This is a genomic window from Polaromonas sp. (genome assembly GCF_039932935.1).
In the GTDB taxonomy this organism is placed as follows: domain Bacteria; phylum Pseudomonadota; class Gammaproteobacteria; order Burkholderiales; family Burkholderiaceae_C; genus Polaromonas.
The window spans coordinates 1-46,764 of sequence record NZ_JBDTPB010000083.1 but is presented as its reverse complement, the minus strand read 5'-3'; the positions used below and the strand labels follow the sequence as shown (position 1 = coordinate 46,764).

Genomic DNA, 46,764 nt, shown 5'->3' with positions numbered 1-46,764 from the left:
GTGGGCATCACGCTGGCCAGGCTCAGGTATTTGTCGAAGTCGGTGCCGCCTATGTGCACGCCGCCGCTGGCGAGGATGTCATCGCGCCGCTCGGCCTTGCGCGCACGCTCGGGCGACAGGCGCACCAGCGCAAAGTCTGACGTACCGCCGCCGATGTCGACCACCAGCACAAGTTCTTCGCGCCGGATCTGCGACTCGTAGTCAAACGCGGCTGCAATCGGCTCGTACTGAAAGGCAATGTCTTTGAGGCCGACCGCGTGAGCGATTTCGGCCAGCGTGTTTTCGGCTTTCTTGTCGGCTACAGGGTCGTCGTCAACAAAGAACACCGGGCGGCCCAGCACCGCCTGGCTGAAAGGCTGGTCGGCGGCTTTTTCGGCGCGGTGTTTGAGCTCGCCGATGAACTGCGCCAGCAGCACACGAAACGGCAGCGCACGGCCGGCGACCTCCGTGTGTTCGTCGATCATGGATGTGCCCAGCAGGCTTTTGAGCGAACGCATCAGGCGTCCCTCATACCCAGCCAGGTAGTCGGCCAGCGCTGCGCGGCCGTAGCTCACATGCTCGTCCTCAGCATGAAAAAACACCACCGACGGCAACGTCGGTTTGCCGCCTTCAAGCGCCAGCAGTGCGGGAAGCCCCGGCCGGCTCCAGCCCGCGGTGGAGTTGGAGGTGCCGAAGTCGATGCCGCAGGCGTGGGCGGCGCTCACCGCCCCGCCGGCTTGGCGAAGCCGCTTTCGGCCCACGCAACGGCGCTGGAGCGATTGAGCTTGAAAGACGGTGCGACGCGAACCTGTGCGAGCTGCTCGCCGGCTTCGTCGGCGGCGCTGAGCAAGCCGTGCGGGTTGTCTTCATCGGGAACAATGTCGAGCGAGACCGTGATGCGCGCCGCATTGGCTGTCACGGTGATGCTCTGGTGCAGCGTGGCGTGCAGCTGTTGCTCGTGGCGGCGCACGAACTCCGACGCGGTTTTCACCAGCGTGCTGAAGGCGGTGGTGTCGAGTGGCTTGGGATTCTTCTTGTCGCGGCCCATGGTCCAGGGGCCCACCAGCGCGGGCTCGGGCTCGCCGTCCTTGATCATCGCAACCGCCCAGCCGTCGTCGTCTTCATTCTTGATGACCTTGGCCGTCCAGCCGTCGCCGCGCCAGAGCCTGGGCTCCTGGATGGGCATGTCTTGGGAGGGTTCATCGGCCAGGCCGGCCGGCGGTGTGGGGGAGTCAGTCAAAACGCTATTCACTCGGGTGGGCGCTCCGGCAGTGGGCCGGAGGCAAATTCGGGTCACGCACAGCCTTCAAACAACACGGTGCGCATGGGGGACACGGATTTTACAACCCCGCCCCATTCCCTCACAACCCGAGGTCACTCAAGCTGGGGTGGTCGTCAGGCCTGCGCCCCAGCGGCCAGTGAAACTTGCGATCTGCCGCCTTGATGGGCAAATCGTTGATGCTGGCGTGGCGCACCGCCATCAGGCCGTTTTCGTCAAATTCCCAGTTTTCATTGCCGTAAGAGCGAAACCAGTTGCCCGCGTCGTCATGCCACTCGTAAGCAAAACGCACGGCGATGCGGTTGCCGCCGAAGGCCCACAGCTCTTTGATGAGGCGGTAGTCGAGCTCGCGTGCCCATTTACGCGACAGCAGGCCCACGATCTCTTCGCGGCCGGTGACGAATTCGGCGCGGTTGCGCCAGCGGCTGCCGGCGGTATAGGCCATTGAAACGCGCTGGGGATCGCGCGTGTTCCAGCCATCTTCGGCGGCGCGGACTTTCTGCGCGGCGGTTTCCACGGTGAAGGGCGGAAGGGGTGGCCGGGTTTCCATGAGATGTCCTTTGAGTGAGGTTGAAGTGGAAGGTGGATGCAGATGGCAATAAGGTAGACCGTTCTGTCTACTTATTGAAATTCTGTCACAAGTAGACAGACCTGTCTACAACTCTTACAATCGCGCCATGGACGTTCCAACCCCCTCCCCGCGCGAGCGCATCCTCCTCACCGCGCACGACCTTTTCTACCGCGACGGCCTGCGCGCTACCGGCATTGACCGCATCATCGCCGAGTCGGGCGTGGCCAAGCTCACCTTCTACCGCTGCTTTGCCAGCAAAGACGCGCTGATCCGCACCTTCCTCGACTACCGCCACGATCGCTGGATGGCCTGGTTTGTCGATGCGCTGGGACGGCACGGCGCAACGGCTGGCGGCGGCCTGGCGCCTTTGCTGCCGGCTCTGGGTGAATGGTTTTCCGACCCGCTGTTTCGCGGCTGCGCCTTCATCAACGCCATGGCTGAGGTGGGTGCCGCCCTGCCCGGCGTGGCCGAAATTGTGCAAAACCACAAGCAGGACATGCAGCACGTGATCGCCGGCCTGCTGCCTGCCGGCATGCGCCAGCAGGCCCTGGCGGGCGCGGCTGCGGTGGCGGTTGACGGCGCTATAGTGCGTGCGCAGATGGAAGGCGGCGAAGCCGCGCTGGCCGGGCTGGGGCTGTTGCTGGATGCGCTGAACGTATCCGAGAAGACTTAGATCTTGGCAGTCCGCCGCGGCTTTTCCTGGGGGCGCGGCGTGGGCGCGCCACCCGCGCGCTCAATCGTCTTCACAGCCTTCACCGCCGGGCGTTTGCCCGACGCCACCCATTCGTCGTAAAAATCAATCTTGCTGTTGAGCAGCGTCAACGCCTGCTGCCACTCGCCAATCATGTCCTTGACCTGCTCGCGGTGTGCCGCCAGCAACGCCTGCCGCTTGCCCAGCGTGCTGCTGCCCTGTTTGACGAGCTCGGTGTACTCGCGCATCGCCGCAATCGACATGCCGGTGCGGCGCAGGCGGTCCATCAATTCCAGCCAGCTGATATGCAGCTCGCCGTACACGCGGCGGTGGCCGCTATCGCGCGCCACGCCGGGGATCAGGCCCTGGGCCTCGTACCAGCGAATGGTGTGCACGCTGCGCCCGGTGCGTGCGGCGAGTTGCCCGATCAGGAAGTTTTCTTCTGCCATGCCCGACTGTATAAAGCCCAGGCTCAAGCCGCAAGCGCGGCGGTGGAAGGAGGCGCCTCAAGCGCCGCGATCACCAGCGCGGTGTCCAGGTACTCCATCAACTCCTTCATCTGCCCGCCTTCCATGCGAAAGACGTAGCAGTAGCGGTTGTTGTAGGCCTTGCCAGCCTTGGTGGTGACCTGTCCCTGGAACTCGACGACGACCTTGTCGCCATCAGCCATGATGCTGCGCGTGGTGCTGATGTAGGGGGTGGCGAATTGGGCGTACAAGGGCTGCAACAGCTCGCTGACGACCGCCTCCTTGCCGCTGTAGGTGCGCGACCAGGGGGTGTCGCCCGGGATGGTCCAGCAAAAATCGTCGGCCATGGCGTTGACAAAGGGCTTGCCGTTGCCCTTGTCCAGCTCCGCCATGATTTGCTGCATATGCCGGCGGTTGGCCTCTGTTGTTGTTGCGGTGGTGGTGTCAGTGGTGTCGATGGATGCTGCGCTCATGATCTATCTCCTTGATTCGTCCTTGAATGCCCCTGGGTGAGCCCTGAGGCCCGGCCTGATTGCCAGGGCTTAAGGTGATTAAAAATCCTTGAGTGCGCTCTAGGTCAAGCCCCCTGCCAATTCACCCTCCGTTTTATGCATCAAATCGACCTCCAGCCCAATCGGACTGTGCGCGAGCAGCTCCTTTTTTCATAGCAAGCCGCTGACAACCCTACAATGCCGTATGAACCAGAAAAGACCTGCGACGAGTGAATGGGTAAGCAAAATGCTGGCGGTACTGAAGACCGGCAACACGGCGGCGGCGCTGGCCCAGATCAAGGCGACCACCAGCAGCAAGGATTTGCAGCAGCTGCACGCCGCGCTGGAAAAAGCGCAATTGCTCAAGCAGCTCAAGGCCGTCGACATCGCGATTTCCGACCAGCTTCAGGCACTGGCTTCGCCGCGGTTGAGCCGTTCGCCTTAAGCACTTCCCCTCTTCAGTCCACACCTCAAGCCTGGCGACGACCATTGACAATGGTTTAAATATGACCACAATATAGCCAAATAGCTATATAACCACATGGCCATATGAATACCTCCTCGGACGCCCTCAACCAGGCTTTCGCCGCCCTTGCCGACCCAACCCGGCGCGCCATCGTGGCGCGTCTGGCTTCCGGAGAAGCAACTGTCAATGAGCTGGCCGCGCCCTTCAACATGACCCAGCCGTCCATCTCCAAGCACCTGAAAGTGCTGGAGCGGGCGGGTCTGATCTCTCGCGGGCGCGCCGCGCAGACCCGGCCGTGCCGCCTGGAAGCAGCACCGCTCAAGCAAGTCGCCAGCTGGGCCGAGCTGTATCGCAGCACCTGGGAAGAAAGCTTCGAAAGGCTGGATGCGTTTTTGCAGTCGACCGCTCCCCCTCCTGTTCCTCCGACCGCTACCACAACCCCTACCCCAAGCACCCCGAAAGGAAAGAAACATGTCCGCAAATGACAACTCCACCGCAAACAGCGCCACATTCTTCATCACGCGCGTTTTCAAGGCGCCGCGTGAGCGCGTCTGGAAAGCCTGGAGCGACCAGGCCTCGCTCCAGCAATGGTGGGGGCCAGAAGGCTGCACCGTCGAGGCCTTGCGTTTTGAATTCAGGCCCGGCGGGTTCTTTCACTATGCAATGAAGTTTGCGGGCGCGCCCACGATGTGGGGGCGCTTCAACTACCGCGAAATCGCCGTGCAGGAGCGCATCGTCTGGCTCAATTCGTTCGCCAACGCGCAATGCGGCATTGCGCGTGCACCGTTTAGCGAAGTCTGCCCGCTGGAAATTGAAAACTCGGTGACCTTTACAGAGAAGGACGGCGTCACCACCGTCGCATTGCGCGCGGTGCCGTTCGGTGAAGCGGCGGCAGAACGCCAATACTTTGAAGATTTGAAGCCGTCGATGGAGCAAGGCTATGGCGGCACCTTCAACCAGCTTGCAGCCTATCTGAAGGCCTGAACGCCCGGTCTTCTTCAGGCCGGGCGAATCTCGAACTGCGCATCACCCATGTAACGGTTCGGCCCCAGCGCCGCCGTGGTGGCGGCCAATTCGGCGGCTTGCCACTGGCTGAAGATTTCGAGCTCTTCAGGCGACAACACGTCTTCGGCTGGTGACTCGCCATAGATGCCGATCAGCCTCATGTAGGCGGTGTAGACCGGCAGCACCAGGCTTTCATGGCCCAGCGCGTCGTCCAGCGCAGCCCTGAAGCGTTGCTCTGCAGCCTGCAACTCGCCCTCGGAAGCGTCTTCATAGGCATACAGCCTCAGTCGGTAGCTCACAACCCTTTCCTTCAGGGCTTGGTGACTGGCGTAAGCGGCCTGGCGGCGGCCGATATGCCCTGCGTCAGCTCGATGCGGCGGCGCAGCCGGTCGGCGGCCTGCGTATCACCACCCTGCTCTGCCCGGCGCAGTTGCACGCCCAGCCAGGCCAGCAACGGACGCCGCCAGCCTTGCGCTGAAGAAGTATCAATCGCCTGCGTGATCACTTCAGGGCTGGCCTTGCCGGTCTGCAACATCACGCCGGCCGCCACCAGTTTCGACAGCGGATCGGCAATGCCCTGCAGTGCGCCCGCATTGCCTGCGGCCGCTGCACGTTGGGACTCGGGCAGCAGCGGGATGCCTTGCGGCTGCACCTTGCCCTGGAGGTAGTCGGCGTAAGCCCGCTGGGCTTCAGTGGCATCAGGTCGCAGTTTTTCAAAGCCGGTGCAGGGCTCGTCGACCACCAGGCTGGCGACGCGGGTAGCGCAATGCAGCAGTTCGGCCGTGGCCAGCAGGTCGGCGCGGCCCGACCGCGTGAGCTGGGTACGCGCGCGCTCCAGTTCGGCCATTTCCACGCGGCTGTTGCCTTCCATGTAGGCGGCGACGGAGCGGTCCATCGAGCCCTTGGCCTCCAGCTGCCAGTCGGGCGGCTGGGGGCCGCCGGCGCACGCGGCCAGCAAACCCGCTGCGGCCAATGGCAAGGTGAGCTTGATCAGAGAGGTCTTCATGGCAACTTCATCTCCGCGTCACGGGCATCTTTGGCAAACGGCCATTTGCGGCTGATCTCGTTGATCAGGCCTTCCACCTTGCGCAGGCTGGCCTCGACATCGGCGCGCAGCGCGCCCAGGTCGTCGGTAGCGTCCTTGGCGTTGCGGGTGACCGCCTGGGCGTCCTGCAGCAGCGCATCGACTTTCTTGAGGCTGGTGCGGGCCTCACCCAGCATGGCGTTGAGCTGCACCACGGTCGCGCGCGTCTCAGGCATCAGGCCTTTGTCGCCGAAGACCTGGGTGTCGGTCTTGGCCGCCAGGCCGTCGAGCTTGGTGAGCAGCGAGTTAGTGCGCTCCAGCGTGGCGGCAAATTTTTTGGCCTCGGCCTCGCTGCCCAGCAACACCGTTAGCGCGCCACCGGGGCCGTTGAGCCGCTCGGTCAATGTCTGCAAATTGGCCAGGCTGGCCCCGACCGCGCCGCCGCTACCAGTCAGGGTGTTGAGGTTTTCAATCAGGTCCTTGGCGGCAGCGATCACCTTGGGTACTTCGCCTGCGGCATCGCCCAGCAGCACCGTGCGTTCCGCGCCGTCAGGCAGCGGCGGATCGTTCAGCAAACCGGTGTAGGCGCGGATATTGGTGCTGCCGACCAGGCCGCGCACCAGCGTGAAAACGCTGGTGGTGCGCAGCCAGTGGGCGTCCTTGGCGGCTACGTCGACCAGGATGCGGGCCTTGCCATCGTTGGCCAGCTCGATTCGCTTGACTCGGCCGATCGGGAAGCCGGAGAAGGTCAGGTCCATACCGACCACCACGCCTTCGGAGTCCTCGGCAATCAGCACCAGGCGCTGCGTGGATTCAAACGCGCCGCGCGCATACATCACATACAGCGCTGAACCCACCACCAACAGCAGCATGAAGACCAGCAGGAGCCGGGCCTTGAATTCCAGGTTGGCGATTTCCGCCGGAGTGGCGTCGCGCGCTTGCGCAGGCTGCAGCGGGTCCGCCTTGTCGGGCTCGGGCGGTGGAGGGGTGTCGTGGGGTGAACTCATGGTTGTATTGTTTTTCTTGCGTGTAAAGGCCGAGACGTACCGATTGGGACCAATGAGAGTCAATAGTAATTGCCGACCAGCGAGGCCACTTCAATCAGCAGGATGACGGCGAACATGCGCACCAGACCGCGCATTTCAGCGCTGGTGCGTACGCTGGCGTCGGCCATGCCGTAAAGGGCCGAGGCCATGGGGATCAGCGACACCGCCAGGCAGAAGAACAGGGTCTTGAGCACAAAAATCAGCGTGACCGCCGGGCTGAACACCTGGCCGAAAAGCCGTGTATAGGCAGCCGCGCCCGACAAGGAAAATCCGTAAGTGGCAACGTAAGCCACCACCAGCGCCACCACGCAACTCTGCGCCGCCAGCGTGACGCCCGAAAACATGCCCGCCACCACACGCGGCAGCACTTCACGCCGCACCGGCTCGACACCTTTGCGCCGCATCTCGTCGAGCTCGCCGCTGGCCTGCATGGCCGTGAGTTCGGCGCCGTCGGGAATGGTGCAGCGCAGCGCCACAAAAAGCGCCGCCGTCAGCGGAATCAGCTCCAGCACCAACACACGAATCACCACCTGCAGCGCGTATTGCGAAAGCCCATAACTCAGCGCTGTGACCAGCACGATGCGCGTCAGCACCACGGTGACGAGTGCGCACAGCACGGTAAACCACACCAGGATGGGCGCGGTGTTGATGTAGATATGCCGGGCCAGCACCGCGCGGCTTTGCGGGCTGTAACTGGAGGGTGACAGTGTCAGGACAAGGATGAGCGCGCCCAGGTGCACCAGGCGCCACCACTCGATCAACCAGTGCTGGGCAGCGTGGCCGGTTTGCGAGAGGCGGCCTTGCAGGAAGGATGCTGTTGAAGCCATTGGGCCATGATACCCGCGGGGTTTTGCCCGCCATGTAGGATGGCAGTCGTTTTAACGGCATGGGCAAGCCTTCTCCCCGCGTTTGCCGATATGACGTTTTCATTTTCCATCGCTCCTCTCTCTTTCTCTATTTCCCTCTCATCACTGCTTCACCATGGCCATCGACACCTGGACCGCCTACTTCCTCGCCTCCATCCTGATCGCGCTGTCGCCGGGCTCAGGCGCCGTGCTGGCCATGAGCCATGGCCTGAGCTACGGCATGCAGCGCACACGCGCCACCATTGCCGGCCTGCAGATGGGCCTGGTCATCATCTTGCTGGTGGCTGGCGCGGGGGTTGGCTCCTTGCTGGTGGCGTCAGAGCTGGCCTTTAGCGTTGTGAAAGTGCTGGGCGCCTGCTACCTCATCTACATCGGCTGGGCGCAGTGGCGCTCGTCGAACGGCATCGCAGCAGAAGGCGACAGCACAGGCATTGCCGACACCAACGGCCTGTCGGTCAAACGGCGCTTTCTGACGGGCCTGCTCACCAACGTGACCAACCCCAAGGGCATCCTCTTCATGGTGGCGGTGCTGCCCCAGTTCATCAGCCCTGCCCGCCCGCTGTGGCCGCAGCTGCTGGTGATGGCACTGACCACCGTAGCGGTCGACACGGTGGTGATGCACGGCTACGCGTTTGCCGCCAGCCGCCTGCAAAAGCTTTTCAACAACGCCCGCGCCGTGCGGCTGCAAAACCGCGTGTTCGGGGGAATGTTGATGGCCGTGGGTGCGGGCCTCTTTTTCGTCAAGCGCAGCCACGCCGCCGCGCATTAGGCGTGTGAGTTGCTATTAAAAGAATAGCTGCTTGCGCACAAACAAAAAGGGCTGGAGCCTTAAAACACTTAAATTTAGCGCCCGTCAGGCGCCGGGAGGTGCAGCATGCGCCGACACGATGGCTGCCAGTTTGCGCAAGGCCTCGTCGGTTTCGCTGGAAAACGGCGAGCCGCAGCTGATGCGCAGAAAGTGGTCAAAACGGCTGGAGTTGGAAAACATGGAACCAGGCGCAACCCGTATGCCTTGCCGGATCGCGGTGTCAAACACAGCCTGCGCCGAAGTGCCCGCCGGCAACTCGACCCACAGCATCATGCTGCCGTGCGGCACCGACAGCCGGGTGCCCGCGGGAAAGTGCGCGGCGATGGCTTCAGCCATTTGTTCACGCTGCACGTTGAGCATGCGGCGCAGCCGGGCCAGGTGGCGGTCATACGCGCTGGAGGCCATGAACTCGGCCACAGTCAGCTGCGCCAGCATGTCGTTGGCGCGGCTTTGCGCGTACTTGAGCATCTTGATGCGCGCCTGCCAGCGCCCACCGGCGACCCAACCCAGGCGCAATCCGGGCGACAGGGTCTTGCGCAGCGAAGCGCAGTAAATCACTGAACCGCTCTGGTCCCAGGCCTTGGCGGCTTTGAGCGGAATGTCGTCGGGCCCCATGGCGCCATAGGTGTCGTCTTCAATCAACGCCACCTGCTGGCGCTCACACAGCGCAACCAGTTTTTCCTTTTCGGTGTCGGGCATCACGCTGCCGAGCGGATTATGAAAATTAGGGATCACCACCACAGCACGTATGCGGTCGTGCGTCTGGAAGGCCAGGTCCAGCGCTTCGACGGAAATGCCCAGCTTCGGGCTGGTGGGGATCTCCAACGCGCGCAGGCCCAGGCTTTCCAGAATTTGCAGCAGCCCGTGGTACGTCGGCGACTCGACAGCGACGGTGTCGCCCGGCTGGGCCACCGCCCGCAAGGCAACGTTCAGCGCTTCAATACAGCCGTGCGTGACCAGAATGTCTTCCGGCAACAGTCGCATGCCGGCTTCAAGCGCCCGTTTGGCCAGCACGGCATTGAGCGGTGAATTGTTCAGGAAGTCGGGTGCGCTCACCAGCAGCCGCGGGTACTTGCGCAATGCCCGTGTGGCCGCATTTTTGAGCGCCTCGGCCGGGTACATCTCAGGCGAGCCGTACGTGCCGGCCAGGTTGGTCACCAGCGGATAAATATCGCATTTGGCAACAAAGTCGGACACCCGGTCATGGATGCCGACGTATTGCGCCGGATCGAGTGTGTGGCCGCATTCCGGCTCATTGGGCGGCTCGATGTCGACGCGCCGTCGCTTGAGCACAAAGTAGCCTGATCGCGGCCGAGCCTCCAGCAAGCCCTCGTCTTCCAGGGTGTGGCATGCCTCCACCGCGGTCGACAGGCTGACCTGGTGCAGCCGGGTCAGCGCCCTGACAGACGGCATGCGCTGCCCAGGCGTTAAAACGCCGGACTGGATGGCTTGCCGGTAGTGGTTTGACAGCCGCAGGTAGAGAGGCTGCTGCGGCGGGGATTGCAGGGGTTGCGCTTCCATGGAGGGAATGATCGGTGAAGAGAGACAGTCAACACAGCCACAGATGGGGCGAAATCAGACCATAACAGATTGATAAATAGCCATCTGTACCGATACAGAAAGGGCTTGCGTGGTTCTGTCGTGAAAGCAAGGCTTTTATTAATCTTGGCGTGTCCTTCCCCCATTTGCCAACGAATGACTGGAGCCGCCATGAATGACCCCCTCGACGCTCACCACCCTCGCAACCTTCAGCACCTTCACCTGGCCGCGGGTGAATCCCTGTTCTTTCACACGAAAGCAGGCAGCGCCCTGATCAGCACCTCGGGCACGCTGCTGGTGACCAGTGCGCCCCGCTGGCTCAGCGAGCAGGTCTTTCGCGCCAGCACGGTGCTGGAATCCGGGCAGTCCCATACCATCACCCAGGACGGCTGGATCACGGTCACCGCCCAGCACGGAGGTGCCGCGTGTCAGGTGAACCCAGCCGCGGGAAAAGCGCCGGGCAAGGCAGGAAACCGGCTTTTGAGGTATTTTTCCAGCATCGCCAGGGGCATGCGAGCCCGGTTAGGGAGCGCCGAGGCGGTTTGACCTTGCGGTAATCAGTGCCCTCGCTGCCATTCATCTTTCGTCCTTTTTCATCGTTTACCTGTTCTACCGTTTCATCCATGACCACTTCCGCCTGGCTGCTCTTCATCACCATCTCCCTGGTCACCGCCCTCAGCCCCGGCCCGGGAATTTTGCTGGCTGTGTCCAACGCCGTGGCCTGGGGGCCGCGCAAGACAGTGTGGAGCTCTGCCGGCAATGTGTTGGGCGTGTTCGCAGTCTCGGCGGCGGCCATGGCCGGCCTGGGCACCCTGCTGCACACCTCGGCCTGGCTGTTTGCGGTGCTCAAAACCGTCGGCGCGGTCTATCTGGTTTACCTCGGCTGGCGGCAATGGACCAGCAAGACCTCGATGTTCGACACGCCCCTGCCGGCCCAGGCATCTTCCAGAAAAAGCGACGCCGCGCTGTTTCGGCAAGGCCTGTTGGTGGCGCTGACCAACCCCAAAAGCATCCTGTTCTTCACGGCGCTGTTTCCCCAGTTCATCCACCCCCAAGCGCCGATGCTGCCGCAATTCCTGGCATTGACCAGCGCCTTTGCCGCGTGCGTGTTGATCTCCCACTTCGCCTATGTTCTGCTGGCGCGCCACACGCACCGCTGGTTCGGTACGCCGCATCGGGCCCGCATCTTCAACCGCCTCTGCGGCGGTGCGTTCGGCCTGCTGGGGCTGGGCTTGTTGCGGCTGAAGAGCCCCAGCTGAATCGTTTCTCATACCAACCAAAGATTGAAAGGAACTTGCACATGGAAGATTCACGCGAGACACGCTTTGCCGCTGTGGCAGCCGACCTCGGCTACAGCTTCGACGGTGAAATCAAGATAGGCGGCAATTACGTGCCCGTCATGCAGCACGGCGACCAGGTCTTTGTCAGCGGGCAGATTCCGCGTGTGGGGGACACCGTGGTCGTGACCGGCCGCGTGGGGTCTGAAACTTCCGTGCAGCAGGCCCAGCTGGCCGCCAGGATCTGCGCCATGCGCGCGCTGGCGCTGCTGCGGCAAAGCCTGGGTAGCCTGGACCGCGTGAAACAGGTGCTTCGCATTACCGTGTTTGTGCAGTCGGCGCAGGATTTCACGCAGCAAAGCGAAGTTGCTGATGCCGCGTCCGACGTGCTGTATGCGGTGCTGGGGCCGGCCGGTGCCCATACCCGCACATCGGTGGGCGTTGTTCAGTTGCCCAAGAGTGCTTCGGTCGAGATTGACCTGATTGCTGCTGTTGGCTAGGCGTTAATTAACCCACCTGTGGTGCGTCAGCCGCCGGGCTGCAGGCGTATCAGCTTGCCGTTGCTGCTGTCGGTCAGCACGTAAAGCAGGCCGTCGGGCCCCTGGCGCACATCGCGGATGCGATCCCCAGCCTCAGACAGCAGCTTGCTTTCGCGCACCACCTTGCCGGCAAACGGTGAGGCCAGTTCAATCCGGTTCAGGTAGCCGAATTTGAGCGAGCCCACAAACAGGTTGCCGCGCCAGGCCTTGCCATAGCGCTCGCTGGTCAGGAAAGCCATGCCGGAAGGCGCAATTGACGGCACCCAGTAATGCAGCGGTGGCTGTATGCCGGCTTTTTCGGTCAGGCCTTCGCCGATTTTTCCGCCGCCATAGTTTTCGCCATAGGTGACGACCGGCCAGCCGTAGTTGGCGCCGGGCTTGGGAAGGTTGATTTCGTCGCCGCCCTGCGGGCCGTGCTCGTGCATCCAGAAAGCGCCGTCGGGTGCGAGGGTGGCGCCCTGGGCGTTGCGGTGGCCGTAGCTCCAGATTTCCGGCAGCGCCCCGGATTTGCCAACAAACGGGTTGTCGCCGGGAACCGAGCCATCCTTGTTGATACGCACAATCTTGCCGTGGTGGTTGTCCAGCTTCTGGGCGTCTTCCTTGAGGCTGAACCGCTCACCCAGCGTGAGAAAGAGTTTGCCGTCCGCGGCGCCGCTGCTGGCGGCCCGGCTTTCGACGATGCGGCAACCGAAATGCGCCGTGCTCGCCACCTTGGGCTTCTGGCTGAAGATGATTTTGAGGTTCTCCAGCCGGGTGTCGTCGGCACTCAGGGTCGCACGTGCCAGCGCCGTGCTGTTGCGGTTGCCGGTCGAGGCCGGCTCGGAAAAGCAGAAGTACACGACCCGATTGCGGGCAAAGTCGCTGTCCAGCAGCACGTCGAGCAGGCCACCCTGCCCGCCGGCGGTAATTCGCGGGAGGCCCGCCACCGGCGCGCCAAGCTTGCCGTCCCGGCCAATGACACGCAGGCGGCCCGGACGCTCGGTGACCAGAAAGCGGTCGCCCGGCAAAAAAGCCAGACTCCAGGGGTTTTCGAGGCCGGTCGCCACGGTTTCAGGACGAACGTTTTGGGCCAAGGCAGGCTGCAACGCCGCACCGGCCGCTATCAAAAACATAGCTGCTTGCGCTCGCCAGTATTGCCTCAAACCCATATTTCGTCCTTAAAAATGACAAAAAATCAAGGACCAGCGGGTTTCCGTTCGCGCAGAAGGCTTAGCGCCTCGCCATACCCTTCACGCGACTTTTGCCCCCGTAAACCCGACATCTGCACGCAAAAATCGGTTTATCTGGTACAAATTCGTTACAAATCAATAGCTTAGCAACGTTATCAAGAAAGCACATAAGTTGACGTAGGACTAATCCGTCAAGTATGCTTGGCGCCATGCGATTTTTTGCCCCTGCCCTTCTCCTTGCTTCTGCAGCCCTCTTGGCCACAAGCGCACAAGCGGCACCCGGCAATTCAAGCGATAACGACATGGACAAGCTGCTGGCCGACAAAGGCCTGCTGAACCAGATCGATCACGTCCGCCAGAGCGTCAAGACCAAAGCGTCCGAGCTGGTTGTCAACGCCATGGGCTTTCTGGGCGTCCCCTATAAACGCGGTGGCAACACCGCCGAAACGGGTTTTGACTGCAGCGGGTTTGTGCGCGCCATTTACGAACAAAGCGTCGGCATGCTGTTGCCGCGCCGGGCTGAACAACAGGCCGCAGCCACCCAGCGCATCGAAAAAACCGACTTACAGCCCGGCGACCTGGTGTTTTTCAACACCATGCGGCGCGCTTTCAGCCACGTCGGTATCTATGTCGGCGACGGAAAGTTCATCCATTCCCCCAAGCCCGGCGCACAAGTTCGCGTTGAAAGCATGGGTGTGGGCTACTGGCAGCGCCGTTTTGACGGCGCCCGCCGCGTGCAGCCAGCCAATGGGGCCACGCAAGACGCCATGCCAGGCGCGGCCGCGTTGCCCGCCCCCCGCCCACAGCAGGCGCAAGCCACGGTGACTGACAAGCCATCAGCCCAAGCAGTTGCACCTCAGCTTTCCATGGCGCAGCAAGCGCAGCTGCTGATGCAGCAGGAACAGTACCGGAATTAAGGGTACCGGCGTCACGTCGACGCCGATTTGCGGGTCAGCTTCCAGGCCCCGCACCAAGCCCGGCAATTCACCGGCCACCCGTCACTCTTTCTCGCGCTCATTGCCTGGCGACATGTCCAGCTCAACGGTCTGGCCATTGTCGATGGCGTCACCCGCTTTGCCGGGGGTGCTCGAAACCAAGGAATTCTTGTTTTCGCCGGCCAGCGCCAGCTGAAGCGGCGGCGCATCTGATCCGGTGCCCTCAGCCACAGTGTTGCCGGCCGGAATAACACGGTTGTTTTCCGCATTGGACGAAAGCTGCTGGTTGCCCTGCGGTTTGCCGTTCACATTGACCAGCCCACTGCCCGAATTGGTCACCTGCCCGAAGCTGCCGCTGACGCTGCCTTTGGGCGAATCAATGGTGACCTGGGCGGATGTGCCGGAAATCTGCACGTCGGTGACCGCTTCCACAGCCATGACGGGCGCGACCACATTGGCCACGACGGTATCGCCGGCCAGCGATGCCGAGTTGCTGGCGGTGACCACGACATTGAGGTCGCCCTGGGCCTGCAGCACCACGTCGGTGCCGCTGATGCTGGCGTTGATGTCCCCGGAGGTGGTGATCTGCACGGCGCCCTGGCTGGTGGTGGTGCCCGAAACGTTGCCGCCGGCGGTCACCCTGACGCCGCTGGCGGTAATGTTGGCCGCAACATCGCCGCCGCTGGAGATGTCGACGGTGCCCAGGCTGATCGTGGAGCCCGTGACGTCGCCGCCGGCATTCACGGTGTTGGACTCCGTGGCGTCTTGCCCGCGCAGCGTGTGGTTGCTCAACGCAACACGGCCGAAGGCACCAATGCCGTAGCCCTTGACCCACAAGGTGCTGTCCAGGCTGAAGTCATTGGCTACGACTTCAAACCGGCCAAGCGCGTTGGTTTCCGTGCCGCCCGTCACCATGTGCACATTGCCGCGGGTGCTGCCCGAGCCCGCGACGAGCCGCAACGCACGGGCCACACTGCCGGCGTTCTGGACATCGCCGTTGAGCGTGATGTTGGCGCCCTGGGTCGCCAGCGTGGTGTCGCCCAGCAGGCTCACCGGGGCGTTGAACAGGATGCCGCCCGCGCCGTCCACCGTCACATTGCCGCTGATGCCGGAGCCGCCCGCGCCGGCGTTGAGCGTCAGGCCGTGCAGGGTCGAACCGCCGAAGTACAGGTTGTACGGGTTGTTGACCACCACGTCCTCGGCATAAGTGCCGGCGCCCACGCGGATGTTGGCGCCGCTTGCCGCGTTACCCATGGCCGTCCCGATGGACAGCGCCTGTGTTCCGCCGCCCAACATATTTCCAACGCCCACATGGAAGTCTTGCGTGGCCTGCGCACCATTCCAGCCCTGAACGTAGCTGGAACCCGCGCTATTCAGATTGACGGCATAGTCCAGGGCATTTTGTTGCGAAGCCTGCAGCCAGGTGTACTGGTAGTTGTTGTCTGCCGTGCCGGCATTGCGTACAGCAAAGTCAAAGCCCGCGATGCTGAGCGCACCAAAGTTGCTGGTTGCTGATTCATCCTGCAGGTAAACCGGATTACGCTCGGTAAAACTGTTGCTGTTCGCCACCGTGATGTTGTTCACCTGCTGGTTGTAATAGCGGTTGGACTGATACAGCGCCAGGCCACCCCAGGCGTTGTTGCGGGTGGTTGAATTGCTGACGGTGACGTTGGCGCTGTCGGTGAGCTGTATGCCGGCACCCTGTGTCGAGCCGGTGTTGTTGCCCACAGGCGCACCGTCGGCCGTCACACGGTCTATCAGCGCGCCGTCCACGCCATTGAGATCCAGTTCGGCGCGGCCCGCGCCGCGGCTGGTGACGTTGCTGATCGAGAAGTTGTGCAGTCGTGCGGACGCCCCGCCGACAGGCGCCACCTTGATACCGTAGGACGAGGCCACGTTGGCGCTCGGGCCATAGAGCGTGAAATCTTTGAGCGACACGTTGTCGGCGGTCACATTGATGCCGTAGCCGCTGACGCCGCGTGCGTCAATGACGGTCGATCCCTGGCCCGAGCCGGCCAGCGTCACGCTACGGTCGACCACAAGTGTGGAGGGCTGCACATAAGTGCCGCCGCCCACATTGACCGTGCCGCCGGCAACCACGGCATTGACGCCTCTCTGGATGCTGCCGCTGGCCTGCGTGACGTAGACATTGCCGCCCGTCCAGGTCACCAGGCCTCGCCCGGTGGTATCCAGCGCGTGGGTCACGCGGTCTTCAATGGCGAAGCCGTCGGCCGCACCGACGAAGACGGCGCCGCGGGCATCCACCGCAACGGCGTCCACCGAGATGTCCTGCCCGTTGTTCTTGAACTGGGTGCCGCCGCTGATGGCAACCGTGGGCTGGCCGCCATGGCCATTGCTCATGGTTTCAAAGCGTATGCCTGTCCGGCTGGAACCCTCGATACTGCCGCCGGAGATATTGACGCTTTGCAGTCGGGCCGGTGCGGCCGTGTAATCGGCGCTGTCACCGGCGATGCCGCGTGTTTTGATGACCACCGCCGCAGCCGTCGGATCACCCGAACTCGCGCCAGAATTTTTGACCGTCACGTTGTCAAAATTGATCGCATTGAAGTTGTCGTATTTCAGATTGATGTCGATGCCGGCGCCGTAGCGCATATGCAGCGATGAGGAGGCAGGCGCCCCGTAGTTGCCGGCATTCATGACGGTCACGTTCCTGAGGGTCAGGTTGTTCGCGGTTTCAAGATAAAAGCCCTTGAAGCTGGGGCCGTCCACCGTGACGTTTTCAAACACAGCATTCTCAAAAGAGCCCGTGGCCACCGGAACGCCGCCGACCATCTGATAGCCGTTGTAGGTCTGCACACCGATCTGCCCTCCGGTGATGGTGCTGTTGAGCATGCGGAAGTTGTCGGCGCGGGTCGTGGTGCCGTTGCGCACGCCGAAGGTGTTGTTGTTGAAAGCCACACGGTTGACGGTCACGTTGTTGGACGTACCGTTGATGCGCAAGCCGTACAGGTAGTCGGCGATCGACAGGTCGGAGAGCGTCACGTTGGAAGCATTGTTGATGGTGACCGCATCGCCGCTACCCGCGGCGGAAGACCGCAGCACCGTCTGCCCGACCCCCGCTCCGTCCAGCGTCAGCGACTTGGCGATGTTGACACTGCCGCTGTAGCTGCCGGCCGCCACATTCACCGTGCCGCCCGTGACCACGGCGTCTACGCCGCCCTGGATCGTGCCCAATGGCTGCCGGTCGTTGCCGAGCCCATTGCCGAGACTGAAGTCGTCAGTGGCGGTGAAATTAGCACCCGAACTGACGGTAACGTGCGAGCGGTTGCCAAATTGCGATGTAGAGCCCAAGAGCCCGTTGACGCCGTAGCGGCGATCAAGAATATGCATGTTGCCGTTGGCCGCAGACATGGCCATCACGCCGGCGCCATACTGCGCCTCGCTGACATGCGGAGAAACAAAATAGGAGCCGTTCGCTACGCCGTCCAGAAAGACGATGTCCCATTCATTGCCCAGCGAACCTCTGGAGTTGTTCGACATGGTCACATTGTTCGATCGCACAAGAATGGCGCCCTTGGTGTTTTCGATCGTGTTTCCGGTGATATCGGCAGTAGCGTTGGTGACCTGAATCCCGCTTCGGACATTTTTAATCGTGTTGTTGCGTATGACCGCGCCGGTCACGCCTGAGGCGACCTTCACCCCCGTCGTACTCAGGTTGGCCCAGTCGACGGCAGCAAAGTTCTCACTGTAAGGACCCTTGATCTCCATACTGTCAACCGTGACGCCATTGGCGGTGATGTCCACCCCGGTGTTCCCCTCCAGCACGTTGATGCTGGCTCCCTCCATGCCCTTTAGCGTCAGGTTGGCCTTGTTCAGGGTGACTTGTTCGGCGTAACTGCCCGCATGAACATTCACGGCAGCGCCCGCCCCTGCCGTGCCGGTTTTTGAGATGTTGACACCGTCCTGGATACGCGCGCCGCTGTACACGTCCACCTGGCTTGCATTGCCGCTGACTTGGTCTGCATCCAGTACCGACTTGAGTACCACCGTGTGGCCGTTCACCACAATGGCATTGCTGGCCTGTTGAATGCCTTCCAGGTTGATGACACCGGACAGCAGGTTGGCTGCATCACCTACACCGAGCAGGAGTGTGCCGCCGTCCAGGCTGGCGTTGGCCATATTGGACACGCTCAAACCCGTTGCACCGCCCGGTATGACGAACTCATAAAGCCCGCCGTTAAGTGACACCGTGGCCCTGGGCGTGGCCGTGGCGGCAGTCGACCCGGCCAGCGCAATCGTGCCGCCGGTAGCGGTGATGCTGCCGTGGTTGGTGACTGAAGGCGCGACCAGAGCCACGAGGCCGGCATTTTGCGCCGTGATGCTGCCATGGTTGGTGATGCTGCCAGTGGCTCCGGTAATCAGTGCGCCGCCGGTGCCGGTGAAGTTGTCGACGTCAATGTTGCCCGTGGTAGCAATGAGTGAGCCCACATTAATCACGGCGTTGTTCCCGAACATTACGCCGTTGGGATTCATCAGCATCACCGTACCGTTGGCCGAAAGGCTACCCAATATTTGCGACGGATTGGCGTCTCCTGTGACGCGATTGAGCATCGCCGACGCCGAACCCGGCTGCATGATCTGCACCATTTTCCCGGCATCGATGTTGAAGGAGCTCCAGTCGACCACGGAGCGGTCGCCTGCCTGGATGGTGAGCTGGTTGCCCGACACGGAGCCCGAAGCGGCGCCGGAAAACACTGTTCCGTTCTGGGGAAGTCCCGCACCGCCGGCGATGATGTCGACCGACCAGCCGGGTGTCGAGAACAGCATCGCCACCGCCGCCGGAAGCGCTTTCAGCACAAAAGACCGCCGATGCCGGACAGAAAGAAAAATGCGCGAGGAATTCAGGTTAGCGTTCATGGATTACCTCTTGAGGGCAAAAAAAACATTGAGAAAAATCATCAAAAGCGGATCAACAAAGTGCCCAGCAGCCGGGGGTCTTTTCCATGGGGCTGGTAACTCGCGATAGGTTTGGTCAAGGGCCACGCGATCTCTATCGCTGCCACCACGTTGCGTGGAAGGAAGAGACGAGCCCCCATCCCTGCCGATGCCAGGCTCTGGCTGTCGGGCGTGCCCGAACAAGTACAGCCCACCCTCCAGACCTTGCCGATGTCATAGAAGGAAAACAGCTGCCATGACCTGATGCCTGCGAAGTCCGAGGAACCGGAATATCGAGGCTCGGCGCGAAACGCCAGGCCACGCTCCCCCACCAGTTCAGCCGGTTCGTAGGCCCGCCCAAACCGCCGGCCGCCCACTGCGTATTGCTCCGACGAAAGCAGGGGTGTGTTGGCCCACTGCCCACTCAGGCCTACCGTCAGGGAAAGGTTCGAAGCAAGAGGCTGGGTGCGCTCGTAATCAAAGGTGAGTTTGTTGAACACCCCTTTGGCACCCGACCGGCTTTTGAGCAGATCGGATTCCTGGGTGCCCCCTAGCCCCTGACTAAAATCCACATCGAGCGAGTTCTGCCCACCCAGGCGGTCAAGCACCCGCCATGTGAGGCCCAGGCGCAGCGCACGGATATGGTCTTCAATCACCCGGGTGCCCAGCACATCGGTTTGCACATCGGTGTGCTCATACGTTGCCCGTGCGGTCACGCTCTCATTGCGGGTCCGGAGCAGGGGATACGCGGCAGCGACCATCATCGTGTCCGCGTTGCCGCGCATGTCAAACGGCGTCAGGATGTCGCCCGGTCGTGTGCGTGCCTTGGACACCGCAGCGGACAGCCGAAGGCCCTCCGTCGAGACAACCTGGCTGTACAACAGCTGGGCGTAGGCCAGCTCGGAACCGCCTCCGGCCATACCCCGAAAGCGCCACTGGTCGTTGACGCCCAGCAGCTGATTGACGGCGACTTCCAGGCCAGCCTCGCCGGGGCCGAGGTATTTGGACCCATAGTTGTCGAGTGCGGCGAAGCCTTCGACCTTCTTCACGCTGGCGATCAGCGTGAGGTCCGCCGCACCCGGCGCCTGCGCAGGGGCGAGCACGCTGCGCAGCTCGACGCCCGGAAAATCATTGGCGATCAGCAAATAACGTTCAAGCACCGGACCCTGAATTGGCCGTGATGCCCTGATCTTCTCGCCGATGGCTGCGAGTTGCCCCTTCACATGGGCGCTGACATCGTCCCCCGCCTGAATGTGCACTTTGTCGATGTAACCCTCGACAACACGCAGGGTCAGTGTGCCGTCGGAAAAAGACTGGGGCGGCACCACCACCAGCGAAAGAATGTAGCCCGCGTTGCGGTACATCGCCGTGAGGGAGACGGCAAGCTCCTGGATCTCACGTCCCGTGATCTCCCGTCCGGTATAGCTGTCGGCACGCGCTTGCAGAACATTGCCTGGCAAGACAGTGGTGGTTTCGATCCGGATGCTTTTGAGCGTTACCTTGAGGGAAGCAAGCGCCCCTGGTACCACTTCGGTGGGTGGGGCCGGCAGCTGCGGCGGTTCCTGCGCGGGCGAAGCTTCGGGCTGAACGTCGAACCGTTCCCGAATCCGCCCTGGGTCTACGGTAGGTGGTGGCTGCTGGCACATGGCGATAGCGGGCATCAGCAGCAACGCTGCTCTGGCCGAACGAACAACCTTCAGAAAAACCACGCGTTTCATTTGCTTTTCTCGGTGAAGAGCCACAGACATTGACTTGAGGTAGGCCTCACCTCTTCAAGCCTCTTTTTTCGTGAATTAATTCACAGTAACCAATTGTGATAACTGATACAAGTCCGTAAAAGTGATTAATTCACATGAAATTTGTGAAATGATATTTCGCCAATTTTTTATTGACGAATTCTTGCTTCTTACAAAAATTGAAATCTCTGGGTCGTTTAGCGCGTCTTTCGCACTTGCGCTGTGACCTTTGTGTTTAATCACGCGGTCAAGGGCGCCGCCCCCGGATAAACGACGCAAGTCATGCGCACCGAAAATATTGTGTAAAGCTGGCTCGCCTGAAGGGCGCAGACTCACCAAGCAACGCGACGGCAGCTGGCTTCTTTAATTCCCGGCCAGGCGCCGGTGCAAAATCAACAGCGTGTTTGTCTTGCCCCAGGAGGCGCTCTTGTCCAATTCATCCGTCATTCCCTGCTTGCGCTACCGCGACGCAGTGGCCGCCATCGATTGGCTGTGCCACGCATTCGGGTTTGAAAAGCAGGCGGTTCACTCCAATCCCGACGGCTCGATTGCGCATGCACAGCTCACGCTGGATGGCGGTATGGTCATGCTGGGATCGGTGGGTACGGTGCCCACCGAATGGGGCAAGCTGATTCGCCAGCCCGATGAGCTCGGTGGCGTGGAAACACAAAGCGCCTATATCGTCGTACGCGACCCCGATGCGGTATATGTACGGGCCAAGGCAGCAGGCGCTGTGATTGCGCTTGATATCAAAGACGAAGATTACGGCGGCCGCGGCTTCACCTGCCGCGACCTGGAAGGCCATTTGTGGAGCATAGGCAGCTACAACCCGTGGTAAGCGCCTCGCCTCGCCGGTCTGCGTTTTCCGCCGCAAGCGACCCAGCACCACAGCAGGCTGTGTCTTGAAAGTTCACGTCTATACCGACATTGACACGCTGTTTGGCCGGGCCTCGCGATTGTGGATGGACGTTCTTCTGCAAGCAGGCCATGACGTGGAGTTCATTGACCTGGGCCATAGCACCGAAGCGCCGTTGCCCGAGGTCGGCCGCTGCGACGTCAACTTGCTGATTGCCGGCATTTACGCCTTTCCGCGCTTTGCCGCGCAAGGCCTGCCGCGGCACGGCAAGCATGTGTTGTGGATGTTTGATCCGCTGACAAGGAATGCAAAGGCCGCCGTGCATCGGTACAAAACCGATCTTTTCGACGCCGTTGCACCAGGCCTGCATGCCGTGCTGGCCATGGACTCATCCATTGCCCGCTATGTCGCACAGCACTTCCCGGCGATCCCCACCCACCTGCTGCCCTATCTGGTGGCAAAAAAACACCTGCGCACGCCCCTGACCGAGGTGCAAAGAAGCCGTGACATCGTCATGCTGGGGGGCGACACGCCCCGAAGGCGCGAAGCCGAGCAACACTTTCTCGCCTCGGAAACGCCACTCGGCGCCGAGTTCATCTGGAGCGGCCTGTGGGGCTCAGCACGCGATGCTTGCCGCGCCGAGGCGCGGATCAACCTGAATATCCATGCCGATCCCGAACACACTTACTTCGACCAGTTCCGGACATTCGAAAGCTGGGCGGCCGGCTCAGCCGTTGTCTCCGACATCTTTGAGGGGTGTGAAGACTTCGGCATTGAACCCGGCGTGCACCTGGTGATGGCCGGCCTCAAGGACCTGCCGCACGCGTGTGCGGAGCTGCTGACCGACGTGCCGCGGCGCGAAGCGATGGTACGGGCATCGCAACGGTTGCTGCAGGAGCGCTTTTCGCCCGCGGTCTGGCAAAGCCGCATGCTGGCGATGGTTGAAAGCACTGCCTGAGCATGGCGGGCATCTCGCGGCAGGAATTGATTGGGTTACGCCTGGCCAGCCAACGCCTGGCCGCCTACCCTGTCCACCCGGTGGATTTCAAGAAAGCGGACCAGGCCGTGCAATGGTTTGGCGCCGTGCAAGCGCAGGAATACGCCCACGCACGATGGGCGGTCGGCTCACGCTTTGCAGCCGATGTCGCCATCACCGATGCGGCAATCGAAAAGGCGCTGGCCCAACGCAAGGTGGTGCGCAGCTGGGTCTTGCGTGGCACCCTGCATCTGACGGCCGCGGCTGACTTGCGCTGGCTGCTGGCCCTGGCCGCGCCAGTCCTGCTGACCCGCACCGCGGCCGTCTACCGGGAGGTCGGGCTGGATGACGCCGCTTTCCGCACCATCCTGCCGGCCATACGCCAGTGCCTGCAAGGCGGCCGGCAGCTCACGCGCGTAGAACTTTTTGCCGCACTCGCGCAGCGCCGCATAGAAACCAAAGGCCAGCGCGGCGGGCGCATCCTGTACCGCGCTGCCCAGACCGGACTGATCTGCCTCGGCGATCCACACGGCAAACAAGCCCGCTATGCCTTGCTCGACGAGTGGCTGCCGACGGAGCCTGCATTGCCTCGCGAGGACGCGTTGCTAAAACTGGCGCAGCGTTATTTCACCAGTCACGGTCCCGCCACGCTGGCGGACTTCACCTGGTGGTCTGGCCTGGCGGCTGGTGAAGCCAGGGCGGCGCTGGAGATGGCCGGTCCCGGCCTCGCGCATGCTTTGTTTGCGGGCGGCACCGTGTGGTGGTCCAAACGCATGCCGGTCGTAGCGCAGCCGGCCCTCAAGCCGGCGCTGCACTTGCTGGCAGGCTTTGACGAGTACGTGCTGGGCTACACGGACCGCCAGGCCATCATGGATACCGCGCATGCCGGCAAGCTCATGACTCCCAATGGCCTGTTCCGCCCGGCGCTGCTGCTTGGCGGCCGCGTGGCCGGCACCTGGCAGGCCGAGCTAAAGAAAGGTGCGCTCAGCATCCACACCACGCCGTTCGCGACGCTGCCGCGCGGCAGCGCCGGCGCGCTACGCCTGGCTGCGCAGCGCTATGCGGCCTTTGTGGGCCTGCCGCTGGCTGAAGTGCGCTGAAGTTCTCCATCACAAGGGTTTACCCCGGCCTTCGCGGCTCAGCACATTACTCAGGTATAGAAACCCCAAGTGCGTTCGCCGCGCGCCAGCGCTACGATCGCCTGGGGCCTATCCTGGTTCTTCCGATATTGAGGAGCATCCATGGCAAAACTGAACGTCAACGGTACCGTGCGTGAGTTTGAAGCGGAGGACGACACACCGCTGCTGTGGGTGATCCGCGAGCAACTTGGTCTGACCGGCACCAAGTACGGCTGCGGTGTCGCACAGTGTGGCGCCTGCACGGTGCACATCGACGGCGTGCCCACGCGAAGTTGTGTGCGGCCTGTCTCCACCGTCAGTGCCACGGAAAAAATCGTGACCATCGAGGGTCTGTCACCCGACGGTTCGCACCCCGTGCAAAAAGCCTGGGCATCGCTGGACGTGCCGCAGTGCGGCTACTGCCAGTGCGGCATGATCATGGCCGCAGCCGCCCTGCTCAGGGACAAGCCCAATCCCACCGATACGGACATCAGCGAGAACATCACCAACATCTGCCGCTGCGGCACCTACAACCGGGTGCGCGCCGCGATCAAGGTAGTGGCACAAGGCGGCAAGACGGCCAGTGCCGGTTTGTCCATTCGCCACACCGACGGGAGCACGACATGAGCGCCGTACTTTCCAAAGCAGCCTCGCTGCGGCTGTCCCGCCGCGGTTTCCTCGGGACATCCGCATCGGCCGGCCTGGTCGTCGCGTTTCACATTCCCTTCACCGACTCAGCCGTGGCGCAGGAAGCGCTGCCCGCTGAAGTCAACGCGTGGGTCGTCGTCAAGCCCGACGACACCATCATCATCCGCATTGCCCGTTCGGAGATGGGCCAGGGCACGCTCACAGGCCTGGCGCAACTCGTGGCCGAGGAGCTCGACGCCGACTGGGCCAAGGTCAGCACCGAATACCCGACACCCGGCCAGAACCTGGCGCGCAAGCGCGTGTGGGGCAACTTCGGCACCGGCGGCAGCCAGGGCATACGCCAGTCACAGGACTACGTGCGCAAGGGCGGCGCCACGGCCCGCATGATGCTGGTGCAGGCGGCGGCCGACGGCTGGAAAGTGCCTGCGGCCGAATGCACGGCTGCCAGCAGCGTCATCACCCATACACCCTCGGGACGCAAGACCAGCTACGGCAAGGTGGCCGTGGCAGCCGCCAAGGTGGCGCCACCGGAAACCGTGGCCCTGAAAGACCCGAAAGACTGGAAGATTGCCGGCAAACGCCTGGCGCGGCTGGACACCATAAACAAGGTGACAGGCAAGCAGATCTACGGCAGCGACCTGGTCTTCCCCGGCATGCTCAACGCCGCCATCAAGGACTGCCCGGTCTTCGGCGGCAAGCTCAAAAGCTTTGATGCGGCCGCGATTGAAAAACGGCCCGGCATCAAGAAAGTGGTGCGGGTCGGCGACAGCGCCGTCGCCGTGTTGGCCGACACCTGGTGGCGCGCCAAAAGTGCCCTCGAAATTTTGCCCGTGGTCTGGGACAACGGCCCGAATGAGAAGGTGTCGAGCGAAAGCATCAAGGCCTTCCTGAAAGAAGGACTGGACGCTCCCGAGGCCATCGTTGGCAACAGCAACGGCGATGCACGTGCCGTGCTGGCTACCAGCACCCGCAAGCTCGAGGCGGCTTACTCCTACCCCTACCAGAACCACGCCACCATGGAAACCATGAACGCCACGGCGAAATGGACGCCGGAGCGTTGCGAGGTCTGGACGCCGACGCAAAACGGTGAAGCCGCCTTTGCCGCCTGCGTAGCCGCCGCCGGCCTGCCCAGCGCACAGTGCGATGTCTACAAAATCCATCTGGGCGGCGGCTTCGGCCGGCGCGGCCAGAGCGACTACGTGACGCAAGCCGTGCTGATTGCCAAAGAAATGCCGGGCACGCACATCAAGCTGATCTGGTCGCGTGAAGAAGACATGCTGCACGGCCGCTACCACCCGATCACGCAGTGCAAGATGACGGCAGGGCTGGACGCGCAGGGCAACGTGACCGCGCTGCACATGCGGATTTCAGGCCAGTCCATCCTCGCGGGCCTGGCACCGCAAAGCATCGTCAACGGCAAGGACCCGGTCGTCTTTCAGGGACTGAACCCGCCGGCGCCCGAGGCATCCATCGGCTACAGCTTCCCCAATTTGCTGATTGACCACGCGATGCGCAACCCGCATGTGCCGCCCGGCTTCTGGCGCGGTGTGAACTTGAACCAGAACACGATCTACCTTGAGTCCTTCATCGACGAGATTGCCCTGGCCACGAAACAGGACCCACTGGCCCTGCGCCGCAAGCTGATGGTCAACCACCCCAAGCACCTGGCGGTTCTCAACGCCGCAGCCGAGCGCGCGGGCTGGGGCAAGCCCTTGCCGGCGGGCCACTTCCACGGCCTGGCCCAGTGCATGGGTTTCGGCAGCTATGTGGCCGCCTGCGCGGAGGTTTCCGTCAATGCCGAAGGCAAGCTCACGGTGCACCGCATCGTGGCGGCCACGGACTCGGGCCACGCCGTCAATCCGCAGCAGATTGAGGCGCAGGTCGAAGGTTCGTTCGTCTATGGCCTTTCCGCCGCCCTGTATGGCGAATGCACCGTGAAGGACGGTCGCATGGAGCAAGAAAACTTCAACACCTACCAGGTCCTGAAGATGAACGAGATGCCCAAGGTCGAGACCATCATCATGCCTTCGGGCGGCTTCTGGGGCGGCGTGGGCGAGCCAACGATTGCGGTGGCGGCACCGGCAGTACTGAACGCCATTTTTGCCGCGACGGGAAAACGCATCCGCGACCTGCCGCTGAAGAACCACAGCCTGAAGAAGGCATGAGGTTTTGGTCTGCGCTAACGATGGTCGGCGTTTTGCACACGGCCGCGCCGGCGCTCGCACAGCAGACGACAGGCGACCTGCTGTTGCCACCTGTGGTCGGCGACAGCATTCCCCAATCGCTCACCGGGCAGGCCGGCGACCCGGTGCGTGGCCGCGCCTTCGTGGCGAGCCGCCAGCAAGGCCTGTGCCTGCTGTGCCACACCGGGCCGTTTCCGGAAGATCACTTTCAGGGTAATCTGGCGCCCGACCTGGCCGGCGCAGGCCGCCGCTGGAGCGAAGGCCAGTTGCGCCTGCGCATTGCCGACGCCCAGCGCCTGAACCCGGCGAGCATCATGCCGGCCTATTACCGCACCGACGGCCTGCAACGCGTGGGGACCGCATGGCAAGGAAAAACTCTCATGGATGCGGCGCAAATCGAGGATGTGGTGGCGTTTTTGCAAACCCTCAAAAACTAGGGCCCCAACACGTGCAGGCTTCATCACCCCCTACCGCTGCACCCGCACCTTTCACCCGGCGCCAGCTGCTGGCCGGTGCCGGTGGTGTCGGCCTGTGCGTCGTGCTGCGCCCTGCCATCGCGGCCACGGGCGACCTGGCGGTGGCGATACGCACGTACACGGGCGGTGCGCAGATTCGATCCGGCAAGGTCACACTTGACGTGGCCGAGCTGGTGGACAACGGCAATGTGGTGCCTATTACCGTCGCGGTCGACAGCCCGATGACAGCCACCGACTACGTCAAGAGCATTGCCGTCTTCAACGAGAAGAATCCGCAGCGCGACGTGGCCCGGTTCGCCTTCACGCCGCGCTCGGGCAAGGCCAGTGCCACCGCGCGCATTCGCCTGGCAACTTCGCAGCAACTGGTGGCGATTGCGCAACTGAGCGATGGCAGCTATTGGTCACACACGGTAGACGTCATCGTGACTTTAGCTGCTTGCATTGAAACTGAATAATGAGCCCCCACGGTCGTTCGCTTTGCGTAACTCCCTGCCCCCCCGTGGGGGCCGCTGCGCCTGCGGACTGGCAAAGCCAGACCCGCGGCCCCTGCTTGCGCAGAGGATGACATCTTTTTGCCTAATACCTTGTTGCCATGGCCCGCACACTGATTCACGCAGCTGGCACCGCTAAACGCGGGGAGGTCATCGAGATCCGCACCACCATTGGCCACCCAATGGAAACCGGCTTTCGCCCCGGTGAAGACGGCAAGATCGTGCCGCGCAACATCATCCAGACCTTCTCATGCCGCTACAACGGCGAGCCGGTGTTCAGTGCCGAGCTGTTTTCCGCCGTCTCGGCCAATCCCTACATTGCCTTTCATGTCCTGGCCACGGAGAGCGGCACGCTGGTGCTGAAATGGGAAGGCGACAACGGATTCAGCCAGACGGAAACCCTCAGCCTGACCGTTACCGCATGAAGCACTTGTTCGCTGCGCTGCTGTGCCTGGTGGTGGCTGCGGCCAGCGCGCAGGCGCCGGGAGCCGCAGAGAGCAGGCGCTCGGGCTTCGAGTTCATGGGCGCGTCCACCCAGGCCATGCAGAAAGACGATGCCCTCAATCCGGCCATGCTGGGCGTGAGCGAGGGCGAGGCGCTGTGGAACCGCGTCGCCGGCGCCAGCGGCAAGGCCTGCGTCAGCTGCCATGCGACAGCCCAGAGCAGCATGCGCGGCGTGTCGGCGCGATACCCCGCGTTTGACGACAAGCTGGGCCGCCCCATCACGCTCAGCCAGCGCATCAACCAGTGCCGGCAGCAACACCAGCAGGCCGCGCCACTGCGCAGCGAGAGCCAGGAACTGCTGAGCCTGGAGAGCTACGTGGCACTGCAGTCACGCGGCCTGCCCCTCGCACCCCCTGTTGACGAACGGTTGCGGCCGTACCGCCAGCGCGGCGAGGTGCTTTTCATGCAGCGCATCGGCCAGCTCAACCTGTCATGCGCGCAGTGCCACGACAGCCTGGCCGGGCAGCGCCTGGCCGGCAGCGTGATACCGCAGGCCCACCCGACAGCCTATCCGCTCTACCGACTCGAATGGCAGGCGATAGGCTCGCTGCAGCGCCGCATTCGCGGTTGCATGAGCGGCGTGCGGGCCGAGCCGTTTGCCTATGGTGCGCAGGAGCTGGTGGAGCTGGAGCTGTACCTGAATCAGCGCGCGACGGGCATGAAGGTGGAGTCGCCGGGTGTCAGGCCTTAAAGTTCAGGCTGCCCACTCGATGCGCTCGAACAGTTTCATTAGCTTCTCCGCACGCGGTGGATTAAGCTGTGCCACCCAGCCGATACGCCCAAGCAGATGCGAACGGAAGTCAGCGTGCCGCTCCCGGTTCTGCGAGGCGGGGCCGTGCAACGCGCTCTGGTGCAGGCAAGCCTTGAGCCTGTCGAAGTCCTCACGTGTGACATTGATCCGTTCGTTGACGACGACGCCTGTGATGCGTTGTTGCCGATGCCGGGGCAGGCAGCGCGTCTTCTCGTTATGCAGCGTAAAGCCCTCCGTCCTGGCGATCTGTGCAACCCAGATCTCAAGCGCGCGGAACTGCCGGCGCAGGGATTCCGGCCCCGAAAATACCAAGTCGTCGGCATAACGCGTGTAGCTCGCCCCGAAGACGTGCGCTAGTCCTTCGAGCCGCAAATCGAGGCCGAAAGCACAAAGGTTGGCCAGCACAGGTGAGGTCGGACCGCCCTGTGGCAAATGCGGCGATCGCAGGCGTTTGGCGCCCATCCAGGTCAGGCCGCCATCTTCCGCCATGCGTTCAACGACCATCCGCGCCGTGCGGTGGGTGCAAAGCGCCGTTAGCGCGCGTGCCACCCCCTCGGGGTAGCCTAGGGTGTACCAGACCGCCCTGACCTGCGCCGCGCTGACACTGCCAAAAAAGTCGCGCAGGTCGAAGCGGATCACCACCGCCTGTCCCAGGTGCGCCGCGGCATGGCTCTTGATCGAGCGTCCGCATGTGAAACCATGAGCCGCTTCGTGCACTGGCACCTGGCGCAGCAGCCCGGTCAGCAGTTGCCGTTGCACACGTTTGAGCTCGACCTTAGGCACTTCGAGCAGACGCAGTCCACCCGAGTTTTTCGGCAATAGGCGATAGCGGTAATGCTCGGTCCATGCCGGAGCTTCAGGGGCCAGCCAGTTCAGTTGTTCGGTCGTCAGTTTCAGCCAGCGCGCCAGATCGCCCGCCGTTGCGATCTCGGGCAGCAGGCAACTCTCAAGACCCAGCGGTCGTGGACGCATGAGGGCCGGCCGCAGTATCAGGCGGCGTATGCGCGGCTGCTGGTGTCCCTCGAAGATCTGACCGAAGCTGAAACCATCTTGTTGGTCCTCGTCCTCCTCAGCGTCGTATCCCGGTTCGTTTCCGCCCTCGTCATCCTCGTCATCCTCGTTACCATAGGCGCACCGCTCGAAGGCACCGGTAACTTCGATGCGCCGCGCCAGTGAAGAGACGTCGAACTTGCGCCAGGTTATGACCGAGAGTGCGGCCAGCGGTTCGAGTAACGGCGTCAGCCAGGTGGGCCGTTCGCCGAGCGCCTGCGCGGCACGCGCTTGCAGCGCCTCAAGAGTAGTGGCGCCAGGCCGGTCCACATCTGCCAGCAAGGCCCGGGCAATGCCGCGTGCAATCCAGGTCCGATAGCCGCTTTGGCGCATAAGAAATCAGGTTGGCAGCCGGCACTTCAACCGGCGGGTCTCGCGTGAGCGCTCTTGCGCGAATGCGCAATGGGGCCCACGCACCGAAATGTAAGGCAGACAAACAACCATGGGGGTACCCCATAGTGCGGGAACGCGGCAACGAATCACCTCATTCCTCGCATCACTTGAAAAGCCGGCCGCCGCGTAAATTCTAAGGGGGACGGCGCTTAGACGCCCCCTGTTCGTTGGGAAGTCGACCACAAAACAACACGCTGGGCATGGGGTCGGGAGACGCTCCATCCACGACATGAGGCCCCATCGCCACACATGGCGACGGGCATCGGGACCGAAATCACCAGCCTACTTGCGCGCAGGCGGCAGATCCGTACAACTTCCGTGTGCCACTTCCGCCGCCATGCCGATGCTTTCGCCCAGCGTCGGGTGCGGGTGGATGGTCTTGCCGATGTCGACGGCGTCCGCGCCCATCTCGATGGCCAGAGCCACCTCGCCGATCATGTCGCCGGCGTGAGTGCCGACCATGCCGCCGCCGAGAATCTTGCCGTGGCCGTGGGCCTCCGGTGAATCATCGAACAGCAGCTTGGTAAAGCCTTCGTCGCGGCCATTGGCAATGGCGCGGCCGGAAGCGTTCCACGGGAACAGTCCTTTTTTGACCTTGATGCCTTGCGCCTTGGCCTGGTCTTCGGTGAGGCCGACCCAGGCGATTTCCGGGTCGGTGTAGGCCACGCTGGGGATCACGCGCGCGTTGAAGGCGGCGCTGGCCAGCTCCTTGTTGCCCTGCAGCTCACCGGCAATCACTTCGGCCGCCACATGCGCCTCGTGAACCGCCTTGTGCGCCAGCATGGGCTGGCCAACGATGTCGCCAATCGCAAAAATGTGCGGCACGTTGGTGCGCATCTGGATATCGACAGGAATGAAGCCGCGGTCGGTCACGGACACGCCGGCCTTGTCGGCGGCAATCTTCTTGCCGTTCGGTGTGCGGCCCACGGCCTGAAGCACGAGGTCGTAGGTTTGCGGCGCGGGTGCGCCCTCGCCTTCGAACGTCACCTCAATGCCCTTGGCGGTCGCCTTGGCGCCGACGGTTTTGGTCTTGAGCATGATGTTGTCAAAACGCGGTGCATTCATCTTCTGCCAGACCTTCACCAGGTCGCGGTCAGCGCCCTGCATCAGGCCGTCCATCATTTCCACCACGTCCAGGCGCGCGCCCAGGGTGGAATACACCGTGCCCATTTCCAGGCCGATGATGCCGCCGCCGAGAATCAGCATGCGCTTGGGGACCTCTTTCAAATTGAGTGCGCCGGTGGAGTCCACCACGCGCGGGTCTTCTGGCATGAAAGGCAGACGCACGGCCTGGGAGCCTGCGGCGATGATGCAGTTCTTGAACGCAATCGTTTGTTTTTTGCCTGACTTTTCCTGCGCGTTGCCGGTGGTTTCCTCAACCTCGAGGTGATGGGCACCCACAAACTGGCCCAGGCCGCGCACGACGGTGACTTTGCGCATCTTGGCCATCGCTGTCAGCCCGCCGGTGAGCTTGCCGACGACTTTTTCCTTGTGCGTGCGTAATTTGTTGATGTCGAGCCTGGGCTCACCAAAACTCACGCCCAGGCTGTCGAAATGCTTGACCTCGTCCATCACGGCGGCCACATGCAGCAAGGCTTTGGAGGGAATGCAACCGACATTCAGACAGACACCGCCCAGCGTGGCATAACGCTCCACCAGCACCACCTTCAGGCCCAGGTCGGCGGCGCGGAAAGCGGCTGAATAGCCGCCGGGGCCGGCGCCCAGCACCAGGATGTCGCAGTCCAGGTCGGCCGAGCCGGTGAAACTGGCGGCGGCCGGGGCGGGTGAGGTCGCAGGGCTTGCTACTGTTTTAGGAGCTGCTTGCGCAGGATCTGCCTGGGCTGCAGCCTGTTTTGGTGTTGAATCTACGGCGGGCGTGGTGGCTGCGCCCGTGCTTTCCAGCGTCAGCACGACGGAGCCTTGCTTGACCTTGTCGCCCACCTTGACCTTGATCTCCTTGACCACGCCAGCCGACGACGACGGGATTTCCATCGAGGCCTTGTCGCTTTCAACGGTGATCAGGCTCTGCTCGGCCTTGATGGTGTCGCCGGCCTTGACCAGCACTTCAATCACGGACACTTCGTCGAAGTCGCCGATGTCCGGAACCTTGATGTCGACCACAGGGGATGCACTCATTTGGAGGCTTTCAATTTAAGGGTGAATATGTCAACAGGCCCGGCGGAGTTTTTGTCGAACTCACAGCCCGCGTTCAGGCCGGCCATGGCCACCTCGCGCGCGGTTTTGGCTTTGTCCCAGGCGGCATGCATGGCGCCGAGTGCAAAGCTGCGGCCCGAACCGATGCCCCAGAATTCCTTGAATTCAAACACTTCACGGTAGCTGTAAAGACCGTAAATGCCACTGGCATTGGCGATCACCACGGTGAACTGGCTGGACTCGTAGGGGTCGTTGTCGTCTTCCTTGGTCTGAAGGAAGAACGTGTCCTTGAGCAGCGGATGCAGCTTGAGGAAGGTGCCGAACACCTCGTCGCGAGAACCCAGCTTGAGCTGGTCCTTGGGAAGAGCCGCCATGGCCTGGCGCAGCACCGGGAAATGCGCCACCGTGCCAGCCATACCCACATAGCTCATGCCGGCCGGTGTGTCGACCTTGAAGATCTTGCTGTTGGCCTCGAAGCGGTGGGTCAGGCTGGTGTCGCCGAAAGTCACCAGCGTGTCGGCGGCGATGGCAACCTGCCCCGCCTTCTTGACGACTACAAGCGTTGTCATGGTTCCGCTCTCTGTTTAGAGCAGGACGCGGCGGAAGTCGGCGAGGATCTGCCCGAGATAGGCGTTAAAGCGCGCGGCACCGGCGCCATCGATCACGCGGTGATCCCACGCCAAAGACATTGGCAGCATGAGGCGCGGCTGGAAAGCCTTGCCGTCCCAGACGGGCTCCATCTGGCTCTTGGACACGCCAAGGATGGCGACTTCCGGCGCATTGATGATGGGCGTGAAGTAACGCCCGCCAATGCCGCCTAGCGACGAAATGGTGAAGCTGGCGCCCTGCATTTCAGCAGGCGTGAGCTTGCCGTCGCGCGCCTTCTTGGCCAGCTCGCCCATTTCCTGGCTGATCTGTAGCACGCCTTTTTTGTCGGCGTCCCTCAGCACGGGAACGACCAGCCCGTTGGGCGTGTCGGCGGCAAAACCGATGTGGTAATACTGCTTGTAGACCAGCTGGTCGCCGTCCAGCGAGGCATTGAACTCGGGGAATTTCTTCAGCGCCGCAACGCTGGCCTTAATCAGGAAAGCGAGCATGGTGACCTTCAGGCCGGCCTTTTCGTTTTCCTTGTTGGTCGAAACGCGGAAGGCTTCGAGCTCGGTGATGTCGGCATCGTCGTGGTTGGTGACATGCGGGATCATCACGTAGTTGCGCAGCAGGTTGGCGCCGCTGATCTTCTTGATGCGCGACATGTCTTTGCGCTCAACCGGGCCGAACTTGGTGAAGTCGACCTTCGGCCATGGCAGCAGGTCAAGCCCTGCGCCGCCGCCCGAGGAAGCGGGCGCCTTGGCGGCCTGCGCCTGGGTGCGGACGCTGCCGTCCATCACCGACTTGGTAAAGACCTGGATGTCGTCTTGCGTGATGCGGCCTTTGGGACCGCTGCCTTTGACTTCTGCCAGCGGCACACCGAGCTCGCGTGCGAACTTGCGCACGGAGGGTGAGGCATGCGGCAGGTTGCCTTGAGGTGCGGTCGTGGGGTCGTGGGCCGGCTGGCTGGCGGGAGCCGATGCGGTAGCGGGTGCTGGAGCAGGTGCTGGAGCAAGTGCGGCGGCGGATGCAGCGGGCGCTGCTGCGGCTGGCGCCGGAGCCGGTGCAGGCGATGCGCCGGCAGCCACAGAACCTTCGAGGATGGCCAGCAGGTCGCCGATGTTGACGATGTCGCCCATCTTGACCTTGAGCTCTTTGAGTACACCGGCAGCGGACGACGGGATCTCCATCGAGGCCTTGTCGGACTCGACCGTGATCAGCGACTGCTCGACCTTGATGGTGTCGCCGGGTTTGACGAGCACTTCAATGACGGACACGTCCTTGAAGTCGCCGATGTCGGGCACGCGGACTTCGACGGGGCCGGATGCGGCCGGGGCCGCTGCGGGTGCCGGCGCCGGAGATGCTACAGATTTGCTAGCGGCTGGTGCGGGCGCAGCCTGGTCTGCAGCTGCTTTTTGTGCTGAAGGGGCGGCTTCGGCGCCAGCCACCTCGAGCGTCAGGACCACGGAGCCCTGCTTGACCTTGTCGTCAAGCTTGACCCTCAGTTCCTTGACCACACCCGCGTGGCTGGAAGGGATTTCCATGGAAGCCTTGTCGGACTCCACGGTGATCAATGACTGCTCTGCTTTCACGGTGTCGCCGGGTTTGACCAGCAATTCGATCACCGTCACTTCGTCGAAATCCCCGATATCAGGAACTTGAATGTCTACCACTGCCATATTCTTGTCTCCGTTTGCTTCAGGCGTCTGTGCTGTTCTGTTCGTCTACGTCAGGGTTTTAACTCAAGCGTAAAGCGGATTGATCTTGTCGACATTGATGCCGTACTTCTTGATGGCTTCGCTCACCTTGGCGACCGGCACCGTGCCCTCTTCGCTGAGCGCCTTGAGCGCCGCCACAACGATGTAGTGGCGGTTGATCTCGAAGTGCTCGCGCAGCTTGCTGCGGAAGTCGCTGCGGCCAAAACCGTCGGTGCCCAGCACCTTGAAGGTGCGGCCCTTGGGGATGAAAGAGCGGATCTGCTCGGCGTAGGCCTTCATGTAGTCGGTCGACGCGATGACGGGGCCGGTGTGCTTTTCAAGCTGCTCGGCCACAAACGGCACCTTGGCTTTTTCTGCCGGGTGCAGCAGGCTCCAGCGTTCGGCGTTCTGGCCGTCGCGGGCCAGCTCGTTGAAGCTTGGGCAGCTCCAGACGTTGGCGGCAACGCCCCACTCTTTTTCAAGCAGCTCTTGCGCGGCAATGGATTCGCGCAGGATGGTGCCGGAGCCGAGGAGCTGCACGCGCGGGGTGAGCTTTGCGCCCTCTTTGCAGAGGTACATGCCCTTGATGATCTGCTCTTCGGTGCCGGGCTTGAGGCCGGGCATGGCGTAGTTCTCGTTCAGCAGCGTGAGGTAAAAGTAGACGTTGTCCTGCTTTTCCACCATGCGCTTGAGGCCGTGGTGCAGGATGACGCCGACTTCATGCGCAAATGTCGGGTCGTAGCTGATGCAGTTGGGAATCGTGCCGGCCAGGATGTGGCTGTGGCCATCTTCGTGCTGCAGACCTTCGCCGTTCAGCGTGGTGCGGCCCGAGGTGCCGCCCAGCAGGAATCCGCGCGCCTGCATGTCGCCGGCCGCCCAGGCCAGGTCGCCGACGCGCTGGAAGCCGAACATCGAGTAGTACACGTAGAACGGGATCATGATCCGGTTGTTGGTGCTGTACGAGGTGGCTGCCGCGATCCAGCTGCTCATGCCGCCGGCTTCGTTGATGCCCTCTTGCAGGATCTGGCCCTGTTTGTCTTCCTTGTAGTACATCACCTGGTCTTTATCGACCGGCGTGTACTTTTGGCCATCGGGGTTGTAGATGCCGATCTGGCGGAACAGGCCTTCCATGCCGAAAGTGCGGGCTTCGTCGACCAGGATCGGCACGACGCGCGGGCCCAGGGCCTGGTCGCGAAGCAGCTGCGTGAGAAAGCGCACATACGCCTGCGTTGTCGAGATTTCGCGGCCTTCAGCCGTGGGTTCGATCACCGACTTGAAGGTTTCCAGCGCGGGCACGGTGAACTGCTCGTCAGCCTTGACGCGGCGATGTGGCAGGTAGCCGCCCAAGGCCTTGCGGCGCTCGTGCAGGTAACGCATCTCGGGTGTGTCGTCGGCCGGCTTGTAAAACGGGATGTCGGCGAGCTGGCTGTCGGGGATCGGAATGTTGAAGCGGTCGCGGAAGGCCTTGATGTCTTCGTCGGCCAGTTTCTTGGTCTGGTGGACGTTGTTCTTGCCTTCGCCGATCTTGCCCATGCCGAAGCCCTTGACGGTCTTGATCAGCAAGACAGTGGGCTGGCCCTCGTGCTTGACGGCGGCATGGAAGGCTGCATAGACCTTTTGCGAGTCGTGGCCGCCGCGGCGCAGGTTCCAGATGTCGTCATCGCTCATCTTGGCGACCATCTCGAGCGTGCGCGGGTCCTTGCCGAAGAAATGCTTGCGAACGAAGGCACCATCATTGGCCTTCATGGCCTGGTAGTCGCCGTCGACCGTGTCCATCATGACCTTCTTGAGCGCACCGTCCTTGTCGCGGGCGAGCAGTGGGTCCCAGTTGCTGCCCCAGATCAGCTTGATGACGTTCCAGCCGGCACCGCGGAACTCGCCTTCGAGCTCCTGGATGATCTTGCCGTTGCCGCGCACCGGGCCATCGAGGCGCTGCAGGTTGCAGTTGATGACGAAAACAAGGTTGTCGAGCTTTTCGCGCGCGGCCAGGCCAATCGCGCCCATGGACTCGACTTCGTCCATCTCGCCGTCGCCGCAGAACACCCATACCTTGCGGTTTTCAGTGTTGGCAATGCCGCGGGCATGCAGGTATTTGAGGAAGCGTGCCTGGTAGATCGCCATCAGCGGGCCAAGGCCCATGGAGACGGTGGGGAACTGCCAGAACTCGGGCATCAGCTTGGGGTGCGGATAGCTGGACAGGCCCTTGCCATCGACTTCCTGGCGGAAGTTGAGCAGTTGCTCTTCGGTCAGGCGGCCTTCAAGGTAGGCACGGGCATACACACCGGGCGACACGTGGCCCTGAATATAGAGGCAGTCGCCGCCATGATTTTCACTCTCGGCATGCCAAAAATGGTTGAAGCCGGCGCCGAACAGGCTGGCCAGCGAAGCGAAGGAGCCGATGTGGCCACCCAGGTCGCCACCATCCACCGGATGCAGGCGGTTGGCCTTGACCACCATGGCCATGGCGTTCCAGCGCATGTAGGCGCGCAGGCGCTCTTCGATTTCGAGGTTGCCGGGCGAGCGCTCTTCGTGGTCGGTTTCGATGGTGTTGACATAACCCGTATTGGCCGAAAAAGGCATGTCGATGCTTTTCTGGCGGGCATGCTCAAGGAGTTGCTCAAGCAGGAAGTGGGCGCGTTCGGGGCCTTCACTTTCGATGACGGCGGACAGGGCGTCCATCCATTCGCGGGTTTCCTGAGTGTCCTTGTCCAGCGCGTCGTTGGCGGCAGCGCGCAGGTTGTCGCCCGCTTGGGTCGGAATGGCAGCCATTTTTTGTCTCCTGAGTAGCCTGATAAAGCTTGTTAATCCGTACTACAGCCTCTTGTCGGGCTGCGCACGGAGCCTGTGTCCATTTGCGCCTAAGCGTGTTTTAACGCAAATTAGATTCAAGTCCCTAGTTTCTCATAATATTTGGTGAATTTCAAATTGTGCTTTTTGATTTCACATTAAGAAATTTATTAATTCAACTTTCCCGTGCAAAGCACGGGGCGCCATGCCCGGAATATGGCGCGGTGATTGCGCTGCGTGTGCGCTGCGGGCTACCAGCTCACCTTAAAAGATCAGGGTCAACCCTGCTTCTCAGAGGGCATCTCACTTAAACTGCAACACCTCTTATGACCCAGCACGCTCCCGCCAATGCCGACACCCCGGCGAACTCAGCCACCTTTGCCCTGTGGCGGCGCTGGTGGCGCAGGCAGTCGCCATCGCGCCAGGACCGCTTCATCACACTGGGCCCTTTGCTGGCTGTGGTGCTGTTTCTGGCTGCTGTGATCGCGGCCTTCGGCTATCTGCGTATTGAGGAAATCGACCGGGAACAGCAGGCCGTCAGGCGGGATGTGGAGTACGCGCAGCAACGCCTGCGCCTGCGCCTGTTGGAGCGGCAAGAGCAGTTGATGCGCATTGGGCGCGATGTCTCCAACAAGGAGGTGGACACGGAAGAGTTCATCTCGCAGGCTGAATCGCTGGTTAACCAGTATCCCGAGCTGATGGCCGTGACCTGGGTGGACAGCCGAAGGCGCATCAAGGTGGCTTATGTGTCGCCCAGTGCCAATCCCAGTCAGTTGCGCGGCGCCGGTGACCAGCTCAAGGTGGGTGAAACGGACGGCACCTATGACCTGGCGAGGGACCTGCGGCAACCGGTGTATTCGCGGCCACTGGTTACGAAGGAAGCCAATGGTTACAACACGCCGACGCTGCAGTTGCAAGTCCCGCTCGACGACCAGGGAAAATTTGCCGGTGTCATCATGGGTGAGTACTCGATTGACGGCTTGCTGCGCTTTGGGGTGCCCACCGACGTCACGGCCAAGTACGCCGTCACTCTGATCGACGACAAGAACGTGGTGTTGGCCGGCAACCTCCCTCCTCCGCGCAACCCTGCAGCCCGGCTGCTGCCGTGGGCCGACGCAGCGGCAGAGTACGAAATACCGGTTTCCCCGGTGGGCAACGGATTGCTGATACGCGCCGAAGGCTACCGTGCCTCGCTGGGCGTGGTGGGCAGCGGTTTTTTCTGGCTGGTCAGTGCGCTCAGTGCACTGACGGTGTGGATGCTGCTGGGCACCTGGCGCCATACCCGGCGCCGCGTGCAGGCCCAGCAGGCCCTGATCTCTGAAACCAACTTTCGCCGTGCCATGGAAAACTCCATGCTGACCGGCATGCGCGCGCTCGACCTGCAGGGCCGCATCACCTATGTGAACCCGGCTTTCTGCCAGATGACAGGCCTCACCGAAAGCGACTTGGTCGGCCGCACACCGCCCTTCCCGCATTGGCCTGAAGGCGAAATCGACACGCTGATGGCACGGCTGGACGACGAGCTGCACGGCCGCACGCCGCCCGGTGGCTTTGAAGTACGCGTCAAGCGCAAGAACGGCCAGATTTTTGACGCTCGCATGTATGTCTCGCCGCTGATCGATCCGCGCGGCCAGCAAACCGGCTGGATGACGTCGATGACCGACATCACCGAGCCCAAGCGTGTGCGCGAAGAGCTGACGGCTTCTTACGAACGCTTCACCACGGTGCTCGAAGGTCTGGACGCGGCGGTGTCCGTCGCACCGCTGGGCAGTGAAGAACTGCTGTTCGCCAACAAGCTCTACCGCTCATGGTTTGGCGGCGAGGTTTCCGGCCACCTGAACCTGATCGCGCAGGCCGGCGTGCCCAGCGCCATGCCCACGGACGACGCCCTGGACGCGGTCGACGGCCTTGCCGGTTTTCCCACCGACACACTGACGGCGGCGAAGACAGAAAACGCCGAGATCTTTGTCCCTGAACTGAGCAAATGGCTGGAAGTTCGCTCGCGCTACCTGACCTGGGTGGACGGCCGTCTGGCCCAGATGGTGATTGCCACCGACATCACGCCGCGACGCCACGCCGAAGAGCAAGCCGCCCAGCAAAATGAACGCGCCCAGACTGCCAGCCGGCTGATCACCATGGGTGAAATGGCCTCCAGCGTGGCGCACGAGCTCAACCAGCCGCTCACAGCCATCAACAACTACTGCAATGGCATGGTGTCCCGGATCAAGGGGCAGCAAATCAGCAATGAAGACTTGCTGGTAGCCCTGGAAAAGACCGCCAAACAGGCCCACCGCGCCGGCCAGATCATCCAGCGCATCCGCTCCTTCGTCAAACGCAGTGAACCCAACCGCAGCTCGGCTGACGTGGCCACCATGGTCAGCAACGCGATGGAGCTGGCCGACATTGAGCTGCGCCGCCATCATGTGAGGCTCAGTCACTACATCGCGGCGCGCCTGCCCGACATCATGGTGGACCCCATCCTGATCGAACAGGTGCTCATCAACCTGATGAAGAACGCGGCCGAGTCGATCGAGCAGGCCCACCTGCCGACGGCGCGGCGCAGCGTTGAACTGCGCGTGGTGCCCAAACAGATTGAAGACCAGGCCGTGGTGGAGTTCTCGGTGCTGGATTCCGGCCGCGGCCTGTCGCCCGAAGTCATGGGCCGGCTGTATGAAGCCTTCTATTCGACCAAGGCTGAAGGCATGGGCATCGGCCTCAAACTATGCCGCAGCATTGTCGAGTCCCACCAGGGAAGAATGGAGGCCGAGAACCTCTACAATGGGGACGAAGTGGTGGGGTGCCGGTTTACCTTCTGGATCCCCGTGACACCGCTGCTTGCACCGGCTTCGCCTGCTAGCGATACTGTAGCAATCAAGGACACCGGCGTTCGTTGAGGCCCTCTCAAGAACAGTCTTCCGAAAAGTTGACGAAAGAAAGTTTGGCATGAGCTTGATTCCGAAAAAAGGTACCGTCTACGTTGTCGATGATGACGAGGGCGTGCGCGACTCCCTGCAGTGGCTTCTCGAAGGCAAGGACTACCGCGTCCGCTGCTACGACTCGGCCGAGACTTTCCTCTCCCGCTACGACCCGCGCGAAGTCGCCTGCCTGATCGTCGACATCCGCATGGGCGGCATGACGGGGCTGGAACTCCAGGACCGCCTGGTCGAGCGCAAGTCACCTCTCCCCATCGTGTTCATCACCGGCCACGGCGACGTGCCCATGGCGGTCAACACCATGAAAAAAGGCGCCATGGACTTCATCCAGAAGCCTTTCCAGGAAGAAGCCCTGGTCAACCTGGTCGAGCGCATGCTCGAGCAGGCCAAGGAAGCCTTCAGCGACTACCAGCAATCCGCCAGCCGCGACGCCCTGCTCGCCAAGCTCACCTCGCGCGAAGCGCAGGTGCTTGAACGCATCGTGGCGGGCCGCCTGAACAAACAAATCGCCGACGACCTGGGCATCAGCATCAAGACGGTGGAAGCGCACCGCGCCAACATCATGGAAAAGCTCAACGCCAACACCGTGGCCGACCTGCTCAAAATCGCCCTGGGTTCGAACGCACCCAAAGGTTGATCCCCTCTTATTGCTATCTTTAAGATAGCTGCTTGCGCCCGTGATGATTGGATTTGCGGGCGTTTTTACTTGAAAATCGATAAAGATGACAGCCCAACTGATTGACGGAAACGCCCTTTCAAAGCAGCTTCGTGCCCAGGTCTTGCAACGCGCAACCGCATTGCGCGCGCGCGGCGTGACGCCGGGCCTGGCCGTGGTGCTGGTGGGCGAAAACCCGGCCAGCGAGGTCTACGTGCGCAACAAGGTGAAGGCCTGCGAAGACAACGGCTTGCATTCAGTGCTTGAAAAATACCCCGCAACCCTGAGCGAAGCCGAGCTGTTGGCCCGGGTAGATGCATTGAACAACGATCCCACGATCCATGGAATCCTCGTCCAGCTGCCTCTGCCGGCCCACATCGATGCGCAAAAGGTCATCGAGTCCATTTCGCCGGACAAGGACGTCGACGGTTTTCATGTGGCCAGTGCCGGCGCACTGATGGTTGGCCAGCCCGGTTTCTGGCCTTGCACGCCCTATGGCTGCATGAAGATGCTGGAGAGCCTCAACGACGACAACGGCTACGACCTCAAAGGCAAACATGCGGTGGTCATCGGCCGCAGCAACATCGTCGGCAAGCCGATGGCGCTGATGCTGCTGCAGAAGAACGCGACCGTCACTATCTGCCACAGCGCGACCAAAGACCTCAAAGCCATGACGCTGCAGGCCGATGTGATCGTCGCGGCCGTGGGCAAGCGCAACGTACTGACAGCCGACATGGTCAAGCCGGGTGCGGTGGTGATCGATGTGGGCATGAACCGGAACGACCAAGGCAAGCTCTGCGGCGATGTGGACTTTGACGGCGTCAAAGAAGTTGCGGGCTACATCACGCCCGTGCCGGGCGGCGTGGGACCGATGACCATCACCATGCTGCTGGTCAATACGCTGGAAGCGGCTGAGCGAGCCCCCACGGTCGTTCACTCCGTGTAACTCCCTGCCCCCCGAGGGGGCCGCTGCGCCTGCGGACTGGCAAAGCCAGATCCGCGGCCCCTGCTTGAAAAGAGAAGAACCCCGCTTGCCGTGTCCGGTCATCGCCTGTCGAGGGTCGCTCCAACCTGCGACTCCTTCTTGCCAGGAGAAATTCAGTTGGTTCCGGTTGGCGTCGAGCGGCTCAGACACCATAGCGTCCAGCCCGCCGCCAGCCACTGCGCCAGGTACATGGCGCTGCCCAGACCGTGCCACAGTTTGAGGTTGCCCCCTTCAGCCCGGGCGCTGACGATGTGCGGCGCCACGCCAAACTCGACAAGCACCGCCAGCAGCAACCCGGCCACTACATATTTCATAGCAGCTTGCGCAGACGGTGTAAGGGCTGCAGCTTCTTTTCCCTTGAGAACCAGCAACAGGAGGAAAGAGCAGGCAATGCTCAGCCAGGTTTGGACGGTAAACAGTTTGGCGGCCATGGCGCCAGCGGCCGCCGGACTAGGCAGGTGCACAAACAGCATGGGCACCACCAGAAAACCCAGCGCGCTCAGGCTGCCCCACCACAGAGCGGCCAGCAGGATGCTGATGCGTGACCGGGTCGTCATGACCGTGCGAAGTTAGCCGCGCCCCGGCAACCAGGACGCCAAGGTATCCTTCGACGAGATGCGGGTGAACAGATGTAAGTGCGAACGTGGCGGTTCTTCTCTTTTCAAGCCGGGGCCGCGGGTCCGGCTCTGCCGGCCCGCAGGCGCAGCGGCCCCTTCACCAGTGCAAGGGGCAGAGAGCTGCCGCAGGCTCGCAGTGACCGAACGTGGGGGCACTATAGGTACATGACCGAAATAATTTCGTAGCGCTTGATGCCACCGGGCGCTTGCACCTCGGCGGTGTCGCCTTCATTCTTGCCGATCAGCGCGCGCGCAATCGGTGAGCCGATGTTGACGCGGCCCAGCTTGATGTCGGCCTCGTCTTCGCCGACGATCTGGTAGGTCACCTTGTCGCCGGTCTCTTCGTCTTCCAGCTCAATGGTGGAACCAAAAACCACTTTTCCGCCGGCATCCAGCGCGGTCGGGTCAATGATTTGCGCGGCGGAAAGCTTGCCTTCGATTTCCTGAATACGGCCCTCTATAAAGCCCTGGCGGTCCTTGGCGGCGTCGTATTCGGCGTTTTCGCTCAAATCGCCTTGGGCGCGCGCTTCGGAAATGGAGTTGATGACCCAGGGACGGTCAACAGTTTTCAGTTGGTGCAGTTCGGCCTTCAGGCTCTCTGCGCCGCGCTTGGTGATGGGGATGGTTGCCATGTTTTTTGCTCCTGCAAAAGCGAAACCGCCACCAGTCACCTGGCGGCGGCGCTTGAATCCAAAATTTCAATCGAACAAGTTTAATGCAAATCGGGCCGGCGATAACCCGGAAAAAACCCGGGTTATCAGAGGCATCAACCCAGCTGCGCGTGCAGCTCCTGCACGGAATAGACCGCCAGGTTGTCGAGGTATTTCATGCCCTCAACGGCCGCTTCAGCGCCGGCAATCGTGGTGTACGTCGTCACGCGGGCCAGCAGCGCCGAAGTGCGAATCTGCCGCGAATCGGTGATGGCATTGCGCCGCTCTTCGACGGTGTTGATGACCAACGCGATTTCATTGTTCTTGATCATGTCCACCACGTGAGGGCGGCCTTCTGTGACCTTGTTGACCACGCCGCAGGCAATGCCGGCCGCCTGGATCGCCGCCGCGGTGCCTTTGGTGGCCACTATGTCAAACTTGAGAGCTGCCAGTGTGCGAGCGACTTCCACTGCGCGCGGCTTGTCGTTGTTCTTGACGGTGAGAAAGACCTTGCCCGACGTCGGCAGCTTGGTGCCCGCGCCCAATTGCGACTTCACAAACGCTTCGCCGAAGGTCTTGCCAACGCCCATCACCTCGCCTGTGGATTTCATCTCGGGGCCGAGAATGGTGTCCACACCGGGAAACTTGACGAAGGGGAACACGGCCTCCTTCACGCTGAAGTAAGGCGGCGTGACTTCGTCCTTGATGCCTTGCGAGGCCAGCGACTGGCCGACCATGCAGCGTGCCGCTACTTTGGCCAGCTGAATGCCGGTGGCTTTGCTGACAAAAGGCACGGTCCGCGAAGCACGCGGGTTGACTTCCAGCACGTAGATCACGTCCTTGCCGTCGATGTTCTGGATCGCGAACTGAACGTTCATGAGGCCCACGACATTCAGCGCCTGCGCCATCGCAGCCGTCTGGCGTTTGATCTCGGTGACCGTATCGGCATGCAGCGAATAAGGAGGCAAAGAACAGGCGGAATCACCACTGTGTACGCCGGCTTGTTCAATGTGCTCCATCACGCCACCAATGAAAGTGGTGCCGGCAGAGTCACGGATGCAGTCGACATCGCATTCGATTGCGTCGTTCAGGAAACGATCCAGCAGAACGGGCGAATCATGGCTCACCTTGACGGCCTCGCGCATGTAGCGCTCGAGGTCGCGCTGCTCATGCACGATTTCCATGGCGCGGCCACCCAGGACATAGCTGGGTCGGACGACCAGGGGATAGCCCAGTGCAGCGGCCTTTTCAAGCGCCTCTGGCTCGGTGCGAGCCGTGGCGTTGGGTGGCTGGCGCAGCTTCAGTTCGTGCAGGAGTTTCTGGAAGCGCTCACGGTCTTCTGCCGCGTCGATCATGTCGGGCGAGGTGCCGATGATGGGCACGCCATTGGCTTCGAGATCCAACGCCAGCTTCAAGGGCGTCTGGCCGCCGTACTGCACGATCACGCCCAGCGGTCTTTCCTTGTCGACGATCTCGAGCACGTCCTCGAGCGTCAGCGGCTCGAAATAGAGACGGTCCGAGGTGTCGTAGTCGGTGGAGACGGTCTCGGGGTTGCAGTTGACCATGATGGTCTCGTAACCGTCTTCGCGCATGGCCAGCGCCGCGTGCACACAGCAATAGTCAAACTCGATGCCCTGCCCGATGCGGTTGGGCCCGCCGCCCAGCACCATGATCTTTTTCTTGTCGGTGGGCGCGGCTTCGCACTCGCTGCCTTCGGCCTCGTAGGTCGAATACATGTAAGCGGTGTTGGTCGCAAACTCGGCAGCGCAGGTGTCCACGCGTTTGTAGACCGGGCGCACGCCCAGTGCGCGGCGCTTTTCGCGGATGGCCGTGTCGGTGGTCTTGAGTTGCTTGGCCAGGCGGCGATCAGAGAAACCTTTTTGCTTCAACGCGCGCAAGGTGACGGTATCGATCTTGTCGAGCGAGGTGGTTTCGAGTTCGAGTTCAATCTTGACGATTTGCTCGATCTGTACGAGGAACCACGGATCAATCTTGGTCAGCGCGAACACTTCATCGACGCTCATGCCGAGCGCAAACGCATCGCCGACGTACCAGATGCGATCGGGGCCAGGCGCGCCGAGCTCTTTCTCGAGCACTTCGCGGTCTTGCGTCTTCTCGTTCATGCCGTCGACGCCGACTTCCAGGCCGCGCAGCGCTTTCTGGAAGGACTCCTGGAAGGTGCGGCCCATGGCCATCACCTCGCCGACGGATTTCATCTGCGTGGTCAGGCGCGAATCGGCAGCGGGGAATTTCTCAAACGCGAAGCGCGGAATTTTGGTGACGACGTAGTCAATGCTGGGCTCAAAGCTCGCAGGGGTCGCGCCGCCGGTGATTTCGTTGCGCAGCTCGTCGAGCGTGTAGCCGACCGCCAGCTTGGCGGCGACCTTGGCGATCGGGAAACCCGTAGCCTTGGAGGCCAGTGCGGAGGAGCGCGAGACGCGCGGATTCATTTCGATCACGACCATACGGCCATCGACCGGGTTGATGGAGAACTGCACGTTGGAGCCGCCGGTGTCCACACCGATTTCGCGCAGCACAGCCAGAGACGCATTGCGCAGGATCTGGTACTCCTTGTCGGTCAGCGTCTGGGCAGGGGCGACCGTGATCGAGTCGCCAGTATGGACGCCCATCGGGTCCAGGTTTTCAATCGAGCAGACGATGATGCAGTTGTCGGCGGTGTCGCGCACGACTTCCATCTCGTACTCTTTCCAGCCAAGCAGCGACTCTTCAATCAGCAGCTCGTTGGTAGGTGACGCTTCAAGGCCGCGCTTGCAGATGACTTCAAACTCTTCGGAGTTGTAGGCGATGCCACCACCGGTGCCGCCCAGCGTGAAGCTGGGGCGAATGACGGTCGGAAAGCCTAGCGTCTTCTGCACGGTCCAGGCTTCTTCCATGCTGTGCGCAATGCCGGAGCGCGCAGAACCGAGACCGATCTTGGTCATCGCGTCCTTGAACTTCAGGCGGTCTTCGGCCTTGTCGATGGCTTCGGGCTTGGCGCCGATCAGCTCGACCTTGTATTTATCGAGCACGCCGTTGTGCCAGAGGTCGAGCGCACAGTTGAGCGCAGTTTGACCACCCATGGTCGGCAGGATGGCGTCGGGGCGCTCCTTGGCGATGATTTTTTCAACCGTTTGCCAGGTGATGGGTTCGATGTAGGTGACGTCGGCGGTGGCCGGGTCGGTCATGATCGTAGCGGGATTGCTGTTGATCAGGATGACCTTGTAGCCCTCCTCGCGCAGCGCCTTGCAGGCCTGCACGCCGGAGTAGTCGAACTCACAGGCCTGGCCGATGATGATGGGACCGGCGCCGATGATGAGGACGCTCTTGATGTCTGTGCGTTTTGGCATTATTTTTTCCCTCCATGCTGTTCCATGAGGGCGGTGAAACGGTCAAACAAGTATGAAATGTCGTGCGGACCGGGCGACGCTTCAGGGTGGCCCTGGAAGCAGAACGCCGGCTTGTCGGTGC

General features: G+C 62.2%; 43 protein-coding genes. 21 read left to right on the top strand and 22 right to left on the bottom strand.

Annotated elements, in window-relative coordinates:
- From ABI546_RS14930 to ABI546_RS14920, 3 genes are all read right to left on the bottom strand, one after another.
- On the bottom strand, positions 1–704 hold a 704-nt coding region (locus ABI546_RS14930), incomplete at its 3' end, for an Hsp70 family protein (RefSeq protein WP_348047616.1).
- Complete coding sequence (locus tag ABI546_RS14925; RefSeq protein WP_348047622.1) at positions 701–1,165, bottom strand: hypothetical protein; 465 nt, start codon at positions 1,163–1,165, stop codon at positions 701–703. The genes ABI546_RS14925 and ABI546_RS14930, both read right to left, overlap by 4 nt.
- 175 nt (positions 1,166–1,340) lie before the next feature.
- Positions 1,341–1,808, bottom strand: a complete 468-nt coding sequence (locus ABI546_RS14920; RefSeq protein ID WP_348047614.1) for a nuclear transport factor 2 family protein — start codon at positions 1,806–1,808, stop codon at positions 1,341–1,343.
- Between the two features lie 127 nt (positions 1,809–1,935).
- Between ABI546_RS14920 and ABI546_RS14915 the strand changes: the two genes are divergently transcribed.
- Entirely contained in the window at positions 1,936–2,502 is a 567-nt protein-coding gene (locus ABI546_RS14915) for a TetR/AcrR family transcriptional regulator (protein ID WP_348047612.1), read from the top strand.
- Here the strand turns inward: ABI546_RS14915 and ABI546_RS14910 are convergent.
- Both ABI546_RS14910 and ABI546_RS14905 read right to left on the bottom strand, forming a co-directional pair.
- Positions 2,499–2,969, bottom strand: a complete 471-nt coding sequence (locus ABI546_RS14910; RefSeq protein WP_348047610.1) for a MerR family transcriptional regulator — start codon at positions 2,967–2,969, stop codon at positions 2,499–2,501. The genes ABI546_RS14915 and ABI546_RS14910 overlap by 4 nt on opposite strands.
- Positions 2,970–2,992: 23 nt before the next feature.
- Positions 2,993–3,460 carry a nuclear transport factor 2 family protein gene (locus ABI546_RS14905; protein ID WP_348047609.1) on the bottom strand — a complete coding sequence of 156 codons (468 nt, stop codon included), beginning with the start codon at positions 3,458–3,460 and terminating at the stop codon, positions 2,993–2,995.
- Positions 3,461–3,683: 223 nt separating this feature from the next.
- Here ABI546_RS14905 and ABI546_RS14900 point away from each other — a divergent pair, with 223 nt between their 5' ends.
- From ABI546_RS14900 to ABI546_RS14890, 3 genes are all read left to right on the top strand, one after another.
- Entirely contained in the window at positions 3,684–3,923 is a 240-nt protein-coding gene (locus tag ABI546_RS14900) for a hypothetical protein (RefSeq protein WP_348047607.1), read from the top strand.
- A gap of 104 nt (positions 3,924–4,027) precedes the next feature.
- Positions 4,028–4,429 (top strand): metalloregulator ArsR/SmtB family transcription factor, encoded by a 402-nt coding sequence (locus tag ABI546_RS14895; RefSeq protein WP_348047605.1) that lies wholly within the window; start codon positions 4,028–4,030, stop codon positions 4,427–4,429.
- Positions 4,416–4,928: an SRPBCC domain-containing protein gene (locus tag ABI546_RS14890; RefSeq protein ID WP_348047603.1), complete on the top strand. Its 513-nt coding sequence runs from the start codon at positions 4,416–4,418 to the stop codon at positions 4,926–4,928. The genes ABI546_RS14895 and ABI546_RS14890 overlap by 14 nt, the downstream gene beginning before the upstream one ends.
- Before the next feature lie 14 nt (positions 4,929–4,942).
- Here ABI546_RS14890 and ABI546_RS14885 read toward each other — a convergent pair whose 3' ends face one another.
- Genes ABI546_RS14885 through ABI546_RS14870 form a run of 4 tightly spaced genes read right to left on the bottom strand, consistent with a single transcriptional unit; the run spans position 4,943 to position 7,846 of the window.
- The gene (locus ABI546_RS14885; RefSeq protein ID WP_348047601.1) at positions 4,943–5,248 is read right to left on the bottom strand and encodes a hypothetical protein; all 306 of its coding nucleotides are present in this window, start codon (positions 5,246–5,248) and stop codon (positions 4,943–4,945) included.
- Positions 5,249–5,259: 11 nt separating this feature from the next.
- Positions 5,260–5,955 (bottom strand): hypothetical protein, encoded by a 696-nt coding sequence (locus ABI546_RS14880; protein ID WP_348047599.1) that lies wholly within the window; start codon positions 5,953–5,955, stop codon positions 5,260–5,262.
- Complete coding sequence (locus ABI546_RS14875) at positions 5,952–6,980, bottom strand: MlaD family protein (RefSeq protein WP_348047597.1); 1,029 nt, start codon at positions 6,978–6,980, stop codon at positions 5,952–5,954. The genes ABI546_RS14880 and ABI546_RS14875 overlap by 4 nt, the downstream gene beginning before the upstream one ends.
- Positions 6,981–7,039: 59 nt before the next feature.
- Positions 7,040–7,846, bottom strand: a complete 807-nt coding sequence (locus ABI546_RS14870) for an ABC transporter permease (RefSeq protein ID WP_348047595.1) — start codon at positions 7,844–7,846, stop codon at positions 7,040–7,042.
- Between the two features lie 154 nt (positions 7,847–8,000).
- On the opposite strand from ABI546_RS14870, the gene ABI546_RS14865 reads away from it, so the two are divergent.
- A complete protein-coding gene (locus ABI546_RS14865) occupies positions 8,001–8,654 on the top strand; it encodes a LysE family transporter (protein WP_348047593.1) in 654 nt (217 codons plus the stop codon).
- Between the two features lie 84 nt (positions 8,655–8,738).
- Here ABI546_RS14865 and ABI546_RS14860 read toward each other — a convergent pair whose 3' ends face one another.
- On the bottom strand, positions 8,739–10,214 hold the full coding sequence (locus tag ABI546_RS14860; RefSeq protein ID WP_348047591.1) for a PLP-dependent aminotransferase family protein: 1,476 nt from the start codon (positions 10,212–10,214) through the stop codon (positions 8,739–8,741).
- Between the two features lie 189 nt (positions 10,215–10,403).
- Between ABI546_RS14860 and ABI546_RS14855 the strand changes: the two genes are divergently transcribed.
- The 3 genes from ABI546_RS14855 (at position 10,404) to ABI546_RS14845 (ending at position 12,009) form a co-directional block, all read left to right on the top strand.
- The gene (locus ABI546_RS14855; RefSeq protein WP_348047589.1) at positions 10,404–10,778 is read left to right on the top strand and encodes a hypothetical protein; all 375 of its coding nucleotides are present in this window, start codon (positions 10,404–10,406) and stop codon (positions 10,776–10,778) included.
- Positions 10,779–10,855: 77 nt separating this feature from the next.
- A complete protein-coding gene (locus ABI546_RS14850) occupies positions 10,856–11,491 on the top strand; it encodes a LysE family translocator (RefSeq protein ID WP_348047587.1) in 636 nt (211 codons plus the stop codon).
- A gap of 41 nt (positions 11,492–11,532) precedes the next feature.
- On the top strand, positions 11,533–12,009 hold the full coding sequence (locus tag ABI546_RS14845; protein ID WP_348047585.1) for a RidA family protein: 477 nt from the start codon (positions 11,533–11,535) through the stop codon (positions 12,007–12,009).
- A gap of 26 nt (positions 12,010–12,035) precedes the next feature.
- Here the strand turns inward: ABI546_RS14845 and ABI546_RS14840 are convergent, their stop codons facing one another.
- Positions 12,036–13,160, bottom strand: a complete 1,125-nt coding sequence (locus ABI546_RS14840) for a PQQ-dependent sugar dehydrogenase (protein WP_348047583.1) — start codon at positions 13,158–13,160, stop codon at positions 12,036–12,038.
- A 266-nt stretch (positions 13,161–13,426) separates the two neighbouring features.
- Here ABI546_RS14840 and ABI546_RS14835 point away from each other — a divergent pair, with 266 nt between their 5' ends.
- Entirely contained in the window at positions 13,427–14,134 is a 708-nt protein-coding gene (locus ABI546_RS14835; protein WP_348047582.1) for a C40 family peptidase, read from the top strand.
- 81 nt (positions 14,135–14,215) lie between these two features.
- On the opposite strand, the gene ABI546_RS14830 is transcribed toward ABI546_RS14835, so the two are convergent.
- Positions 14,216–19,030, bottom strand: a complete 4,815-nt coding sequence (locus ABI546_RS14830; protein WP_348047581.1) for a filamentous hemagglutinin N-terminal domain-containing protein — start codon at positions 19,028–19,030, stop codon at positions 14,216–14,218.
- Positions 19,031–19,071: 41 nt separating this feature from the next.
- Positions 19,072–20,766 (bottom strand): ShlB/FhaC/HecB family hemolysin secretion/activation protein, encoded by a 1,695-nt coding sequence (locus tag ABI546_RS14825; protein WP_348047580.1) that lies wholly within the window; start codon positions 20,764–20,766, stop codon positions 19,072–19,074.
- Positions 20,767–21,193: 427 nt separating this feature from the next.
- Between ABI546_RS14825 and ABI546_RS14820 the strand changes: the two genes are divergently transcribed.
- The 9 genes from ABI546_RS14820 (at position 21,194) to soxA (ending at position 28,727) form a co-directional block, all read left to right on the top strand.
- The gene (locus tag ABI546_RS14820) at positions 21,194–21,622 is read left to right on the top strand and encodes a VOC family protein (protein ID WP_348047620.1); all 429 of its coding nucleotides are present in this window, start codon (positions 21,194–21,196) and stop codon (positions 21,620–21,622) included.
- Positions 21,623–21,686: 64 nt separating this feature from the next.
- Positions 21,687–22,598, top strand: a complete 912-nt coding sequence (locus tag ABI546_RS14815) for a glycosyltransferase (RefSeq protein WP_348047579.1) — start codon at positions 21,687–21,689, stop codon at positions 22,596–22,598.
- Between the two features lie 2 nt (positions 22,599–22,600).
- On the top strand, positions 22,601–23,716 hold the full coding sequence (locus ABI546_RS14810) for a winged helix DNA-binding domain-containing protein (protein WP_348047577.1): 1,116 nt from the start codon (positions 22,601–22,603) through the stop codon (positions 23,714–23,716).
- Positions 23,717–23,857: 141 nt separating this feature from the next.
- Entirely contained in the window at positions 23,858–24,361 is a 504-nt protein-coding gene (locus tag ABI546_RS14805; RefSeq protein WP_348047576.1) for a (2Fe-2S)-binding protein, read from the top strand.
- Positions 24,358–26,547, top strand: a complete 2,190-nt coding sequence (locus tag ABI546_RS14800) for a molybdopterin cofactor-binding domain-containing protein (RefSeq protein WP_348047574.1) — start codon at positions 24,358–24,360, stop codon at positions 26,545–26,547. The genes ABI546_RS14805 and ABI546_RS14800 overlap by 4 nt, the downstream gene beginning before the upstream one ends.
- Positions 26,544–27,002 carry a sulfur oxidation c-type cytochrome SoxX gene (gene soxX, locus ABI546_RS14795; protein ID WP_348047572.1) on the top strand — a complete coding sequence of 153 codons (459 nt, stop codon included), beginning with the start codon at positions 26,544–26,546 and terminating at the stop codon, positions 27,000–27,002. The genes ABI546_RS14800 and soxX overlap by 4 nt, the downstream gene beginning before the upstream one ends.
- A gap of 11 nt (positions 27,003–27,013) precedes the next feature.
- Entirely contained in the window at positions 27,014–27,496 is a 483-nt protein-coding gene (locus tag ABI546_RS14790; RefSeq protein WP_348047570.1) for a SoxY-related AACIE arm protein, read from the top strand.
- A 137-nt stretch (positions 27,497–27,633) separates the two neighbouring features.
- Complete coding sequence (soxZ, locus tag ABI546_RS14785; protein WP_348047568.1) at positions 27,634–27,957, top strand: thiosulfate oxidation carrier complex protein SoxZ; 324 nt, start codon at positions 27,634–27,636, stop codon at positions 27,955–27,957.
- On the top strand, positions 27,954–28,727 hold the full coding sequence (soxA, locus tag ABI546_RS14780) for a sulfur oxidation c-type cytochrome SoxA (protein ID WP_348047566.1): 774 nt from the start codon (positions 27,954–27,956) through the stop codon (positions 28,725–28,727). The genes soxZ and soxA overlap by 4 nt, the downstream gene beginning before the upstream one ends.
- 3 nt (positions 28,728–28,730) lie before the next feature.
- Here soxA and ABI546_RS14775 read toward each other — a convergent pair whose 3' ends face one another.
- From ABI546_RS14775 to aceE, 5 genes are all read right to left on the bottom strand, one after another.
- Positions 28,731–30,170, bottom strand: coding sequence for a reverse transcriptase family protein (locus tag ABI546_RS14775; RefSeq protein WP_348047564.1), 1,440 nt, complete (start codon positions 30,168–30,170; stop codon positions 28,731–28,733).
- A 342-nt stretch (positions 30,171–30,512) separates the two neighbouring features.
- Positions 30,513–32,366, bottom strand: a complete 1,854-nt coding sequence (gene lpdA, locus ABI546_RS14770) for a dihydrolipoyl dehydrogenase (RefSeq protein WP_348047562.1) — start codon at positions 32,364–32,366, stop codon at positions 30,513–30,515.
- Positions 32,363–32,953, bottom strand: coding sequence for an MFS transporter (locus ABI546_RS14765; protein WP_348047560.1), 591 nt, complete (start codon positions 32,951–32,953; stop codon positions 32,363–32,365). Before ABI546_RS14765 ends, lpdA begins: the two co-directional genes overlap by 4 nt.
- A gap of 15 nt (positions 32,954–32,968) precedes the next feature.
- Positions 32,969–34,651 carry a dihydrolipoyllysine-residue acetyltransferase gene (gene aceF, locus ABI546_RS14760; protein ID WP_348047558.1) on the bottom strand — a complete coding sequence of 561 codons (1,683 nt, stop codon included), beginning with the start codon at positions 34,649–34,651 and terminating at the stop codon, positions 32,969–32,971.
- 63 nt (positions 34,652–34,714) lie between these two features.
- A complete protein-coding gene (aceE, locus tag ABI546_RS14755) occupies positions 34,715–37,438 on the bottom strand; it encodes a pyruvate dehydrogenase (acetyl-transferring), homodimeric type (protein WP_348047556.1) in 2,724 nt (907 codons plus the stop codon).
- Between the two features lie 344 nt (positions 37,439–37,782).
- Here aceE and ABI546_RS14750 point away from each other — a divergent pair, with 344 nt between their 5' ends.
- The 3 genes from ABI546_RS14750 to folD all read left to right on the top strand — a co-directional run bounded on the left by ABI546_RS14750 (position 37,783) and on the right by folD (position 41,990).
- Positions 37,783–40,350, top strand: a complete 2,568-nt coding sequence (locus tag ABI546_RS14750; protein WP_348047554.1) for a PAS domain S-box protein — start codon at positions 37,783–37,785, stop codon at positions 40,348–40,350.
- A 49-nt stretch (positions 40,351–40,399) separates the two neighbouring features.
- Entirely contained in the window at positions 40,400–41,026 is a 627-nt protein-coding gene (locus ABI546_RS14745; protein ID WP_348047552.1) for a response regulator transcription factor, read from the top strand.
- Positions 41,027–41,111: 85 nt separating this feature from the next.
- Entirely contained in the window at positions 41,112–41,990 is an 879-nt protein-coding gene (folD, locus tag ABI546_RS14740; RefSeq protein WP_348047550.1) for a bifunctional methylenetetrahydrofolate dehydrogenase/methenyltetrahydrofolate cyclohydrolase FolD, read from the top strand.
- Between the two features lie 152 nt (positions 41,991–42,142).
- Here the strand turns inward: folD and ABI546_RS14735 are convergent, their stop codons facing one another.
- The 4 genes from ABI546_RS14735 to ABI546_RS14720 form a co-directional block, all read right to left on the bottom strand.
- The gene (locus tag ABI546_RS14735; RefSeq protein WP_348047549.1) at positions 42,143–42,586 is read right to left on the bottom strand and encodes a DUF4149 domain-containing protein; all 444 of its coding nucleotides are present in this window, start codon (positions 42,584–42,586) and stop codon (positions 42,143–42,145) included.
- Positions 42,587–42,801: 215 nt separating this feature from the next.
- Entirely contained in the window at positions 42,802–43,278 is a 477-nt protein-coding gene (greA, locus tag ABI546_RS14730) for a transcription elongation factor GreA (protein WP_348047547.1), read from the bottom strand.
- Between the two features lie 134 nt (positions 43,279–43,412).
- The gene (gene carB / locus ABI546_RS14725; protein WP_348047545.1) at positions 43,413–46,643 is read right to left on the bottom strand and encodes a carbamoyl-phosphate synthase large subunit; all 3,231 of its coding nucleotides are present in this window, start codon (positions 46,641–46,643) and stop codon (positions 43,413–43,415) included.
- A partial coding sequence (locus tag ABI546_RS14720) for a hypothetical protein (protein WP_348047618.1) occupies positions 46,643–46,764 on the bottom strand: 122 nt, incomplete at its 5' end. The genes ABI546_RS14720 and carB, both read right to left, overlap by 1 nt.

What these genes read in the sequence shown, in the direction of transcription:
- ABI546_RS14845 (WP_348047585.1), top strand. Translation starts at nt 11,533, where the DNA reads ATGGAAGATTCACGCGAGACACGCTTTGCCGCTGTGGCAGCCGACCTC.
- ABI546_RS14850 (WP_348047587.1), top strand. Translation starts at nt 10,856, where the DNA reads ATGACCACTTCCGCCTGGCTGCTCTTCATCACCATCTCCCTGGTCACC.
- ABI546_RS14745 (WP_348047552.1), top strand. Translation starts at nt 40,400, where the DNA reads ATGAGCTTGATTCCGAAAAAAGGTACCGTCTACGTTGTCGATGATGAC.
- ABI546_RS14800 (WP_348047574.1), top strand. Translation starts at nt 24,358, where the DNA reads ATGAGCGCCGTACTTTCCAAAGCAGCCTCGCTGCGGCTGTCCCGCCGC.
- ABI546_RS14910 (WP_348047610.1), bottom strand. Translation starts at nt 2,969, where the DNA reads ATGGCAGAAGAAAACTTCCTGATCGGGCAACTCGCCGCACGCACCGGG.
- carB (WP_348047545.1), bottom strand. Translation starts at nt 46,643, where the DNA reads ATGCCAAAACGCACAGACATCAAGAGCGTCCTCATCATCGGCGCCGGT.
- aceE (WP_348047556.1), bottom strand. Translation starts at nt 37,438, where the DNA reads ATGGCTGCCATTCCGACCCAAGCGGGCGACAACCTGCGCGCTGCCGCC.
- ABI546_RS14825 (WP_348047580.1), bottom strand. Translation starts at nt 20,766, where the DNA reads ATGAAACGCGTGGTTTTTCTGAAGGTTGTTCGTTCGGCCAGAGCAGCG.
- ABI546_RS14920 (WP_348047614.1), bottom strand. Translation starts at nt 1,808, where the DNA reads ATGGAAACCCGGCCACCCCTTCCGCCCTTCACCGTGGAAACCGCCGCG.
- soxX (WP_348047572.1), top strand. Translation starts at nt 26,544, where the DNA reads ATGAGGTTTTGGTCTGCGCTAACGATGGTCGGCGTTTTGCACACGGCC.
- folD (WP_348047550.1), top strand. Translation starts at nt 41,112, where the DNA reads ATGACAGCCCAACTGATTGACGGAAACGCCCTTTCAAAGCAGCTTCGT.
- ABI546_RS14765 (WP_348047560.1), bottom strand. Translation starts at nt 32,953, where the DNA reads ATGACAACGCTTGTAGTCGTCAAGAAGGCGGGGCAGGTTGCCATCGCC.
- ABI546_RS14855 (WP_348047589.1), top strand. Translation starts at nt 10,404, where the DNA reads ATGAATGACCCCCTCGACGCTCACCACCCTCGCAACCTTCAGCACCTT.
- greA (WP_348047547.1), bottom strand. Translation starts at nt 43,278, where the DNA reads ATGGCAACCATCCCCATCACCAAGCGCGGCGCAGAGAGCCTGAAGGCC.
- lpdA (WP_348047562.1), bottom strand. Translation starts at nt 32,366, where the DNA reads ATGAGTGCATCCCCTGTGGTCGACATCAAGGTTCCGGACATCGGCGAC.
- aceF (WP_348047558.1), bottom strand. Translation starts at nt 34,651, where the DNA reads ATGGCAGTGGTAGACATTCAAGTTCCTGATATCGGGGATTTCGACGAA.
- ABI546_RS14810 (WP_348047577.1), top strand. Translation starts at nt 22,601, where the DNA reads ATGGCGGGCATCTCGCGGCAGGAATTGATTGGGTTACGCCTGGCCAGC.
- ABI546_RS14905 (WP_348047609.1), bottom strand. Translation starts at nt 3,460, where the DNA reads ATGAGCGCAGCATCCATCGACACCACTGACACCACCACCGCAACAACA.
- ABI546_RS14805 (WP_348047576.1), top strand. Translation starts at nt 23,858, where the DNA reads ATGGCAAAACTGAACGTCAACGGTACCGTGCGTGAGTTTGAAGCGGAG.
- ABI546_RS14830 (WP_348047581.1), bottom strand. Translation starts at nt 19,030, where the DNA reads ATGAACGCTAACCTGAATTCCTCGCGCATTTTTCTTTCTGTCCGGCAT.
- ABI546_RS14890 (WP_348047603.1), top strand. Translation starts at nt 4,416, where the DNA reads ATGTCCGCAAATGACAACTCCACCGCAAACAGCGCCACATTCTTCATC.
- ABI546_RS14840 (WP_348047583.1), bottom strand. Translation starts at nt 13,160, where the DNA reads ATGTTTTTGATAGCGGCCGGTGCGGCGTTGCAGCCTGCCTTGGCCCAA.
- ABI546_RS14880 (WP_348047599.1), bottom strand. Translation starts at nt 5,955, where the DNA reads ATGAAGACCTCTCTGATCAAGCTCACCTTGCCATTGGCCGCAGCGGGT.
- ABI546_RS14895 (WP_348047605.1), top strand. Translation starts at nt 4,028, where the DNA reads ATGAATACCTCCTCGGACGCCCTCAACCAGGCTTTCGCCGCCCTTGCC.
- ABI546_RS14865 (WP_348047593.1), top strand. Translation starts at nt 8,001, where the DNA reads ATGGCCATCGACACCTGGACCGCCTACTTCCTCGCCTCCATCCTGATC.
- ABI546_RS14875 (WP_348047597.1), bottom strand. Translation starts at nt 6,980, where the DNA reads ATGAGTTCACCCCACGACACCCCTCCACCGCCCGAGCCCGACAAGGCG.
- ABI546_RS14835 (WP_348047582.1), top strand. Translation starts at nt 13,427, where the DNA reads ATGCGATTTTTTGCCCCTGCCCTTCTCCTTGCTTCTGCAGCCCTCTTG.
- ABI546_RS14915 (WP_348047612.1), top strand. Translation starts at nt 1,936, where the DNA reads ATGGACGTTCCAACCCCCTCCCCGCGCGAGCGCATCCTCCTCACCGCG.
- ABI546_RS14775 (WP_348047564.1), bottom strand. Translation starts at nt 30,170, where the DNA reads ATGCGCCAAAGCGGCTATCGGACCTGGATTGCACGCGGCATTGCCCGG.
- ABI546_RS14750 (WP_348047554.1), top strand. Translation starts at nt 37,783, where the DNA reads ATGACCCAGCACGCTCCCGCCAATGCCGACACCCCGGCGAACTCAGCC.
- ABI546_RS14860 (WP_348047591.1), bottom strand. Translation starts at nt 10,214, where the DNA reads ATGGAAGCGCAACCCCTGCAATCCCCGCCGCAGCAGCCTCTCTACCTG.
- ABI546_RS14900 (WP_348047607.1), top strand. Translation starts at nt 3,684, where the DNA reads ATGAACCAGAAAAGACCTGCGACGAGTGAATGGGTAAGCAAAATGCTG.
- soxZ (WP_348047568.1), top strand. Translation starts at nt 27,634, where the DNA reads ATGGCCCGCACACTGATTCACGCAGCTGGCACCGCTAAACGCGGGGAG.
- ABI546_RS14870 (WP_348047595.1), bottom strand. Translation starts at nt 7,846, where the DNA reads ATGGCTTCAACAGCATCCTTCCTGCAAGGCCGCCTCTCGCAAACCGGC.
- ABI546_RS14735 (WP_348047549.1), bottom strand. Translation starts at nt 42,586, where the DNA reads ATGACGACCCGGTCACGCATCAGCATCCTGCTGGCCGCTCTGTGGTGG.
- soxA (WP_348047566.1), top strand. Translation starts at nt 27,954, where the DNA reads ATGAAGCACTTGTTCGCTGCGCTGCTGTGCCTGGTGGTGGCTGCGGCC.
- ABI546_RS14925 (WP_348047622.1), bottom strand. Translation starts at nt 1,165, where the DNA reads ATGCCCATCCAGGAGCCCAGGCTCTGGCGCGGCGACGGCTGGACGGCC.